The sequence below is a fragment of the Isoptericola sp. NPDC060185 genome, from assembly GCF_042728595.1.
Lineage (GTDB): Bacteria > Actinomycetota > Actinomycetes > Actinomycetales > Cellulomonadaceae > Isoptericola.
Genome location: NZ_JBHWYY010000027.1, coordinates 1 through 52,615, shown reverse-complemented (window position 1 = coordinate 52,615; position 52,615 = coordinate 1). Strand labels below are relative to the sequence as shown.

Sequence of the window (52,615 nt, the reverse complement as noted above, 5' to 3'; positions counted from 1 at the left end):
TAGATAGGCCGGATGTGGAAGACAGGACGAAAGACTGTCGGAGCTGACCGGTACTAATAAGCCAACAACTTCACACACACCCAAACACTGTTTGGCAATACTGCTTCGCGTCCACTATGCGGTTCCCGAGAAACGGGCACCACCCACACACCCCCTGGCGGGCGTGTGTGGGTGCACCCTGAAAACTCGATACTGTTACGGCGGTCATAGCGTTGGGGAAACGCCCGGTCCCATTCCGAACCCGGAAGCTTAGCCCTTCAGCGCCGATGGTACTGCCCTCGAGAGGGGGTGGGAGAGTAGGACGCCGCCGGACACCCATTCACGAAAGGCCCACCCCCGCACCGGGGTGGGCCTTTCGCATACCCCCACACCACCACCAACCCACCCCGCCCCCCGAGATCACCCAGGCCCCACCCGCCCACCACCGACCAGGCAGTGACGCACGGCCCGCGCGGCCATGACGTGCACAACGACCCGCTCGGTCGCCACGACCCGCACACCACCCTCCGGTACGCACGTGTTCGGAAGCGGCGCTCGAACGAACCAGGTGACGGCGCCGTGCTGTGAGCACGGGCGCCGGCGCTGGGACTGAGAGGTCCGCGGCACTCAGGACCACCACTGGGCTGCGGAATGTGCAGGGTCGCAGGCGCCACTGAAGGGCCGGCCCTGGCGTCGTCAGCGGCCTCCGGCCGTATCGGCCGAACTCGGGCCGTGGCGAGGCGGCGTGCAGGGGCCTGTCTGAGCCCGCCCGATGGTGGCGTTCGCGGCTCGTTCGCTACACCGTGACAGCGGCTCGTCTGAGTGCACGTGCGGGTCCTTGCCGCACGGGCGGTCGAGAAGGTGTTTGTCGGGAGGTGTGCGGCCGATCGGCCCGTGCCTGCAAGGGTGCGGTGGTGCCGCCTGTCACAGGTCGGCGGAAGCTCTTGGCCGCCCTCAAGGGAACGTGGCGTGGGAGAATACGGCTTGTGTCGGCGTCTGGAAGGAGTAGCGTGAACGATTCACCGCGGGACGAGAACAAGGGCGGTGCTGGCGGTCGCTCGTCGTCCCCCCGTGGTGCCAGCCCTCGCGGGGCTGGGCGTGACGGTGGCAGGAGTGCACGCTCGCCCGAGGGCGGCCGCGGTGGCGACCGGCCTCGGGGCCAGGGACGTCCCTCGTCCGAGCGCGGCGTGCGGAGCGGGAGTGAGGGGCGCGACCGTTGGTCCGGTTCCGGTAGTTCTGACGACCGCCGGCGCGGCGGCGAGCGCGCCGGATCGCGGAGCGGTGGATCGGGTCGGTCCGGGGACGCGAGCCGCAGCGACCGTCCGGCGCGCGGTGACGGACAGGCGGGGGACCGCAGGGATCGGCGCGAGCGGTTGTCGGGTGGTCGTCCGCAGGGTGGCTCTGGGGACCGTCGTGAGTCGTGGTCGCGCGACGACCGACGTGCTCGGCCCTCGTACGGGCGCCCGCAGGGTGGCTCTGGCGAGCGCCGCGACTCGTGGTCCCGGGACGACCGAGGTGAGGGACGTCCTGACGGTGGGCGTCCGGGACGCGGTCGTGAGGAGCGTGAGTACCGCGGGCGGGGCACGGGCCCCCAGAGCGGCGAGCGCCAGTCGCGCGACCGTGACGACCGCGAATACCGCGGGCAGGACAGGCGGGACGGGCGCTCGGGCGGACCTCGTCAGGGACGGGAGCAGTCCGGCGGCTACCGCGGCGGTTCGGACCAGCGTGACCGCGCCCGGGATCGCCGAGACGGCCATGACCCTCGTGACGGGACCCGCCAGGGGTACCGGGGCGACGGCTCGCGCGGACCTGCGGCCGGAGAGCGCCACGGCGGAGGGCAGGGACGGCGTCCCGCGGGGCCGGGTGGCTCGGGAGGGCCTCGGCAGGGCCACCGCCCGGCCGCGGCGGCGGAGCGCCGCCCCCGCGTCGTCGAGCCGGAGATCGCCGAGGACGCGACGATGGGCCAGCTCGGGAAGGACGTGCGCGGCCGGCTCCGAGGGCTGACCAAGGAGAACGCCGAACGGGTCGGGCTGCACCTGGTCATGGCCGGGCGCCTGCTCGACGTCGACCCCGAGCGGGCCTACGAGCACGCTCAGGCAGCCGTCCGCCGCGGCGGACGCGTGGACGTCGTGCGGGAGGCCGCCGGCATCGCCGCGTACCGCACGGGTCGCTTCGCCGAGGCGCTGCGCGAGCTGCGGACCGTGCGACGGCTGAACGGGTCCTCGGAGCACCTGCCGCTCATGGCGGACGCGGAGCGCGGGCTCGGGCGACCCGAGCGTGCCATCGCCCTCGCCACCAGCGAGGAGGCGCGCACGCTCGACGCCGAGGGGCGGACCGAGCTCGCGATCGTGGCGAGCGGTGCCCGGAGCGACCTGGGCGAGCACGACGCCTCGCTGGCCGTCCTCGACCGGATCCCCGCCGCCGAGCGGAAGGGCGACCTGGGCCTCCGGGTGCTGCAGGCCCGCGCGGCCGCGCTCGAGGCTGCTGGACGTGCGGACGAGGCCGCCACGCTGCTCGCCGGCGTCGACCCCGCGGCGTTGGAGCGCGTCTCCGGCGCGGTGGAGGAGATCGACGACGTCGTCGTCTACGACACGTACGACGAGGACGCGGACGACGACGAGGACTCGGACGACGAGGACTCGGACGACGAGGACGCGGACGACGAGGACGCGGACGACGAGGACGCGGACGACGAGGACGCGGACGACGAGGACGCGGACGCTGACAACGAGGGCACATCCTCCGAGCCCGACGCCGAGCCCGAGACGGAGGTCGCCCTCGAGGAGGGTGCCGACGGGCAGGACCATGAGGGCGTCGGGTCGGGGGCCGAGGCTCCCGACGACCGTACGGCGACCGTCGACGGCGGCGCGGACTCGGAGGAGGCAGCCGATGCGGCCGACGTGGCTGCGCTCGACGCCGCAGGTCGCGCCGCGGCCGAGCCGGTGACGGACGAGGACGACGAGGCGCCCGAGATCGTCGATGTCCTCGCCGAGGACCGGGCCGACGACGTGGCGGAGGACGCGGTCGAGGAGGTCGCCGACGGTACGGAGGCAGCGCCTCCCGTGCCGGCCGACGAGACGTCCGCGGAGAAGGGATGACGGCGACGCTCGCGAGCAGCGACGTCCCCTTGGCCTCGGCGCACGACCTGGCGCTCGTCGACCTCGACGGAGTGGCCTACCGGGGACACCTGCCCATCCCGCACGCGGCGGAGAGCTTGACCGCCGCGCGCGGCGAGGGCCTGCGGCTCGTGTTCGTGACGAACAACGCGTCACGGGAGCCCGAGGAGGTCGCCGGCCAGCTCACGGGGCTGGACATCCCCACGGCTGCGGACGAGGTCATGACCGCGGCGCAGGCGTGCGCGGCGCTGCTGCGCACGCGCCTCGCGCCGGGCGCCCGCGTGCTCGTCGTCGGCGGCGCGGGGCTGCGGACCGCCGTCGAGCGGTCGGGGCTGATCGTCGTCGACTCCGCCGACGACGTGCCCGACGCCGTCGCGCAGGGCTACGCGCCCGGGCTGGCCTGGGAAGACCTGGCCGAGGCGGCGTACGCGGTCGCGGGCGGTGCGTGGCACGTGGCCAGCAACCTCGACCTCTCGTTGCCGACCGCGCGGGGGTTCGCGCCGGGGAACGGCGCCCTCGTGGGCGCCGTCGTCGCGGCCACGGGCGTGCGGCCCGACAGCGCGGGGAAGCCCTCCCCGACGATGTACCGCCTCGCCGTCGAACGCGCGGGGGCCGAGCGGCCGCTGGTGATCGGCGACCGGCTCGACACCGACCTCGCGGGGGCGCGCTCCGGCGGATACCCGGGCCTGCACGTGCTGACCGGGGTGTCGACAGCGCGCGACGCGGTCCTGGCGGACGCGGGCCTGCGCCCGGACTTCCTGGGCGGCGACCTGCGCGCGCTGCTGGAGCCGCACCCGGCGCCGCAGCGTGCCGCGGAGGGCTGGTGGACGTGCGGCGACCGTGCCGCACGGGTCACCGACGGCCGGCTCGAGCTCGACGGCGAGGGGCCTCGCGGCATCGACGTGATCCGCGCCGCCTGCGTCGCCGCGTGGGAGGCCGTGGACCGCGGAGACGTCGTGGATCCCGCCACCGTGCCGGAGCTGCAGGCCTGACGCCAGGAGCTCGTCACCAGGAGCTCGTCACCACGAGCTCGTCACCACGAGCTCGTCACCACGAGCTCGTCACCACGAGCTCGTCACCACGAGCTTGTCACTGTTCAATGACGTCGGTCGCCGGTCTTCTGACGGCTTGCGCCTGATCTCGGTCGGCTGACACCGTGCGTCCTACTCTGTTCCCGTGCGGCGGGCGGGGTCCCGGCGACGGACCAGGTCGGGCCTGTGGGTCGTGGCACAGGGACGTGGGCGCCAGCGGGTAGCGTGGACCCGGACCTCGGCCTGCGGCGTCGTCCCCCACGATCAGCCGCTGACGGGCCGGTGGTCCGCGCACCCGGCCACGGTGCCGGCGACGAGACCACGACCCGCGAGCGGCAGGAGGGACGATGACGCAGGATCCGGTGACGCCTGGAGGCGTCGTCCCCGAACCGCCTCGCGACGCCGAGCAGCCGCCGACCGACGGAGCGCGCCCGGGCGACGTCCACGCGGTCGACGCTCGACCCGCCGACGTCCGCGCCGCTGACGCTCGACCTGCTGACGCTCGACCTGCTGACGCTCGACCTGCTGACGCTCGACCTGCTGACGCTCGACCTGCTGACGCCGAACCGATCGACCCCGCCCCGACGGCGGCGGGAGCCGCCGGCCCGTTGGCGGGCCTCGACGGTCTGGACGAGGTCCCGGTGAGCGAGCACGTGGAGCGGTTCGCGCAGGTGCACGACGTCCTGCGCGCGCGCCTGGACGGCGAGCCGGAGCCAGGGGAGCGGGACCGCGGCGCCCCTCGCCCGGGACCGGCGCGGTGATGCCCGAGCCCCGTGCGGACACGGAGCTCGTCCGGCGCGGCCTGGCACGCTCGCGCCGGCAGGCCGTCGAGCTGATCGGCGCGGGGCGTGTGCGGCTCGAGGGGCGCACGGTCGCCAAGGCCTCGACGCCCGTGCCCGCCGGCGCGCCCGTCACCGTGGACCCGGACCCGGCCGACCCGGGTTATGCCTCCCGCGCCGGCGGCAAGCTGGCGGGGGCCCTGGACGCGCTCGCCGCGGACCCTGCCGGACACGACCTGCTCGACGCCGTCGACGGCGGCTGGTGCCTCGACGTCGGGGCATCGACCGGAGGCTTCACCGACGTGCTCCTGCGCCGCGGCGCGCGGCACGTCGTCGCGCTCGACGTCGGGCACGACCAGCTCGTGCCCGCCCTGCGCGCGGACCCGCGGGTCACCGTGGTCGAGGGGTTCAACCTGCGGGACCTCACGCCGGACGACCTCGAGCGCTCGCCGGACGTGGTCGTCGGCGATCTCTCCTTCATCTCGCTCACGCTGGTGCTGGGCCCGCTCGCCGCGGTGCTCGACCCGACCTCGCAGGTGCTGCTGCTGGTCAAGCCGCAGTTCGAGGTCGGACGAGAGCGACTGGGCAGCGGGGGAGTCGTCCGCGACGGCCGCCTGCACGCCGAGGCGGTGGGCGCCGTCGTGCGGTCCGCGGCCGAGCACGGCCTGGAGGCGCGCGCCGTCGTGCCCAGCCCGCTGCCCGGCCCGAGCGGCAACCGCGAGTACTTCTGCTGGCTGCGGCCGAGCGCGGGGCCCGACCGTGCCGGTCCACGTCCCCACGGCGCTCGGTCCGGCGGCCCCGACCCCGCGGCGCTGGCCGCGGCCGTGGAGGCCGCCGTCGCCTGGCAGCCCGGCGCCCCCGACGCGCCGCCGTCCGTCCCACCCGTCCTGCCGATCGGAGGAGCACAGTGAGCCGCCGAGTCCTCATCGTCACCCACGGGGGCCGCCCCGAGGCCGTGGCGGCGCTCTCCGAGGCCGTGCGCGAGCTGACCCAGGCGGGTTTCGAGGTCGCGCTGCACGACGACGACCTCGCCGAGTCCTTCGGCGACCACATGGCCGCCGCCCGCGCGCGCGAGGGCGTCACCGACTCCGAGGCCGTGATGGTCCTGGGCGGCGACGGGACGATCCTGCGCGCCGCCGAGCTGACGCACGGCACGGGGGTCCCCCTGCTCGGGGTCAACCTGGGCCACGTGGGCTTCCTCGCCGAGAGCGAGCGCGACGACCTGCGGCACGCCGTCCGGCGCCTCGCCGCGCGCGACTACGAGGTCGAGGAACGCGCCGTGGTCGACGTCACCGTCCACCTGCCGGGCGAGGAGACGCCCCGCACGGGGTGGGCGCTCAACGAGGCCACCGTGGAGAAGGCGCGGCGCGAGCGCATGGTCGAGGTCGGCATCGCCGTCGACGGCCGGCCGCTGTCGTCGTTCGGGTGCGACGGCGTGGTCATGTCCACCGCGACCGGCTCGACGGCGCACGCGTTCTCGGCGGGCGGGCCCGTGATGTGGCCCGAGGTGGACGGCGTGCTGCTGGTGCCGCTGTCCGCGCACGCGCTGTTCGCGCGCCCGCTCGTCATCGGCCCGCGGTCCACGTACACGGTGAAGGTGCTCGAGCGCAGCCCGGTGCCCGCGGTGCTGACCTGCGACGGCCGGCGGCGCATCGACCTGCCGGTCGGGTCGTGGGTCGAGGTGCGCCGTGGGGCACTGCCCCTGCGGTTCGCGCGGCTGTCGCCGTCGCCGTTCACCGACCGGCTGGTGTCGAAGTTCTCCCTGCCGGTGGTCGGCTGGCGGGAGCTGGCCGCGAACCGACCGGACCACCGGGCGCCCGGCCGCCCGGAGCAGGACGCCCCGACCGAGGGCGGGGCCGAGCACGAGAAGGAGGCGTAGGTGCTCGAGGAGATCGCGATCGAGAACCTGGGCGTGATCCGCGCCGCCCGGGTGCCGCTGGCGGACGGGCTGACCGTCATCACGGGCGAGACCGGTGCCGGCAAGACCATGGTGCTCACGGGCCTCGGCCTGCTCATGGGAGGCAAGGCCGACGCGGCCGCGGTGCGTCCCGGCGCAGACGGTGCCGTCGTCGAGGGACGGCTGCGGGTCGCGACCCACCCCGCCGTGGCGGCGCGCGTCGACGAGGCGGGCGGGGAGGTCGACGACGACGGCACGGTCGTCGTGCTGCGGACCGTGGCGGCCGCGGGGCGCTCGCGGGCGCACCTGGGCGGCCGCGGCGTGCCGCAGGCGGTGCTCGCGGAGATCGCCGACGAGCTGGTCACCGTGCACGGGCAGGCCGACCAGCTGCGGCTGCGTACCGCGGTCAAGCAGCGGGAGGCGCTGGACTCGTTCGCCGGACCGGAGCACCAGGACCTGCTCGACGCGTACCGCGCGGCCTGGACCGAGCGCGCCGGGCTGCTGGCCGAGATCGCCGAGCTCACCGCGCGCGGCGCCGAGCGTGCCCGCGAGGCGGAGCTGCTGCGCCTGGGCCTCGCCGAGGTCGAGCGCGTGGACCCGCGGCCCGGGGAGGACGCCGAGCTGTCGGCGCTCGTGGGCCGTCTCGGCAACGCCGAGCAGCTGCGGGTCGCCGCGCAGGAGGCGCACGACGCCGTCGCGGGCGACGACGTCGAGACCGCGGGCAGCGCGGTGGCGGCGGTCGAGCGGGCGCGGCGCGCGCTCGATGCGGCCGCGGGCGACGACCCGGCGCTCGGCGCGCACGCGACCCGGCTTGCGGAGGCGGGCTACCTGCTCGCGGACGTCGCGACCGACCTCTCGGCGTACGTCGACGACCTGCAGGCCGACCCGGCGGGGCTCGAGACGGCGCACGCCCGCCTCGCGGAGCTGACCACCCTGACGCGCAGCTACGGCGAGACCGTCGACGACGTGCTGCGCTGGGCGAGCGACGCGGGCCTGCGCCTGCTCGACCTGGACGACGGCGGCGAGCGGCTGGCCGCCATGCGCGAGCGCACGGTGGAGCTGGACGCCGAGCTGGCGGCCGCGGCCGAGCGGCTGACCGCGGGGCGCCGGACCGCGGGGGAGGAGCTCGGCGCCGCCGTCACGGCGGAGCTGGCGGGGCTCGCGATGAAGGGGGCGCGGCTCGTGGTCGACGTCGCCGAGGCCGACGAGCCCGGGCCGTGGGGCGCCGACCAGGTGACGTTCCTGCTCGAACCGCACCCCGGGGCGCCCGCCCGCCCCCTGGGCAAGGGCGCGTCCGGGGGCGAGCTGTCCCGCGTGATGCTCGCCGTCGAGGTGGCGCTCGCCACGGCCCGGCTCGAGGCCACGACCGGCGCGCGGGCCGCGGCCCCGCTGCCGACGTTCGTCTTCGACGAGGTCGACGCGGGCGTGGGCGGCCGCGCCGCGGTCGAGGTGGGGCGCCGGCTGGCGACCCTCGCACGCAGCACGCAGGTGGTGGTCGTGACGCACCTGGCGCAGGTGGCGGCCTTCGCGGACTCCCACCTCGTGGTGACGAAGTCGAGCGCGGACGGCGGCTCCGACGCCGACGGGGGCACCGACGGGGATGCAGGCGGCGTCACCGTGACGGGCGTGCGCGAGGTCACCGAGGACGACCGCGTCCGCGAGCTCGCAAGGATGCTGTCGGGTCAGGAGGAGTCGGCGACCGCCCGTCAGCACGCGGTCGAGCTTCTCGAGTCGTCCACCGTGGGACGATAGGGGCGATGAGAATGATCCTGCGCAAGTCCGAGCGCGCCCCCGACGCCGGCGACGGCGGCCCCGACGTGACCGGACCCGCCCGGGTCGGCACGCGCACGAAGGACCTCACCAAGCGGCTGAAGCCCGGCGACGTGGCGGTCATCGACCACCTCGACATCGACCGCGTGGCCGCCGACGCCCTGGTGGCGGTCGGCCCGGCCGCGGTGCTGAACGCCGCGCGCTCGACGTCGGGCCGGTACCCGAACGCGGGCCCGGGGATCCTGATCGAGGCCGGCATCACGCTGGTCGACGACCTGGGCCCGGCCGTGATGGCGCTGCCCGAGGGCGCGTCCGTCGTCATCGACGGCGGCACCGTGCGCGTCGACGGCACGACGGTGGCGGACGGGGTCCGGCAGACGCCGGAGACCGTCGAGGCCGACATGGCCGCCGCGCGCGAGGGGCTCTCAGACGAGATCGAGCACTTCGCCGAGAACACCATGACCTACCTGCGGCGCGAGCGGGACCTGCTGCTCGACGGCGTCGGCGTGCCGGACGTGCGCACGCGGTTCGACGGCCGGCACGTGCTCATCGTCGTGCGCGGGTACCACTACCGCGAGGACCTGGCGATGCTGCGGTCCTACATCGCGGAGAACCGGCCCGTGCTGGTCGGGGTCGACGGCGGCGCCGACGCGATCATCGACGCCGGCTGGAAGCCGGACATGATCGTGGGGGACATGGACTCGGTGTCGGACCGGGCGCTGTCCTGCGGCGCGGAGATCGTGGTGCACGCCTACCGCGACGGCACCGCGCCGGGGCTCGACCGGGTCGAGTCGCTCGGCGTGGCGCCCGTGGTCTTCCCCGCGACCGGCACGAGCGAGGACATCGCCATGCTGCTCGCGGACGACAAGGGCGCCGAGCTCATCGTCGCCGTCGGCACGCACGCCACGCTGGTGGAGTTCCTCGACAAGGGCCGCGCGGGCATGGCCAGCACGTTCCTCACCCGCCTGCGGGTGGGCGGCAAGCTGGTGGACGCCAAGGGCGTGTCCCGGCTGTACCGCACCCGGATCTCGAACCTCCAGCTCACGCTGCTCTCCCTGGCCGGCGTCGCCGCCGTCGTCGCCGCCCTGTGGTCCACCTCCGCCGGCCAGACGTTCTTCGGCCTCGTCGGCGCCCGGATCGACGACCTCGTCTCGTGGGTGGGTAGCCTCTTCGGCGGGTGACGCCCTCCCCGCGCCCGCCGCTGCCCCGCCCGACCCGACCCCATCGAAGGAACCTCTGCCGACCGTGATCGACTTCAGGTACCACCTCGTCTCGCTGATCTCCGTCTTCCTGGCGCTCGCCGTGGGCATCATCCTCGGCGCCGGCCCGCTCCAGGGCCCGTTGGGCGACCAGCTCACCGAGCAGGTCGACGCCCTGCGCACCGAGCGCAACACGCTGCGTGACGAGCTGGGCGACGCACGGACGTCGGCGGAGGAGCAGCGCCGGTTCATCGACAGCGCGGGCGACCAGCTCGTCGCGGGCTCGCTCGAGGGCAAGAACGTGGCCATCGTCGAGGTGGACGAGGTGAGCGACTCCAGCCGCAAGGCCGTGCTCGACGAGCTCGAGGCCGCGGACGGCACCGTCGTCGCGCAGGAGCGGCTGTCGGCGTCGTGGACGTCCGCGGACGAGCTGACCATGCGGGAGACCGTCGCGGACGGGCTGCGCGCCAAGCTGCCGGCCGACGCCGTCGACGGCGCCATCGACGAGGACTCCGGCACCGCTGAGCTGCTGGCCGCCTCGCTGACGGTCGCGCTCACCGACGCGGGCCCCGAGGCCGGGACCTTCTCCGACGTGGCGCTGGAGCAGCAGCACCTGCTGCAGCAGGTGGGCCTCGTGGAGCAGGTCGCGGAGCCGAGCGCCCCCGCCGATGCGATCCTGCTGCTGTCGGGCGGCGGCAAGGCCACCGACGACTCGCAGACGACCGACGCCGACCCGAAGCAGACCGGGATGGGCGCGCTCGTGGCACTCGCGGGCACGTCGGCCCAGGTCGCCGGCACGTCGGTCGTGGCGGGTCCGACGACGCAGGACGGCGACCTCGTGGGCAGCGTCCGCTCGGACGACGAGCTCTCGGGCCTCGTGAGCACCGTGAGCGGGATCGAGGAGACGACCGGCCAGATCGTCGTGCCGCTGGCGATCGCGGCTCAGGAGGCCGGGACGGTCGACCAGTACGGGTTCGAGGACGGCGCGACCGTCCTCCCGCCGGCGGTCGTGAACGGCGCGACGCAGGCGGACGGCTGATGGCCGGGGGGCTCGGGGCGCTGCTGCGCGGGGCGGCGGTCGCGGCGGCCGGCACGGCGCTCGCCCGCCGCGCGCTCGAGACGGACCCGCCGGGCGGCTCCGCCCGCTGGACCCGCACCAACCACCGGGGCGAACCGGTCAGCATGCTCGAGGGCCCCGCGGTGGCCGCCGGGCTCGTGGCGGGCACGCTCGCCGCGGGTGGCGGGCGCGCGCGGGCCGGCACGGTCGTCGCGACTGCCGGCGCCGCCGCGTTCGGCCTCGTGGACGACCTCGCCGAGGACACCAGCACCCGGGTCAAGGGGCTGCGCGGGCACCTGGGCGCGCTCGCCGAGGGCAAGCTCACCACCGGCGGGCTCAAGGTGCTCGGCATCGGCGCCACGGCCCTGGTCGGGGCCGCGGTCGGTACCCGGCGGCGCGGCGGGGCGGTGGGCCACCTGGTCGACGTCGCCGTCAACGGCGCGCTGATCGCCGGCACGGCCAACCTCCTCAACCTGCTCGACCTGCGCCCCGGGCGCGCCCTCAAGGCCTCGGCCGCGCTGAGCCTGCCCGTCGCGGGCGGCGCCGGGGCGACCACGGGCGTGGTCCTCGGGGCCGCGGCCGTCGCCGCCCCCGGCGACCTCGCCGAGCGGGACATGCTCGGCGACGGCGGCGCCAACGCGCTGGGCGCGCTGGTCGGCGCGCAGTGGGCCTTCGGCGCCCCGCGTGCCGTGCGCCTCGCGGCCCTGACCTCCGTCGTCGGGCTGACGCTCGCGTCGGAGCGCGTGAGCTTCTCCGCCGTCATCGAGCGGACGCCGTGGCTGCGCGCCGCCGACCAGCTCGGCCGACGGCCGGCGCCGGCAGCCCAGGACCCCGCCGCGGGGGAGTGACCGCATGACGTCGCGCCCGGGCGGGCTGCGGGCGGCGACCCAGACGCTCGCGGGCGCCGCCGTGATGATCACCGTCGTGACGGTGGCGAGCCGGCTGGTCGGCTTCGCCCGGTCGCTGGTGCTGTCGTGGGCCGTGGGCACCGAGGGCGTCGGGCCCGCGTACAGCGCGGCCAACCTGCTGCCGAACGTGCTCTTCGAGGTCGCCGCCGGCGGCGCGCTCGCGGGCGCGGTGGTGCCGCTGCTCGCGGGCCCGATCGCCCGCCGGTCGGCGAAGGAGACGTCCGGCGTGGCCTCGGCGATGCTCGGGTGGACGCTGGCCGTCCTCGTGCCGCTCGGCGCCCTGCTCGCCCTGCTGGCCGGCCCGATCGCCGGGCTCCTCATGACCAAGCACCCGGAGCTCGTGGACGTCACGGCCACGTTCGTGCGGACGTTCGCGCTCCAGGTCCCGCTGTACGGGCTCGCGGTGGTGCTCGGCGGCATCCTGCAGGCGCACAAGCGGTTCTTCTGGCAGGCGTTCGCGCCGCTGCTGTCCAGCGTGGCCGTCATCGTCGTGTACCTCGTCTTCGTCGCCATGACGGGCGAGAACCGGGACGACGTCGGCGCGCTGTCCGCCGCCGCGATCGGCTGGCTGGGCTGGGGCACGACGGCGGGGGTCGCCGTGCTCGCGCTGCCCCTCGTGCTGCCGGTGCGGCGGACCGGGACGCGGCTGCGGCCCACGCTGCGCTTCCCCGGCGGCGAGGGTGTCCGCGCCCGCAACCTCGCGCTGGCGGGGGTCGGTGCCCTCGTGGCGCAGCAGCTGTCCGTGCTCGCCGTGATGGGCGCGGCGCTGCAGTTCGGGCCGTCGCAGACGTTCCCGACGTACACGTTCGCCCAGCAGGTCTACCTGCTGCCCTACGCCGTGCTGGCGTTCCCGCTCGCGACGAGCACGTTCCCGCGGCTCGCGGAGCACGTGGCGCACGGGCGCCGCGACCTGTTCCGGAGCCTGCTGGCCGCCACCACCCGGACGCTGCTCGTGGTCTCGGGGCTCGGCGTCGCCGCGCTCGTGGCGGCGTCGTCCGCCGTGGAGGCCGTGTTCGCCCGCATCGCCCACGGGTCGGTGGCGGGGCTCGGGGACGCGGTGGCGTGGATGGCGCCGGGGATCGTCGGCTTCGCGCTGATCCTGCACCTGTCGCGCGCCCTGTACGCGATCGACCACCAGCGCGTGGCGGTCGTGGTGACGGCGGCCGGCTGGCTCGTCGTCGCGGCGGCGGCCTTCGTGCTGCCCGCGGCGACGGGGGTCCGCGACCAGGTCGGCGTGCTCACCCAGCTCGGCCTGGCGACCGCGCTGGGCATGACGGTCGCGGGGGCGGGCCTGCTCGTCGCCGTGGGCCGGCTCGCCGGGCGCGAGGCGCTCCGGGGCATCCCGCGGACCCTGGTGGTGCTCGTCGTCGCGACCGCGCTCGGCGCCTGGGCGGGGGCGCTGGTGTCGGGCGTGCTGCTCCCGGCGCACGCCGCCATCCTCCCGGCGCTCGGCGTCGGGCTGCTCGCCGCGCTGGTCGGCGGAGGGGCCGTCGTGGGCGCCTTCCTGCTCACGGACCGGTCCGCGGTGACGGGCATCGCGCGCCGGGGGCGCGGCGCCGCACAGGAGTGACGCGGAGCGGCGCGGGGAGTGACGCGACGCACCGCACGGCCCGCGTGCCGCCTCCCCACCCGCTGTTAGGATGGAGTTCCGTGGCCGACACCGCGAACAGACTCCAGCCCCGCTCCTCCAGCCGTACGGGTGCGACGCACCAGACGCGGCACATCTTCGTGACGGGCGGTGTGGCCTCGTCTCTCGGCAAGGGACTCACCGCCTCCTCGCTCGGGCGCCTGCTGCGCTCGCGGGGCCTGCGCGTCACCATGCAGAAGCTCGACCCGTACCTCAACGTGGACCCGGGCACGATGAACCCGTTCCAGCACGGCGAGGTCTTCGTCACCGAGGACGGCGCCGAGACGGACCTCGACATCGGCCACTACGAGCGTTTTCTCGACGTCGAGCTGCCGGCCTCCTCGAACGTCACGACCGGCCAGGTCTACTCCCGCGTGATCGCCAAGGAGCGCCGCGGCGAGTACCTCGGGGACACCGTCCAGGTCATCCCGCACATCACCGACGAGATCAAGTCGCGCATGCGCGACCAGGCGGGTCCCGACGTCGACGTCATCATCACGGAGATCGGTGGCACCGTCGGCGACATCGAGTCGCAGCCCTTCCTCGAGGCCGCCCGCCAGGTGCGGCACGAGCTCGGCCGCGACGACTGCTTCTTCCTGCACGTCTCGCTGGTGCCGTACATCGGCCCGTCCGGCGAGCTCAAGACGAAGCCGACCCAGCACTCGGTGGCTGCGCTGCGCTCCATCGGCATCCAGCCCGACGCCATCGTGCTCCGCTCGGACCGCGTGGTGCCCGACGGCATCAAGCGCAAGATCGCCCTCATGTGCGACGTCGACAACGAGGCCGTCATCAACTGCGCCGACGCGCCGAGCATCTACGACATCCCGCGCGTCATCCACTCCGAGGGCCTCGACGCCTACGTCGTGCGCCGTCTCGACCTGCCGTTCCACGACGTCGACTGGGACGGCTGGACCCGCCTGCTGGAGCGCGTGCACGAGCCGGAGCACAACGTCGAGATCGCCCTCGTCGGCAAGTACATCGACCTGCCCGACGCGTACCTGTCGGTGACCGAGGCGCTGCGCGCCGGCGGCTTCGACAACGACACCAAGGTCGCCATCCGCTGGGTGGCCGCCGACGACTGCCGCACCCCCGAGGGTGCGCAGGACGCCCTGGAGGGCGTCGACGCCGTGCTCGTGCCGGGCGGCTTCGGCGTGCGCGGGATCGACGGCAAGGTCGGCGCGCTGCGCTGGGCGCGCGAGAACCTGGTGCCGACGCTCGGCATCTGCCTCGGCCTGCAGTCGATGGTCATCGAGTACGCGCGCAACGTGCTGGGGCTGCAGGACGCGTCGTCCACCGAGTTCGACCCGCAGAGCACGCACCCCGTCATCGCGACGATGGCGGAGCAGCTCGCGATCGTCGACGGCGGCGGCGACCTGGGCGGCACCATGCGCCTCGGCGCGTACGACGCGCACCTGGGCGCCGGCTCCGTCGTGGCGAAGGCCTACGGCAGCGAGCGGGTCTCGGAGCGTCACCGCCACCGCTACGAGGTGAACAACGCCTACCGGGCGCAGCTCGAGGAGGCCGGCCTGGTGTTCTCCGGCACGTCGCCCGACGCGAAGCTCGTCGAGTTCGTCGAGCTGCCCGCCGACGTGCACCCGTACTACGTGAGCACGCAGGCGCACCCCGAGTTCAAGTCGCGCCCGACCCGCTCGCACCCGCTGTTCAAGGGGCTCGTCGCGGCGGCCCTCGAGCGCCAGGGCAACCAGGCGTGAGCGACGCCCCGGGCGCGGGTGGCGGGGGCGCCGGCGCGCCGCTCGCCGACGAGATCACCCCGCGCCCCGTCCTGCGGCACGACGTGCTGCAGCGGGGCCGGATCATCGACCTCGTGCGCGACGAGGTCGACCTCGGGGACGCCGGGGTGGTGACGCGCGAGTACGTGGAGCACCCCGGCGCCGTCGCGATCGTGGCGCTCGACGAGCAGGAGCGGATCCTGCTGGAGCGTCAGTACCGCCACCCCGTGCGGTCGTTCATGTGGGAGGTGCCGGCCGGGCTGCTCGACGTCGACGGCGAGCCCGCCGTCGACGCGGCGGCGCGCGAGCTGGCCGAGGAGGCCGACGTCACCGCCGAACGGTGGGCGGTCCTCGCCGACTACGCGACGACTCCCGGCAGCAGCGACGAGGCGGTGCGGATCTTCCTCGCGCGCGGCATCGCGCCGGTGGCCGAGGCCGACCGGCACGTGCGCACCGGCGAGGAGGCCGGCATGGAGGTGCGCTGGGTGCCGCTCGACGAGGCGGTCGCCCGAGCGCTCGACGGCAGCCTGCACAACCCGTCGACCGTGGTGGGCATCCTCGCCGCCGCCGCGAGCCGTGCGGGCGGCTGGTCGTCCCTGCGGCCGACGGACGCGCCCTGGCCTGCCCGGCCCGGCGCCTGAGCTGCCGGTAGGCTCCACAGGCGTGCGTGACGCCTCCCTCCCCGAGCCCGGTACCGACGGTCCGCCGGCGCCGGCGGGCACGCCCGCGGTGCGGGTGCTCGGCCCGGTCCGAGTCTCCGGGGCGGGAGGCGAAGAGCGCGCGCCGCGGGGTGCGCGCGCGTCGGCGCTCGTCACCCTGCTCGCCCTCGCGGGCCCGCGCGGCGTCTCGTCGTCCGTCCTCGTCGACCGGCTGTGGCAGGAGTCCCTGCCCGCCGACCCGCGTGCTGCCCTGCAGAACCTCGTCTCGCGGCTGCGCGCCGTGGCAGGGCGCGGCGTGGTGCTGGCCACGGAGGCGGGGTACGCCCTGGGCGTGGCGACCGACCTCGACCTGGCCCGCGAGGGCCTGACGGCCGCGCGCCGTGAGCTCGTCTCCGGCGACCCGGGCGTCGCCGCCCGCACCGCCGAGGAGTCCCTGGCGCTGTGGAGCGGCACGCCGGGCGTCGACCTGGAGGGCGGCGAGTTCGCGGCCGTCGCCGCGGAGCTCGCGGCCGTCGCCCGGCGGCGGCGCGACGAGCTCCGCGCCGTGCGCCGCGACGCGGCCGAGGCGGCGGGGGAGCACGGCCTCGTCGCGGAGCTCGCCGGCGCCGACGTGGCGGCCGACCCGACGGACGAGGACGCGGCCCGCGCGCTCATGGCGGCGCTCGGCGGCCTCCGCCGACCGGGCGAGGCGCTGCGGGTGTTCACGCGGCTGCGGTCCGTGCTCGTGCGCGAGCTCGGCAGCGAGCCCGGCCCGGCGACCGTCGCCCTGTCCGAGCGGCTCGCCGCGCAGATCGGACCGTCGGGGGACGCGACGGACGCCCGGCCGGGAGTCGCGGAAGCGCCGTCGGTCCCACCGGTCCTGGCGGCCGCCCCCGGCTCGGGCGCCCCGGGCGCCGGGAGCGCGCCCGCCGGCGGCACGGCGCGGGGCCTGCGCACCTATCCGACGCCGCTGCTCGGCCGCGAGCCGGACGTCGCGGCCGTCCTCGACGCCCTGAGGGCCTCACGCCTCGTCACCGTCCTGGGCCCGGGCGGGCTCGGCAAGACCCGGCTCGCGCAGGAGGTCGCCCGTCGGTCGCTGGGCCGCGCCGCGGTCGTGGTCGTCGTCGAGCTCGTCGGCGTGCGGAGCGACGACGACGTGGTCCTGGCGCTCGCGGACGCCCTGGGCGTCGCGCCGGGGGTCGGCTCCGTGCGCCTGGCCGACCGGCTCCAGGCGGGCGACGTCGCCACCCAGGTGACAGCCCGCCTGCGCGACGCCGAGGCCCTGGTCGTGCTCGACAACTGCGAGCACGTCGTGGAGGGCGCCGCGCGGTGGGCCGGGACATTGCTGGCGGTCTCGCCGCGGCTGCGGGTGCTCGCCACGAGCCGCACCCCGCTGCTGCTGGAGCAGGAGGAGACGTACGTGCCCGCCCCGCTCGGCTCCGCTCCGGACGGCGACGACGACGGCCCCGCCGTCCGCCTGTTCGTCGAGCGGGCCCGCGCCGTGCGGCCCGACGCGCTGCTCGACCGCGCGGCCGTCGCACACCTGTGCGAGCGGCTGGACGGGCTGCCCCTGGCGATCGAGCTGGCGGCGGCGCGCGTGCGCACCCTGAGCGTCGCGGAGATCGACGCCCGGCTCGTCGAGCGGTTCGCCCTGCTGCGGGTGCGCGACCGGTCGGTCCCGGACCGGCACCGCACGCTGGAGGCGGTGCTGGACTGGAGCTGGAACCTGCTCACGCCCGGCCAGCAGGCGCTGTGGCGGCGTGCGGCCGTGCTCCCCGACGGGTTCTCCGCCGAGGCCGCGCGCTCCCTCCGTCCCGAGGCGCCCGGCTGGCAGGTGGACGACGACGTCGACGCTCTCGTGCTGCAGTCGCTGGTGCGGGTCGAGGAGGCGGACGGCGCGAGCCGGTACCGCATGGTCGAGACGGTGCGCGAGTTCGGGCTGCTGCGGCTCGCGGACGCCCACGAGGAGCCGGCCGCCGACGAGGCCGTCCTCGCGTGGGCGCTGACCGTGGCCCGCCGGTGCGCGTCCAGGATGCTGTCACCGCGCCAGCTCGAGGCGGTCGCGGAGCTCGGGCGCGAGCAGGAGAACCTCGTGTTCGCGGTCCGGCGCGGCATGGACCTGTCGCGACCGGAGGTGGTGGTGCACGGCTTCGTCGCGCTGCTGGGCAGCTGGGCGGTGCGCGGCGCGGAGGAGCGGGTGGTGGGCTTGGTGCCCGGGGTGCTGCACGCCCTGGAGGGGTGGCCGGTACCGGACGAGCACGCCGACGCCACCGCGATCGCGCTGGAGGCGATCGCCGCCGCGTCCGTCTTCGGGGTCCCGGGGTCTGCCGCGCGACCCCTCGCGCGGCTGCGCCGGCTGCTGCGCACGAGCCGGGGCGTGGGGGCGCGGACGCGCGAGCTCTCCCACCTCGTGCTGGCCCGGACGGCCGAGGAGTCGCTCGAGGTGCTCGCCCGGCTGCAGCGGTCCGACGACGGGTACACGGCGCTGCTCGGGCACATGTTCGAGGCCCAGCAGCGCGAGAACGACGGCGAGATCGCACGTGCTGTCGAGCTCGCGCGCGGCGCGCACGAGGTGGCCCGCGGGATCGACGACGCCGCGGCCTCGGCCATGACCGCGATGGTCCTCGCGTCGTTCCTCGCGGAGCAGGGCGAGGCGGCCGAGGCGGCCCGCTGGGTCGCGCGGGCGAAGGACGGCGTGCTCAGGATAGGCGCCGAGGAGATGCAGTGGCAGGTCCGGTGGATCGAGCTGGGCTCGGCCCTCACGCTCGGCGACCTGGCGACCGCCGAGTCCGTGGTCGTGTCGATGGTCCCCACCCCGGAGGCTGGCGACGACGGGCGCGAGCAGCAGGCGCGCGGCGTCGTGGAGCTGGGGCGCGGCGAGCTGGCGTGGGCCCGCGGCGACCGCCCGGGCGCTCTCGCGCACCTCGACCGGGCGATCGAGACGTTCGGTCCGGGCCAGCCGCGGGGGGACGCCGCGCCGTGGTTCCTGCTGCTCGCCTCGGCGACCCTCGTCCGGCGGGTGCAGGCAGGGGCGGACGGCGGCGTCCTCGTGCGGCGGATCGTCGACGTGGGGCGGCGGGTGCGGGGCCACGGGCGCGGCTTCGTCGACCGCCCGGTCCTCGCGACGTCGTCGGTCGGTGTCGCGTACTGGGCGTGCCTCGACCCCGGGGTGTCGTCCGAGCGGTGGCCCGACCGCGCGGCCGACGGCGCCGAGCTGCTCGCCCTCGCGGGCCTGATGGGCGCGCGCCAGGACCTCCCGGCCCTGCGGCTCGACCGCCTGCGGGCGGACCTGGCCGGGGTCGCCTCCCTGGCGGGCAGGTCCGGCGCCGAGCTGGTGCGCCAGGGCGAGGACCGGGCCGGTGTGCTGGCCCGCGACGCGCTGGTGCCGCGCGCGGAGGAGCTCCTGGTCCGCCTCGCGGGGGAGGCGGACCAGGAGCCCGGGGACGAGCGCGGTCAGGCCTTCTTCATGTAGCTCCGCACGGCCAGCGGGGCGAAGATCGCCACGACGACGGCGCAGCTGAGCAGTGCGATGCCGACCTGGCCCGTGACGCTGCCGGTGGAGGCGAGGTCGCGGACGGCCGTCACGAGGTGCGACACCGGGTTGACGTTGACGAAGCCCTGCAGCCAGCCGGGCATCGTGTCCACGGGGACGAACGCGTTGGACAGGAACGTCAGCGGGAAGAGCACCAGGAACGAGATGCCCTGCACGGACGACGCGGACCGGCCGATGACGCCGAAGAACGCGAAGATCCAGCTCAGCGACCAGGCGCAGACGATGACCAGCAGGCCGGCGAGCAGCACGCCGCCGACACCGCCGCCCGGGCGCCAGCCCATGACCAGGCCCATGCAGATCGTCAGGGTCGTGGCGATGAGGTAGCGGACCAGGTCCGCGATCAGGGCGCCGGCGAGGGGCGCGATGCGGGCGATGGGCAGCGACTTGAACCGGTCGAACACGCCCTTGTCCATGTCTTCGCGCAGCTGGGTGCCGGTGACGGCGGACGCCGTGATGACGGTCTGCACGAGGATGCCCGGGATGATGACGGGCAGGTAGGCCGCGATGCTGCCGGAGATCGCCCCGCCGAAGATGTACGTGAACATCAGCGTGAAGATGATCGGCTGCACCGTGACGTCGATGAGCTGTTCCGGCGTGCGGCGGATCTTGATGAGGCCGCGCCGGGCCATGGCAAGCGAGTCGGACACGGCCTGGCCGACGGTGACGCGGTTGCGCAGGGTGCGCTCGGCGCCGGGGACGATGCGCCCGCCCGACGCCGACGGCGCCGCGGGGGTTGCGGTGAGGGTGGTCATGCGGGGATCTCCTCGAGCTCGGGGGAGCCGGCGGCGTCGGACTCGGTCGCGCCGTGGCCGGTCAGGGTCAGGAACACCTCGTCGAGCGTGGGCTTGTCCATCGACAGGCCGTCGACGTCGACCCCCGCGCCGCGGAGGCGCACCAGCAGGTCGGTGACGCGGGCCGGGTCGGCGACGGGCACCGTGAGGCGGCGGGACTCCGGCGACGGCGTGGCGGGCACGCCGAGCACGTCCCGCACGGCCTCGAGGGCTACGGGGACGTCCTCGGCGCGCACGAGCGTGAGCTGCAGCGACTGCTCGCCCACGGAGGACTTGAGCTCGTCGCCGGTGCCCTCCGCGACGACCCGCCCGCGGTCGATGACCGCGATGCGGTCCGCGAGCTGGTCGGCCTCGTCGAGGTACTGCGTGGTGAGCAGCACGGTGGACCCCGTCGCGACGAGGCGGCGGATGGTCTCCCACATCTGCGCGCGGGTGCGCGGGTCGAGGCCGGTGGTGGGCTCGTCCAGGAAGAGCAGCGGCGGCTGCGCGATGAGGCTGGCCGCCAGGTCGAGCCGGCGGCGCATGCCGCCGGAGAAGTTCTTCAGGGGGCGCGCGGCGGCGTCGGTGAGGCTGAATTCCTCGAGCAGGTCACGGGTGCGGCGCGTCGCGGCGGCGCCCTTGAGCCCGTTGAGGCGGCAGAAGAGCAGCAGGTTCTCCGTCGCGCTGAGGGTCTCGTCGACCGAGGCGTACTGCCCCGTGACGCCGATGAGCTGTCGCACGATGAACGGCTCCCGGGCCACGTCGTGGCCGAACACGCTGGCCCGCCCGGCGTCCGGGCGCAGCAGCGTCGCCAGCATGCGGATCGTGGTGGTCTTGCCGGCCCCGTTCGGGCCGAGCACGCCGTAGACCGTGCCGGTGGCGACCTGCAGGTCGACCCCGTCCACGGCGCGGTTGTCGCCGAAGGTCTTGACGAGGCCCTCGGCCTCGATCGCGGTGGTGGTCATGGCACCACCGTGCGCGGCGGCGCTCGCAGCCTGCTGTCACGGCGCTGTCACGGCCTCGCGCGGCGCCGTCAGGGCATCCGGGGGTGGGGCCGGGGCCCCACGACATCACCTCAGACGGCGTCCCGGGGGAGGGCGGCCACCGCGGACCGGATCTCCGCGACGCGGGCGGCGGCGTCGGGCAGCGCGGCGGCGTCGACGGACGCGACGGCGACGATCCCGATCGAGTTGACGAGGAGGGCGCCCGCGAACCCGGCCAGGTCGGCCAGGTGCACCGGCCGCGACACGCAGGGCGCGACGGCTTCGACGAGCGCGAGGCCGGTGCCGCGCAGGTGCGGGGCGGTGGGCCAGACGACGTCGCCGCCCGGCTCGAGGAACCCGACGTTCGCGATCGTCGACTCGGCCACTGCGCCGTCGGGTCCGGTCAGGAGGGCGTCATCGTACCCCTCGCGCTCGACCTGCCGGGCCCACTGCGCCTGGGCGAAGCCGCCCAGGTGCTTGAGGTGGGCGAAGGGTCGCAGGTACGGCACGGCGCGCAGGCGCTGGGGCGCCGTCGGCGGGAGGCGGGGGTCGGTGACCTGGACGGCGACGTGCTCGGGGTCGCGCAGCACCACCCGCACGGACGCGTCGGCGCGGCCGTCGAGCGCGTGCCGCACGAGGGCGCGGACCCGGTCGCCGTCGAGCGGCACGCCGAAGATCTCGCGGTGGGCGGCGTCGAGCCGGAGCAGGTGGTGCTCCAGGCCCTGCACGCCGCCGTGGCGGACCTGCATGGCGGTGAAGTGACCGTCGGTGGACGCGACCTGCTCGGCCGTCGCGGGGCGGCCGTCGACCTCGATGCGCACCCGAGCACGGTAGCGCGGAGCCGGGCGGGGCTGCGCGCCGCCGGGCGTACCCGGCTAGGTGCGGGTGCGCAGGCGCAGGACAGCGTTCGCGGTGGCCCAGGTGAGACAGCCCGCGCCGACCAGGTGGAAGCCGACGAGCAGCTCGGGCAGGCCGGTGAAGTACTGCACGTACCCGATGAGGCCCTGGGCCAGCGTCACGACGACCAGCAGCCACGCGCCCTTCCGGGCGGCCAGGACGCCGGGCCCGGGCACCGTGCGGTACAGCAGCACCAGCAGTACGACGAGCGTGATCGTGAACAGCCAGACGGAGCCGGAGTGCGCCTTGGTGACCGTCAGGGGGTCGAGGGCGAGGCGGTAGCCCACGGAGTCGTCGCCGGAGTGCGGGCCGGAGCCGGTGACGAGGACGCCGAGGGTGACGATCGGGACGAGGAGGACGCCCTGGATCGTGCCGACCACCGACACGGCCCGTCCGCCGACCTGCGCGGGGGTGCCGTCGCCTTCGCCGTGGCGGTGCAGCAGGTAGGCGCTGAACCACACGAGCGCCGCCGAGACGCCGAAGTGCAGCGAGACCCAGCCGGGGTGCAGGTGCAGCAGCACGACGACGCCGCCGATGACCGCCTGCGCGACGACGCCGGCCAGCGGCACGACGCCGAGAGCGCGGTACGACGTGGGCCGGCGGCGGTCGGTGGCCACGAGCACGAGGACCATCAGCCCGACGATCGCCAGGAGGAACGCCAGCGCCCGGTTCCCGAACTCGATGTACGGGTGGATCGTCGAGGCCTGGTGGAAGACGGGGCTGAACTCGCCCGGCTCGCAGTTCGGCCAGCTCGAGCAGCCGAGCCCGGAGTCGGTGAGCCGCACGGCCCCGCCGGTGCCGATGATGAGGATCTGCCCGATGACGTTCGCGAGCAGCACGCCGCGGGTCCAGGGGCGGAACCGGGCGAGGCGGTCGGGCCGGTCGGTCAGCGGGCCAGGACCCGCCTCGGGGGCGGGCGCGGCGGGGCTCGGCGAGGTCACGGGTCCACGGTATCGCCGGAATCCGGGCGCCCGGGCCCCCGCGGGGGCCCGGCGGTGTGACCTTCGCCCGGCTCCCGGCGCGCGGTCACTGCCAGCGGAAGAAGCGGGCCGCGGCCCATGCGAGCAGCGCCGTCCACGCGGCGAGCACGACGACGGCCAGCGCCGGCACCCCGGTGCCGAGCAGGGCGCCGCGCATCGCCTCGCCGAGCGCGCCCGACGGCAGGAACGTCGCGAGGTGCTCGAGCGCGCCGGGCAGCTGCTCCGGCGGCACCAGCAGCCCGCCGCCCACGACGAGGAGCACGAGGACGAGGTTGGCGAGCGCCAGCACGCCCTCGGCGCGCAGCGTGCCCGCCAGGAGCATCGCGAGGGCGGTGAAGCATGCGGTGCCGAGCAGCCCGACGCCGACGGCGGCCAGGATCCCGCCGGCGGCCGGCTGCCAGCCGAGCGCCAGAGCCACGGCGCCGATCACGACGACCTGCACGACCTCGACCGCGAGCACGCCCAGCAGCTTGCCTGCGAGCAGCCCGCCGCGGCCCAGCGGGGTCGTGGCGAGGAGGCGGAGCACGCCGTTGCGCCGGTCGAAGGCGGTGGCGATGGCCTGAGAGGTGAACGCCGTGGACACGCAGGCGAGCGCGAGCACGCCCGGCGTGACGAAGTCGATGCGGGCGAGCCCGCCCGTGTCGATCTCGATCACGCTGGTGCGGGTGAGGCCGAGCAGCACCATGACCGGCAGCACGATCGTGACGAGCAGCTGCTCGCCGTTGCGCAGGACGGCGCGGGTTTCGAAGCCGGCCTGGGCCAGGACCCGGCGCCATGCGGGGGCGGCGAGCCCGGGGGGCTCGGCCGCCGGGGCGGGAGCCGGAGCGGGGGTGGTCGTGGTCATCGCAGGTGCCGTCCCGTCAGGTCGAGGAAGACGTCCTCCAGCGTGCGGCGGCCCACGGTGAGCCGGCTCGCGAGGACGTCCTGGTCGGCGAGCCAGCCGGTCAGCGCGGCCAGCGCGCGGGGGCCGGCGGGGCCCGTCACGACGTAGGAGCCGGGCTGCGGCTCGGCCACCGCCCAGGTGCCGGGGCCGCCGGACCGGCCGCGCTCGTCGCCCAGCCGGTCGTCCAGCTGGTCGCCCAGCGACGCGGCGAGGGCCGCGACGTCCAGGCCGGGGGCGGCGTCGAACCGCAGCGTCCGGTCGTCCTGCGCGTCGGGGGAGAGGAGCTCGGGGACGCTGCCGCTGGCGATGACGCGCCCGTGGTCGACGACGTGCACGCGGTCGGCCAGGTCCTCGGCCTCGTCCATGAGGTGCGTCGTGAGGACGACGGCGGCGCCCTCGTCGCGCAGCTCGCGCACGAGCTCCCACACGGCGTGCCGGCTCTGGGGGTCCATGCCCGCGCTGGGCTCGTCGAGGAAGACGACCTCGGGCCGTCCGACCACCGCCGCGGCGAGCGACAGCCGCTGCCGCTGTCCGCCCGACAGGCGGCGCACCGTGGTCCGCGCGAACGAGCCGATGCCCAGGCGCTCGCCGAGCTCCGTCACGTCGCGCGGGGCTGCGTACATGGCGGCGACGTGCCGCAGCACCTCGCCCGCGTGGGCGCCGGTCGGCAGTCCGCCGTCCTGGAGCATGACGCCCACGCGGGGGCGCAGGGCGCGCGCGTCGGCCACCGGGTCGAGCCCCAGCACCCGCACCGTGCCGCCGTCGGGGGAGCGCAGCCCCTCGCAGCACTCGATCGTGGTGGTCTTGCCGGCGCCGTTGGGGCCGAGCACGGCCGTCACCGCGCCGGCGTCGGCGACGAGGTCCAGGCCTGCGACCACGTCCCGGCCGCCGTAGCGTTTGACGAGGCCCCGCACGTGGACCGCGGCACCGGCGGAGGGCTCGACGGAGCCGGCACGGCGGTCCTCGGCAGGGCGGGCGGGCGGCGTGGCGCCGTCCGCGCCCGATGGCGCGATCGAGGTGGGCACCGGAAGATTCTACGGAGTCGCCCGGACGGGGCGGCGCCCCGTCACGCCCGACCGGAGGAGCAGCACGACCATGACCTTCTACACGTTCACCCCGCCGCAGGACGTCGCCGCCCTGGCCCGGCGCCTGTGGTACTGGCCGGTGATCCGCGGCGTGCTGGCGCTGCTGTTCGGTCTGCTGGCGATCTTCCTGCCGGACAAGACGCCGGGCCTGCTGGTCCAGGTCTTCGGGGTGTTCGTGCTGATCGACGGGCTCGTGAGCATCATCGACGGGATCCGGCGCCGGGGGACCTCGGCGGGATCCGTCAACACCGGCATCGGCATCGTCTCGTTGGTGGTCGGTGCGCTGATGCTGTTCATCCCGAACTTCTTCCTCGGGTTCGTGCTGGTGCTCATCGCGATCTGGGCGCTGCTGGTGGGGCTGCTGCAGCTCTTCGTGGTCCCGACGATGCGGCGCCGTGGCGGGGCGTCGTGGGTGTGGAACCTCATCGTGGGTCTGCTGCTGATCGCGCTCGCCGTGGTGTGCTTCGTCAACCCGAGCAGCGCCATCGTGGGCCTGTCCATCGTGATCGGCGTGTTCGCGGTGATCATCGGCATCGTGATGATCGCGCTGGGGGTCAAGCTGCACCAGCTCGGCACGCAGGGTCCGGGCGACGGCCCGGGCGAGGTCATCGAGGGGCGCATCGTCAGCGGGGAGTGACGTTCGCGACACCTGCCCTCCCAGCGGCCCGTGACGGGGGCCGGTGAGGCATGCCTTGCTTGACATCCTGGATTACGCAACAAGGATGTTCCCTATATCGACGTCGTCGCCGGTGGCCGTGTCCTGCAGTTGAGGCCTGCCCCCGGTCGGTCCACGAGCCGTAGGGGAGGAGCGCATGCCGACGAGCACGACCGACCGCAGCTCGGCGCGCGCCGTCCCGCGCGTCCTCGACGGCGCCCCCGAGGCCGACGGCACCACCCGCCGCCGCGTCCTGGAGCTCGTCGCCGGCGAGGGCCCCGTCAGCGCCGCCGAGCTGGCCGACCGCCTGGGACTCACCTCCGCGGCCGTGCGCCGCCACCTGGCCTGCCTCGAGGAGGACGGGACGATCGCCGTGCACGACGGCGGCCCGTCGTCCGGCCGCCGCGGGCGCCCTGCGCGCCGGTACGTGGTGAGCACGCGCGGACAGTCCGACCTCGCGGGCGGCTACTCCGAGCTCGCTGCCCAGGTGATGCGCCACCTGCGCGAGACCGGCGGCAGCGAGGCCGTCGCCCGGTTCGCGGCGGAGCGCTACGACGCCGTCGTCGCGCGGTACGCGCCGCGCCTCACCGCCGCCGACCCCGAGGGCCGCGCGGGTCAGCTCGCCGACCTGCTCTCGGCCGACGGCTACGCGGCGTCGGTCCGGCCCGTGTCCGGCCCGCTGCTCCCGACGGTCCAGCTGTGCCAGGGCCACTGCCCCGTGCAGCACGTCGCCGAGGAGTTCACCGAGCTGTGCGAGGCGGAGGCCCGCGCCTTCTCCGAGCTGCTGGGCACGCACGTCCAGCGCCTGGCCACCATCGCGGGCGGCGCGCACGCCTGCGTCACGAACGTCCCGACCGTCACCACGCAGGTCACACCCCAGAACCTCCCCACCCCGGCCCACCGCACCCGCGGCACGCAGGAAGGAACACGATGAGCGCTCCCACCCAGGACGCCGCCCAGGCGGCTTCGGCGCAGAGCACCGAGAAGCGGTCCGATGACGAGATCATCGACTCGATCGGTGCGTACGAGTACGGCTGGCGCGACAGCGACGCCGCGGGCGAGGCCGCACGCCGCGGCCTCAACGAGGACGTCGTCAAGAACATCTCGGAGCTGAAGGACGAGCCCGAGTGGATGCGCAAGGCGCGCCTCAAGGCGCTGCGCCTGTTCGACAAGAAGCCGATGCCGAACTGGGGCGCCGACCTCACCGGGATCGACTTCGACCGCATCAAGTACTTCGTGCGCTCCACGGAGAAGCAGGCCGCCAGCTGGGAGGACCTGCCCGAGGACATCCGCGCCACGTACGACCGGCTCGGCATCCCCGAGGCGGAGAAGCAGCGCCTCGTGGCCGGCGTCGCCGCGCAGTACGAGTCCGAGGTCGTGTACCACCAGATCCGCGAGGACCTCGAGGCCCAGGGCGTCATCTTCGTGGACACGGACACGGGCCTGCGCGACTACCCGGAGCTGTTCCAGGAGTACTTCGGCACCGTCATCCCCGCCGGTGACAACAAGTTCGCCGCGCTGAACTCGGCCGTGTGGTCGGGCGGCTCGTTCGTCTACGTGCCGCCGGGCGTGCACGTCGAGATCCCGCTGCAGGCCTACTTCCGCATCAACACGGAGAACATGGGCCAGTTCGAGCGGACGCTGATCATCGCGGACGAAGGCTCCTACGTGCACTACGTCGAGGGCTGCACCGCGCCGATCTACTCGAGCGACTCGCTGCACTCCGCGGTCGTCGAGATCGTCGTGAAGAAGAACGCCCGCGTGCGCTACACGACCATCCAGAACTGGTCGAACAACGTGTACAACCTGGTGACCAAGCGCGCCACGGCCGCCGAGGGCGCCACCATGGAGTGGGTCGACGGCAACATCGGCTCCAAGGTGACGATGAAGTACCCGGCGATCTACCTGCTGGGCGAGCACGCCCGCGGCGAGACGCTGTCCATCGCCTTCGCGGGCGAGGGCCAGCACCAGGACGCCGGCTGCAAGATGGTGCACGCCGCGCCGCGCACGTCGTCGTCGATCGTGAGCAAGTCCGTCGCCCGTGGCGGCGGCCGCACGTCGTACCGCGGCCTGGTGCAGGTGCTCGAGGGCGCCAAGCACTCCGCGTCGACCGTGCTGTGCGACGCGCTGCTCGTCGACCAGATCTCCCGGTCCGACACCTACCCGTACGTCGACGTCCGCGAGGACGACGTGTCCATGGGGCACGAGGCGACGGTCTCGCGGGTGAGCGAGGACCAGCTGTTCTACCTCATGTCCCGAGGCATGGAGGAGACCGAGGCGATGGCCATGATCGTGCGCGGGTTCGTCGAGCCCATCGCGCGCGAGCTGCCCATGGAGTACGCGCTCGAGCTCAACCGCCTCATCGAGCTGCAGATGGAAGGGTCCGTCGGCTGAAATGACTGCTACCACTGATCTGTCCACGGATCACTCCCGCGCCGTGGCCGACGGCGCGCACTCCCACGGCGTCGTCCCGGTCGGCTCGCGCGCCGAGCGCAAGACGTCGTTCGACCTCGCCGACATCCCCGTGCCCACCGGGCGCGAGGAGGAGTGGCGGTTCTCGCCCGTCGCGCGGCTCCAGCCGCTGTTCGGCGAGGACCTGGGCGCCGGCGGCGTCCTCACGACCGTCGTCGAGACGCCCGAGGCCAAGGTCGAGATCGTCGGCAAGGACGACCCGCGCCTGGGCACCACCGGCAAGCCGGGCGACCGTACCGCCGTGACCGCGTGGAACGCGGCCGCCGAGGCGACCGTCGTCACGCTCCCGGCCGAGGCCGTCGCCACCGAGGTCACCTCGGTGCGCGTCGAGGGCGCGACCAAGGACGCGACGGCGCAGCACCTGCTGGTGCACGCCGAGCACCACGCCGAGGGTGTCGTCGTCATCGACCACCGCGGCGACGCCGTCCTCAACCAGACGGTCGAGATCGTCGTGGACGAGGGCGCGCACCTGACGGTCGTGTCGGTGCAGGACTGGGCCGACGGCGCCGTGCACGCCTCCAGCCACCGCGCCCGCATCGGCCGCGACGCCAAGCTCAAGCACGTCGTGGTGACGTTCGGCGGCGACGTCGTGCGCATCACCCCGGACGCGACGTTCACGGGCGAGGGCGGCGAGGTCGAGATGGTCGGCCTGTACTTCGCCGACGCGGACCAGCACCAGGAGCACCGCCTCTTCGTGGACCACGCCGTGCCGCGCTGCAAGTCGCGCGTCACCTACAAGGGCGCGCTGCAGGGCGCCGGCGCGCACGTGGTGTGGGTCGGGGACGTGCTCATCCAGGCCGAGGCCGAGGGCACCGACACCTACGAGCTCAACCGCAACCTGGTCCTCACCGACGGCGCCCGCGCCGACTCGGTGCCGAACCTGGAGATCGAGACGGGCGAGATCGAGGGCGCGGGGCACGCGTCGGCGACCGGCCGCTTCGACGACGAGCAGCTCTTCTACCTCATGGCCCGCGGCATCCCCGAGGTCGACGCGCGTCGCCTCGTGGTGCGCGGCTTCTTCGCCGAGCTGATCGACCAGATCGGCGTCCCGTCGGTCGAGGAGCGCCTGCTCGCGTCGATCGAGGCCGAGCTCGAGAAGTCGATGAGCGTCATCACCGGCGTCGCGCCGGCCGCGGAGTGACGCGGCGATGACCTCTCAGCTGGCCTGCATGGCCGACGACCTCGCCCCCGAGGAGGCCATGCTCGTGGAGCTCGACGGCGCGGACGGGGCCCCGGTCCCGGTCGCCGTCGTGCGCGACGCCGACGGCGGCTGGCACGCCCTGTCCGACATCTGCTCGCACGGGCAGGTCTCCCTGTCCGACGGGGAGGTCGAGGGCTGCCTCGTCGAGTGCTGGCTGCACGGCTCGCAGTTCGACCTGCGCACCGGCAAGCCGGTCCAGCTCCCCGCGACGCAGCCCGTGCCGGTGTACCCGGTGACCGTGGACGGCGACCGCATCCTCGTGGACGTCGACGAGCGGCTCGCCGTCGCGTCCTGACCTGCCTCAGACTTTCGCAACACAGACCTGGAGACACGAAGCATGCCCACCCTGGAGATCCGCGACCTGCACGTCAGCGTCGAGACCAAGGAAGGCGCCAAGCCGATCCTGCGCGGCGTCGACCTGACCATCAACTCGGGCGAGACGCACGCCATCATGGGGCCGAACGGCTCCGGCAAGTCGACCCTCGCCTCGGCCCTCGCCGGCCACCCGAAGTACACGGTGACCTCGGGCACCGCGACGCTCGACGGCGAGGACCTCCTCGCGATGACCGTCGACGAGCGCGCCCGCGCCGGCCTTTTCCTCGCCATGCAGTACCCGGTCGAGGTGCCGGGCGTGTCGGTGGCGAACTTCCTGCGCACCGCCAAGACCGCCATCGACGGCGAGGCGCCCGCCCTGCGCACGTGGGGCAAGGAGGTCAAGGGTGCGATGGAGAACCTCCGCATCGACTCGACCTTCGCCGAGCGCTCCGTCAACGAGGGCTTCTCCGGCGGCGAGAAGAAGCGCCACGAGATCCTGCAGATGGAGCTCTTCAAGCCCCACTTCGCGATCCTCGACGAGACCGACTCCGGCCTGGACGTCGACGCCCTGCGCGTCGTGTCCGAGGGCGTGAACCGGGCCAAGGCGAACACCGACGTCGGCGTCCTTCTCATCACGCACTACACGCGCATCCTGCGCTACATCAAGCCCGACTTCGTGCACGTCTTCGTCGACGGCAAGATCGCCGAGGAGGGCGGCCCCGAGCTCGCGGAGCAGCTCGAGGAGAACGGCTACGACAAGTACGTCGGCACCGGCGCGACGATGGCCTGACCTCCTCTGTCGAGGAGCCGTCACCAGGAGGACAGCATGACCACCACCGACACCGTGCGCCCGTCGCTCACCGCGGCGGAGCTCGCCGCCGTGCGCGCGGACTTCCCGCTGCTCGGGCGCACGGTGCGGGGCGGCCGGCCGCTCGTCTACCTGGACTCGGCCGCGACCTCGCAGAAGCCGAACGTGGTGCTCGAGGCCGAGGTCGACTTCTACGAGCAGCGCAACGCCGCCGTGCACCGCGGCGCGCACCAGCTCGCGGAGGAGGCGACCGAGGCGTTCGAGGACGCGCGGTCCGCCGTGGCCGCGTTCGTCGGGGCCGACGTCGACGAGATCGTCTGGACGTCGGGCGCGACGGCGGCGCTCAACCTCGTGGCCTACGCGTTCTCCAACGCGACGGCCGGGCGCGGGGGAGCGGCCGCCGAGCGGTTCCGCCTGGCGCCGGGCGACGAGATCGTCGTCACCGAGGCGGAGCACCACGCGAACCTCGTGCCGTGGCAGGAGCTGTGCGCGCGCACGGGCGCCGTCCTGCGCTGGTTCGGCGTCGACGACGAGGGGCGCATCGACCTCTCCGACGTCGCGAGCGTGATCACCGACCGCACCCGCGTCGTCGCGTTCGGGCACGTGTCGAACGTGACCGGCGCGATCGCTCCGGTGGCCGAGCTGGTCGCGGCGGCGAAGCGGGTCGGGGCGCTGACCGTACTGGACGCGTGCCAGTCCGTGCCGCACCTGCCCGTCGACCTGCACGCCCTGGGCGTCGACCTCGCCGCCTTCAGCGCGCACAAGATGCTCGGCCCCACCGGCGTCGGCGCCCTGTACGGGCGGCGCGAGCTGCTCGAGGCCATGCCGCCCGTCACCACGGGCGGGTCGATGGTCGAGGTCGTGACCATGGCCGAGACCACGTACGCGCCGCCGCCGCAGCGGTTCGAGGCGGGCACGCAGATGGTGGCGCAGGCCGTCGGCATGGGTGTCGCGGCGCAGTGGCTGGACGAGCTGGGCATGGACCGCGTCGCGCGGCACGAGCAGGAGCTCGCGGCCGAGCTGGTGCGGATCGCCGAGATCCCGGGCGTGCGGATCGTCGGGCCGGCGGACGCGCGCGACCGGCTCGCGGTCGTGTCGTTCGTCGTCGACGGCGTGCACGCGCACGACGTCGGGCAGGTGCTCGACGACAAGGGCATCGCGGTGCGCGTGGGTCACCACTGCGCGCAGCCGCTGCACCGCCGGTTCGGCGTGGCGGCGACGGCCCGCGCGTCGGCGTCGGTGTACACCACCACCGAGGAGATCGCGGCGTTCCGGGAAGCATTGGCGGGCGTGCGCGCGTTCTTCGGTATGGACTGACGGCAGGCGGAGAGGACAGCAGTGAGCTCGCTCGAGCAGATGTACCAGCAGGTGATCCTGGACCACGCGAAGCGCCCGCACGGGCGGGGGCTCGTGGACGCGCCCGCCGACCACCGGTCGGGGGAGTCGCACCAGGTCAACCCGACCTGCGGCGACGAGATCACGCTGCGCGTGGACGTCGACGGCTCCACCGTCGCCGGGGTGTCGTGGGAGGGTCAGGGCTGCTCCATCTCGCAGGCCTCGGCCTCCGTGATGACCGAGCTGGTCACCGGGCACGACCTGGCCGACGTCGCCCGCATCGACGCCGTGTTCCACGACCTCATGGGCTCGCGGGGCAAGGGCCTGGACGACGAGGACGCGCTCGACGCGCTCGGGGACGCCAGCGCGTTCACCGGTGTCTCGCAGTACCCCGCCCGCATCAAGTGCGCGCTGCTCGGCTGGGCGGCGCTCAAGGACTCGCTGGCGCGCAGCGGCGCGCTGAGCTGAAGCCGACCCGAATCTGAGAGGACACGATGACCGAGAACACGACCGACGAGGTCGCCCCGCCGGCGGCGTCCCCGACGCCGACCACGGCCGCCGACGTCGAGGAGGCCATGCGCGACGTCATCGACCCCGAGCTGGGCATCAACGTCGTCGACCTGGGCCTCGTGTACGGCATCCAGGTGGACCAGAACAACATGTCCACGATCGACATGACGCTGACGTCCGCGGCCTGCCCGCTGACCGACGTCATCGAGGACCAGGCGGGCACCGCGCTCGAAGGCCTCGTCGACGGTTTCCGCATCAACTGGGTCTGGATGCCGCCGTGGGGCCCGGAGAAGATCACCGACGAGGGCCGCGAGCAGCTGCGGATGCTGGGCTTCAACGTCTGATCTCGCGACACAGCCCCTCTGTCCTGCATCACCGCTGGACAGAGGGGCTTCTTCGTTCTCAGGTGCACCTCGTGGCAGGTCGTGGGCCGTCGACCGGCGTGCCGTCCGCGGTGAGCCTGCGGGAGCTCCGCGGCGGCCGCGCCGAGCGGGCGAGGCTCAGTCGCGGCGGCGCGTGAACCAGCCGCGGAGGCCACCGGTGCTGGCGGGCAGGGTGGGGCTGGTGATCGTGCTGTCGGGGGCTGTCGAGGTGATCGACGGGGTGTCGGCCGGGCTCTGCTCGGGGCGGCTCGGAGCGGCGCCCGCCGAGCCGGTCGCCGTCGCGGCGGCGCGCGTCTTGACCTCGTCGAGGTAGTCGTCCACCTCGGTCATGTCGTAGCCCTCGCGGAACTTCGTGGACGCGAACCGGGCGCCGTCGACCAGGGCGGCGACGTCGGTGCCGTCCTTGACCGCCGCGACGAGCGTGTCGAGGAAGTCGTCCACCTCCGACATGTCGTACCCCTCGCGAAGCTTGGTGGTGGCGAAGCGCTTGCTGAGGATCTCTTCCGCGAGGCTCGTGCTCATGCGACGAGGACGTCATGCCGGTGCGCCCGGGCGCCTCCGGGTATCGCCCCGCCCTCTTGCTTGATTGCGCGCGTCGTTGAAGAATTCGAGCAACTTCGATCACTGCGTCCCCGAGGGAGTGGGCGCAGCGCGTCCGTCGGAGTGCCTGGATCACGGGAGAACGACATGTCGACGAAGACAGGTTCACGGATCGGCAGGATCAGCAGAGGGACAGCGACGGGGCGCCGACGACGGCGCGGCGCGGTGGCCGCGCTCGCGGCGCTGGTGCTCGTGCCCGGCCTGGCGCTCGCCGTCCCGGCGGCGTCGGCCGCGGGCGAGGATGCCGCGGCGGGGACCACGCTGGGCGACGTCACCGGGATGGAGCGGGACGGCGACACGTTCACGTTCGCCGCGGAGACGTCCGCGCAGGGCGAGGCGAAGCTCCGGGTGAGCTTCCTCGAGGCGGGGGCGCTGCGCGTCCGCCTCGCCCCTGACGGGACGTTCACCGACCCGGCGAACGACGCTCCGTCAGACCCGGACGCGCCCGCCGCGAAGATCGTCGTCGGCGAGCTCGACGGCGACGCCGGCGCCACCATGACGGAGACGTCCTCGGCGTACCGGATCGCGACGGCCGACGCGACGCTCACCGTCACCAAGGCGCCGCTGACCCTGGCGCTCGCGGACGGCTCGGGCGCGACGCTGTGGGCAGAGACGACGCCGCTGTCCTGGGACGCCTCCGGCACGACCCAGTCGCTCACGCGCGGCGCGACCGAGCAGTTCTTCGGCGGCGGCATGCAGAACGGGCGCTTCTCGCACCGCGACGAGACGATCCAGATCTCTCGCGACTACAACTGGGACGACGGCGGGAACCCGAACGCGTCGCCGTTCTACCTGTCCAGCAACGGGTACGGGGTGCTGCGCAACACGTTCGCCGCGGGGAGCTACGCCTTCGGCGACCCGGTCGCCACGCGGCACGCCGAGCAGCGGTTCGACGCCTACTACTTCGTCGGCGACACGCGCACCGTGCTCGACGACTACACCCGGCTGACCGGGCGGCCCGCGATGCTGCCCATGTACGCGATGGAGCTCGGCGACGCGGACTGCTACCTGCACAACGCCAACCGCGGGGAGCGCGAGACGCTGCGCGACTCGACCGCGATCGCGCAGGGGTACACCGACCACGACATGCCGCTGGGCTGGATGCTCGTCAACGACGGCTACGGCTGCGGCTACGAGGACCTGCCCGAGACGCACGACATGCTCACCCAGCACGGCTCCGAGCTCGGTCTGTGGACCCAGGCCGACCTCACCGAGCAGCCGGCCGAGGTGGCCGCCGGCGTCCGCGTCCGCAAGACGGACGTCGCGTGGGTCGGGCCCGGCTACCGCTTCGCGCTGTCCGCGTGCGAGAAGGCGAACGCGGGCATCGAGGACAACGCCGCCGACCGCGCCACCGTCCTCACGATCGAGGGCTGGGCGGGCACCCAGCGGTGCGGCGCGATGTGGAGCGGTGACCAGTCGGGCAGCTGGGACTACATCCGCTGGCAGATCCCGACGTACGCGGGCTCGACGATGTCGGGCCAGGCGGCGACGACGGGCGACGTCGACGGCATCTTCGGCGGCAGCGCCCAGACCTACACGCGCGACCTGCAGTGGAAGATGTTCCTGCCGATGACGTACGCCATGAGCGGGTGGGCGGCGAGCGACAAGCAGCCGTACCGGTACGGGGAGCCGTACACGTCGATCAACCGCTCGTACCTGCACCTGCACGAGCGGCTGCTGCCCTACCTGTACACGTACCAGGCGGACGCCCACGCGACGGGCCTCGGCTCCACGCGGCCGCTGTACGTGAACTACCCGGACGACCCGAAGACGTGGGGCGACGACGTGAAGTACGAGTTCCTCGCCGGCGACGACTTCCTGGTGGCGCCGGTCTACGAGGACACGACCGTGCGGGACGGCATCTACCTGCCGGAGGGCACCTGGACCGACTACTGGACCGGGCGCACGTACACGGGCCCGACGACGATCGACGGCTACTCCGCGCCCCTGGACCGGTTGCCGCTGTTCGTGAAGGGCGGCGCCATCGTGCCGATGTTCCCCGACGGGACCACCGACTGGGAGGCGGGCAAGAAGGCCGGCCGGCTCGACGTCGACGTGTACCCGCAGGGCTCCTCGGAGTTCACCCTGTACGAGGACGACGGCCGCACGCAGGAGTACGCCGACGGGGCACATGCCGCGCAGCGGATCGCCGTGACGGCGCCGCAGGCTGGCAAGGGCGAGATCTCGATGTCGGTGGGGAGGCTGACCGGGGACTACACCGGCAAGCCGTCCGCGCGCAGCTACCGGTTCACGCTGCACACGGACGCGGCTCCGTCGGTGGTCCGGGTCAGCGGCCAGAAGCTGGCGGCCGTCGGGGACGTCGAGGACCTCGACCGCGGCCCGGGGTACGTCTTCGACCCGGCGACCGGCGTCCTGACCGTGCAGACGGCGAAGGTCTCCACGGCATCGTCGTTCGACGTCACGGTCAGCGGGTCGGCCGCGGTCGGCGGGGAGCACCCCGCCGAGCGGGCCGTCGACGTCGCGGTCACCGCGCCGTCGCTGTCGCTGGCCGGAACGGCCGGGACAGCCACGCTGGCCCTGACGAACCACACGGGCAAGCCGATCGACGTCACGGGCGCCACCGTCACCGCGCCCGACGGGTGGTCCGTCGATGCGACGTCGTCCACGACGGCGAAGTCCCTGAAGGACGGCGCGACGTTCACCGCGACGTTCGGCGTCACCCCGCCGGACGACGCCGCCCCCGGCCAGGTGACGATCGGCGGCACCGCCGACTACCGGGCGCGCACGACACCCCGCCAGGTGTCGGCACGCGCGCAGACGACGGTCGCCTACGCGAGTCTCGCCGCGGCGTTCGACAACGTCGGCGTCACGACCCTGGCGGACCCGTCGAAGGGGAACATCGACGGCGGGGGCGGCAGCCTCATCGCCGAGCGGCTCGCCGCCAAGGGTGTCACCCCGGGCGCCACCGTGAGCGCGAACGGGTTCGACTTCACGTTCCCCGACGCGGCGCCGGGCACGCCCGGCAACGTCGGGAGCGCCGGCCAGACCGTGCCGGTCTCCGGGGACGGGAACGTCATCGGGGTGCTCGGCACGGGCACCAGCGGGTCGGCCACCGGAGGGGTCACCGTGCACTACGCGGACGGCAGCACCGACGCGAGCACGCTCGGCATGCCGAACTGGTGCTGCCTGGCGACGAACTCCTACGGGGCGAAGATCGCCGTCGTCACCCTCGGGAAGAACACCCCCACCGGGGCGGCCTACCCGACCACCGAGTACCGCCTTTACACCAACACGATCCCGATCGATCCCGACAAGAAGGTTGTGGCGGTGACCCTGCCGGCCAACGCCGCGGTGCACGTGTTCGCGCTGGACGTGGGCACCGAGACGGTGGTGCCGCCGCCCGTCGCCGACGGGCAGTACTCGCTGGCTCTGGCGAGCGGGCAGCGGCTGACGGCGCCGGGGAACGAGTCGACGCAGCTGACGGTGGCGGCGGAGTCGAGCTCGCCGACCCAGAAGTGGGTCCTCACCCGCCTCGGCGGGTCGGACTACACGATCCGGAACGCGGGCAGCGGCCAGTGCGCGGACGTCTTCTACAGCTCGAGGGACCAGGGCGCGCTCGTCGGGCAGTACGGCTGCGGGGGCACGGACAACCAGGTCTGGCAGGTCAGCGTCGAGGACGGACAGCTCCGGCTCGTGAACAAGAACTCAGGGCTCGCGCTCACGGCCGACCCGGACGGCAAGGTCGTGCAGCGCACCGACACCGGTGCGTCGAGCCAGCGGTGGGCCGCCGCGGCGGGCTGATCGGACCCTGCCCGAAGCGCCCGGGGTGGGGCCGGCGTCGCCGCCGGCCCCGCCCTCGTCGTGCGGGTTCCCCGTTGACCGGGCCGGTGCCACGCCGTAGCGTCGGGGCATGCGCAGCCTTCAGGTCACGACGACGCCGGACACCTCCGGCGCCGACTGACCGCTGCACGCACCACCGCACGCACCCAGGCCCCGGAGCTCGCTCCGGGGCCTTTCTCGTGCCCGGGCGGCTCCGCCACCTCGCCCGAAGGAGCACCGCCATGAACCACCGTGACCAGAGCCACGACCAGCCCGTCGTCGATCCCGACGCCGGACCCGACGTCCTCGACCACCGCGACCTCGCCCGCGCGATGGGGATCTTCACCACCAGCCCGCTGGTGGGTCCGGGGCTGCCCCTGTGGCAGCCGGCGGGCGCCGTCGTGCGCCGCGAGCTGGAGCGGCTCGCCGAGGACGTGGCGCTCGCGGGCGGCTGCGAGCCCGTCTGCACCCCCGTGCTGGGCAAGCGGTCGCTCTTCGAGCGCTCGGGTCACTGGGCGAAGTTCGCCGACGACATGTTCCCCGCTCTCGACGACGGCAGCGACGACCCGCTCGTGCTGCGGCCCGCCAACTGCCCGCACCACGCCCAGCTGTACGCGGCGGAGCCCCGCAGCCACCGCGACCTGCCGGTGCGGTACCACGAGCTCGGCGCGATGTTCCGCGCCGAGCGCTCGGGCGTGCTCAGCGGGCTCTCGCGCGTGCGGCAGATCAACCTCGACGACACCCACGTCTTCTGCCGCCCGGACCAGGTCCCGGGCGAGGTCCGCGCCGCGCTCGACGCCGTCCTCGGCGTGCTCGACGTGCTGGGCCTCGCGCTCGACCACGTGCGCCTCTCGCGCAGCGACGGCTCCGGCCGCTGGCTGGGCGGGCCCGAGCGGTGGGCGGAGGCGGAGGGCATGCTGCGCGCCGCGATCGAGCCCACCGGCCTCCCCTGGGAGGACGGCCCGGGGGAGGCGGCCTTCTACGGACCCAAGCTGGACGTGCAGGTGCGCGACGCCCGCGGCCACGAGGAGACCCTCGCCACCGTCCAGCTCGACCTCAACCAGCCCGAGCGGTTCGACCTGGGCTACACCGCGCCCGACGGTTCGCGCGAGCGGGTCGTGATGATCCACCGCGGCACCGTCGGCTCGATGGAGCGGATGGTCGCCTTCCTGCTCGAGCAGCACGCCGGCCGCCTCCCGGTCTGGCTGGCGCCCGTGCAGGTGTGCCTGCTGCCGGTCGGCGACCCGGCGCCCGCCGACGAGGCCGCCCGGGCGCTGCGCCGCCGCGGGGTGCGGGTGCGCCTCGAGGCGGACGGGTCGCTGGGGAACCGGGTGCGGCTCGCGCGCGGACGACGCGACGCGCTGCTCGCCGTCCTGGGCCCGCGGGAGGCCGCCGCCGGCGTGCTCGCCGTCACCGACCCGGCGACCGGCGCCCGCGGGAGCCTGTCGGCCCACGAGCTCGGCGTGCGCCTGGCCGCCGCGTCCGCCGAACGCGTGGCGCGGGTGCGGCTGGACGGCTGACCTGACCCCCGGCCCGTGCAGGCCGAGCCGTCCTCGCGCGCGGCGGACGACCCGCGCGTACGGTACGAACCAGACGGTGGACAGTGGAAGGAGAGCCTTGTCCGACGACCGATTCCGGGCGCTCGTCCTGGAGGACGACCCTGACGCGGCCGAGTTCCTCCGCATCGCGCTCGAACGCTACGGCGGCATGGACGTGGACGTCGCCGGCGAGGCGGACACGGCGCTGCGGCTGCTGCGCTCCGCGTCGTACGACGTCCTCGTGAGCGACATCCAGCTGCCGGGGCGCTCGGGGCTCGAGGTCATCCCGGAGGTGCGGCAGGCCGACCCGACCTTGCCGATCATGATCGTCACCGCGTTCCCGACGGTCACGAACGCCGTCACCGCGCTGCGGGAGGCCGCCGACGACTTCCTCGTCAAGCCCGTGCCGGCGTCGACGGTGGTGGAGCGCGCGACCGAGCTCGCGCAGCGCGCCCGTGAGGAGCGGCGCGCCAGCCGCCTGCGCGTGCTCGCCGTCGGCGCGCACCCGGACGACGTCGAGATCGGTGTCGGGGCCACCCTGGCCGCGCACGCGGCCGCCGGCGACGAGGTCGTGCTCCTGACGCTCTCGGGCGGCGCGGTGGGCGGCCCGGCGTCGGCGCGGCACGAGGAGGCGCTCGCCGCGGCGGCGGTGATCGGGGCTCGCCTCGTGCACCTCGACTTCCCCGACACCCTCCTCGACCCCGCCCAGGGGCCGATCTCGGCGATCGAGGAGGTCGTGGCGGACGTGTCCCCGCACCGCGTCTACACGCACAGCGTGCACGACCGGCACCAGGACCACCGGGCGGTGAACGAGGCGGTGCAGATCGCGGCGCGCCAGGTGCCGAGCCTGCTGTGCTTCCAGAGCCCGTCCGCGACGGTCGCCTTCGCCCCGAACCGGTTCGTGGACGTCGACGGCTTCCTCGAGACGAAGCTCCGGATGCTCGCCGCCTACGCGTCGCAGGCGCACCGGGAGTACATGCGCCCCGACATGGTGCGCGCGACCGCGCGGTACTGGGCGCGGTTCAGCCCGGCGGACGAGGTCGAGCCGCTGGAGACCGTCCGGGCGAGCGAGACGCTCGCGCGGACCTCGGCGGTCCGCGTCCTGCCCGCGGTGGACGACCAGGACGCGGACCACCCGACGGCTCCGGGGGAACCACGGCTCCCCGTGGGGGTCGAGCAGGTGGAGACCGCCTGATGCCGGGCGCCCTCGCCCACCGCCTCGGCGACCTGTACGTGCGGGTGGGGGACCGGTGGTTCGCCGACGACGCCGTCGGGCTGCGGCACCTGCCGCTCACCGTCTCGCTCGCCGTCGTGCTCGCCACCCTGTCGCTCAGCGACGTGCCGAGCAGCGTCCCGGCGCTCCTGGTCGCCTCCGGGGTGATCGGGGCCGTCGTCCAGCTCGTGGCGAGCCTCGGCCGCTGGGACCGCTGGCCGCGAGGGTGGCGGTACCTGCTGCCGCTCGCGCAGATGGTGGCCGTCGGGCTCCTCGAGCTCGGGTCCGGCCTGCCGCTGGCGGGCTTCGACGTCCTGCTCTTCCTGCCGGTCGTGAACCTTGCGCTGCAGCCCGGCATCCTGGGGCTGGTCCTCGCGCTGGGCGCGTCCACGGTGGTCGCGTTCGCCCCCGTCGCGGTGGGGTTCGTCGAGGTGGGCCGGGTCAACCCGTTGATGCACGCGCTCGTGGACCTGCTGGTCGCCGGCCTCGTCGCGGTCGGGGCGCACATGATCGTCGGTCTCGCCCGACGCCAGGCGACGCAGCTCGAGCACGCCCGGGACGAGACGGCCGTCACCGCTCAGCGGCTGCGGGACTCGCGTGACACGCTCCGCGGGATCCTGCAGGCCGCGACGGAGCAGGGCTTCGTGGCGACGGACTTCGCGGGCCGGATCGTCTCGGTCAACCCCGGGGCCGAGCGGATCTTCGGCCGGCCGGAGCGTGAGCTCGTGGGCACCGACGTCGCGGGCCTCGTCGCCGCCGAGGCGCTCGCCGAGCGGCTGGCGGCCGCCGGGCCGCAGCGGTGGGACCACGCGGCGAACCGCGCGGTGCTCGGCCGCGCCGTCGCGGGAGAGACCCAGGTGGACGACTGGGAGACCGTGCTCCCCGACGGCACCCGGCGGCGCGTGGAGCTGACGGTCACCGAGCGGCCGGCGCTCGGGGGCCGCGATCCGGAGCTGCCGGAGGGCTACCTCGTCGTCGTCACCGACGTCACGGCGCGGTACGAGGAGGAGCGCACCCAGGACGAGTTCATCGGCCTCGTGAGCCACGAGCTGCGTACGCCCCTCGCGTCGATCTTCGGGTACGTCGACCTGATGCGGCTCGAGGGCGACAGGCTCGACGAGGAGCAGCGGGGCTACCTGGAGGTCGTCGACCGCAACGCCCGTCGGTTGCGGTCCCTCGTCGACGACCTGCTCACGAGCGCTCAGATGGTGTCGGGCAGGTACACGCTCGCGGCGGACGAGATCGACGTCGCCCAGGTGGTGCGCGAGGCCGTGGCGAACGAGCGCCCGTCGGCGGACGCCGCGGGGGTCGCCGTGGAGGTCGACGGGGACGCGAGGGTGCCGCTGCGCTCGGACTCCGGCCGCGTGGGGCAGGTCGTGGACAACCTGCTGAGCAACGCCGTCAAGTACAGCGAGCGCGGGGGCCGCGTGCGCGTCACGGTGACGGCGGGCACCGGCCCCCAGGGGGGCAGGCTCGCGCGGCTGCAGGTCGCGGACGAGGGGTCGGGCATCCCCGCCGACGAGCTGGAGCACATCACCGAGCGGTTCTACCGCTCGCGCGACACCCGCCGCCGCCGCGTGCGCGGGGTGGGCCTCGGCCTGTCCCTCGTCGACCAGATCGTGCACGACCACGGCGGCACGATGACGTTCCGCAGCGAGCTCGGGCACGGCACGGAGGTCGACGTGACGCTGCCCGACGTCACCCCGGCGGCGAGGGGCTGACGGACCCCGGCCGGGCGGCCGGTCCCCACACCGCGCCGAGCGCCGCCCAGTGGGCCGGGGACAGGTGCGACAGGGGCGTGACGTTGACGTCCGTGATCCCGTGCGTGGACGCGGCCGCGAGCGTCGCCGTCATGACCGCGGGGGAGATGGCCTGCGGGGGGTCGGCGTCCGCCGCCCCCGCCCACAGCCCGACCGACATCGTGAACCGGGACATGTCGTAGCCCGCGTCCTCGAGCGCGCCGGTGAGCTCCTCGACCTGGGCGGGCGTGCGGTCCCCTGGCCCCACGTACGCCCACACCACGAGCCGGTCGGCGGCGCCGAGGAGGATCCGGTAGTCGTGGCCGCTGGACGTCGCCCCCGCTGCCGGGTCGTCCCAGTCGACGCGGACGTCCATCGCGAGCGCGATGTCGCGGCCGTCGCCGTCGCGCGTCTCGTCGAGGGCGGCGCGCATCCGGCCGAGGAGCCCGGCGATCACCTCCGACCGCCACGTGCCGAGCGCGGGGGAACCCTCGTCGATCTCGCCGTCCGCGGTGCGCGGCCAGTCGTCCGCGCCGGTCATCTCCCGGTACAGGGCGAGGTCGTCGTCGCCGAAGGAGTACCGGTTGAGGAAGAGCTCGGTGATCGCGATCTGGCTGGGGGCGTAGCGCTCGCCCAGCGCGGCCACGTACTCCACGAGCCGGTCGCCGACGTCGCCCGTGGCCAGCTCGCTGGCGGACACCTGGTATCGCGAGCGGCGGCCGTCGGCGGACACCCCGGCCACCGACGGGTCGGCCTTGATCCATTCCGGGACGTACGCGTCGACCACGAGGCCGACGAGCCGGTTCGTGTCGTCGGCGTCCTCGTGCAGCGCCCGGGCCGCGCGCGCGAGGTGGTCGGTGCCCGGCTCGGCGGCCGCCTCGGGGTGGGCCGCCCAGTCGAAGGCGGTGAACTCGACCCGGCCCGCGCTGAGGTCGACGCCGTTGGCCCCGACGTCGTCGAGGTGCCGGTCGACCGCGGCCCAGTCCGTGCCCGGGTCGGTGACGATGCCGAAGTCGACGCTCACCGACCGCACCTCGTCCGGGGTCACCTCAGGCCGCATCGTCGGCGGAGCGTCCTCCCAGGGGCGCGCGACGAGGACGGCGGCCGCGAGCGCCGCCGCCAGCGCGACCACGACGGTCAGGACCCAGGGCCATCGTCGTCGACGAGCCCGCGCACCGAGACCGTCCCGGTCCGGTCGAGCTTGTTCCATCGGTTCTCCGCGTTCCCGAGCTCGAGCCGGGCGGCGTCGAGCACGACCAAGGTCATCATCGTGGAGTAGACGGGCCACAGGGGGACGGTCCACAGTTGGCGCAGGTCGCCCAGCGCGCGGTCGAGGGCGACCGCGAGCAGGAGCAGCACGAGGGACAGGGGCAGGCCGAGGAGCAGGATCCAGGCCCACCACGACGACGGGACCCAGCCCGGACCGTCGACGACCACGAGGACCACGAGCACGACGAGCGCCAGGACCTGGACGAACGGGGCCACGATCTGGGCGGCCGTGTTGTACAGGAGGTAGATCCCGAACGGCCCGTACCGGGGGTTGCCGACCATCGACCGGTGCATGCCGGTCACCTGGAGCAGGCCGCGCGCCCAGCGGACGCGCTGGCGCCACAGGGCCGGCACCGTCGACGGGGACTCGGCGTACACGAGGGCGTCGGGCGCGAACGTGACCCGGTAGCCCTCCCGGTAGACCCGCCAGGTGAGCTCGAGGTCCTCGCCGAGCGTGTCGGTGCGCAGCGGGCCGGTGGCGTCGAGCACGTCGCGCCGGAAGGCCCCGATGTTCCCCGAGACGACGGGCAGGCAGCCGAGCACGTCCAGCGCCCGGCGCATCAGACCGGTCCCCACGTGGCTGATCAGCGACAGCAGCCGGGTCTGGACGCGGTCGAGGTTGACCGGCCGGTCGTTGCCGCAGACGGCTCCGGTCCGCGGGTCGCGGAACCCCCGCAGCAGGCGGGTGACGGTGTCGGGGCGGAACAGCCCGTCGGCGTCGACGAGGACGAGGACGTCGCCCCGCGCGGCGGCGATGCCGGTGTTGAGCGCGGCGCCCTTGCCGGCGTTCTCCTGGCGCAGTGCCCGCACCTGCGGGTGCTCGGCGGCCAGCCGCTGCATGCGCTCGAAGGTGTCGTCGGACGACCCGTCGTCCACGCAGACCACCTCGAACGCGGGGTGCTCGCTGCGCAGCACCGAGCGCACGCAGTTCTCGATGACGACGGCCTCGTTGTACGCGGGGACGACGATGCTCACGAACGGGGCCTCGGGGAACATCGGGCCGCACCCGGCCGGGCCCGGGTCGTCGCGCCGGCGCCGCGCCTCGAAGACGAGCGCGGCGGGCACGAAGGCGAGCCGCACCACGCCCACGACCAGGAGCGAGATCCCGAGGACCGCGACGAGGGCGACGAGGACGGACGTCACGACCGGCCCGGCCAGTCGTCGAGGACTGCGTCGAGCAGCTCGGGCGCCCCCGCGGAGACGGCGCCGAACCGGGCGTTGACCTCGAGGACCACCGGGGTGCCGTCGGCGAGGCGGCGCACGTCCATGTCGAGGGGGCCCACGAGGTCGAGCGCCGCGGCGGTGCGCGCGGCGAGGTCCGCGACGTCGGGAGCGGCGCCGTCGGGCAGCCGCTCGACGGTGGTCGCGTTGCCGACGCGACCCTCCTTGCGCCCCGTCTTCTCCAGCACGACGACGACGCAGCGCCCGTCGGCGGGGGAGCGGTAGACCTGCGGGCTGTACTCCGTGCCGGGGGCGTAGGCCTGGACCACCCACGAGGCGTCCAGCCCGGCCCACACCGGGTCGCCGGGGTCCTCGACCACGTGCACGCCGCGACCGCCCCGCGCGACCCGCGGCTTGACCACGACGGGGGCGTCGTCCCAGGCGAGGGCCTCGGCGGCGGAGGCCAGCTCGTCGGCGGGGGCGTGCCGGGGCACGGCGACGCCGCTGCGGTGAAGCGCCCACATGGTGAGGAGCTTGTCTCCCGCGACCGCGGTCGGGCCGGGCGCGGACAGCACGACGGCGTCGCCGAGCCCGGCGGCCCGGGCCAGCACCGCGAGCCGCGGCAGCTCGTCGGAGACCGTCGGGACGAGCAGGCGCGGCCGGTGCTTGGCCAGCAGCTCGAGGGTGGCAGCGTCGTAGGCGGGGTCGGCCGCCGCCGGGACGGCCTCGACCACGTCGTAGCCGGGGACGTCGCCGGGGGAGAGGTCGACGCCGACGACGCGACGCCGGCCGGCGTCGGGCCGGGCCGCGAGCTGCGTGCCGAGCGTGCGCCCGGCGGGCCCCGCCGCCCCGGTCACGAGGATCGTGTGCTGGTCCGCGGCTTCACCCATGGTCGGATCGTAGGGTCCGACCTGCGGCGCTGCAGCCGGGGCGCGCTCAGAGGGTGCGCGCCGACAGTGCGCCGCAGTCCTGCAGGGTGCCGCCCTCGTACCCGACGGTGAACCAGCGCACCCGCTGCTCGGAGGTGCCGTGGGTGAAGCCCTCGGGGTCGACCTGTCCCGTCGCCTGCTGCTGGATGTGGTCGTCGCCGACGGCGGCGGCCGCGTCGAGGGCCTGACGCAGCTGGTCCTGCGAGATCGGGTCGAGGAACGTGACGCCGGTGTCGGGGTCGACCTCGGTGGCCGCGGACCCGGCCCACATGCCGGCCAGGCAGTCGGCCATGAGCTCGATGCGCACGGAGTCGGACTCGGGGCCGCTGCCACCGCGGGCGGCGGCGTCCATCGCCCCGGTGAGCTGCTCGACGTGGTGGCCCACCTCGTGGGCCACCACGTACTCCTCCGCGAGCGGCCCGCCCTCGGCACCGAACTGGGAGCTGAGCTGGTCGAAGAAGGACACGTCGACGTAGACGGTCCGGTCGGGCGGGCAGTAGAACGGTCCGGTCGCGCTGGACGCGGCGCCGCAGCCCGTCGTCGTCGACCCGGAGAAGGCCTCGACCGGCGGCATCGCGTAGGCCACGCCCGCCTGCTCGGGGAGCACCCGGCCCCAGTACGCGTCCAGCGACTGCACCGTGGCGGACAGGCGGCACTCGCGGTCGGAGTTGGCCTCCTGCGCGGTGCACGCCTCGACGTACTGCTGCTGGCCGTCGCCGGCGGGGGCGCCCGCGTCCTGGACGGCGCCGCCGAGCGCTCCCGTGAGCTGCCCCAGGTCGCCGCCGCCGAGGAAGATCGCGAGCAGCGCGACGACGATCGCCCCGACGCCCCCGCCGACGACCGCGCCCCGGCGCCCGCCCGAGCCCTTGCGGACGCGCCCGCCCTCGAACTGGCCGCCCTCGTTGAAGGTCACGAGCACACGGTAGGTCGCCCCAGGTCCGGTCGCGCGGCGCGTGCCGGCGCGACAACCGCAGGAAAGGACGGGCGGCCCGAGCAGGAGCCGTCCTAGGGTGCCGCCATGATCGGAACGGTGCTCGCTCTCGGCGGTGGTGGCTTCTCGATGTCGGACGACGGCTCCTCGGCCATCGACGACCACCTGCTCGACCTCACCGGCAAGGACGTGCCGCGGGTGTGCTTCGTGCCGACCGCGAGCGGCGACGACAACGGGTACTCCCACCGGTTCGAGGAGGCCTTCGCGGGGCGGGCGACCACGTCGGTGCTGTCCCTCTTCTGCCACGAGCCGTGGGGGTACACCGACCCGCAGGTGCTGCTGGAGCAGGACGTCGTGTACGTCGGCGGGGGCTCGACCGCGAACCTGCTCGCCGTCTGGCGGCGCCACGGCCTGCCCGACCTGCTCGCCCGCGCGGCCGCGCAGGGCACGGTCCTGGCGGGGATCAGCGCCGGCATGAACTGCTGGTTCGAGGCGTCCTCGACGGACTCGTTCGGCCCGCTCGCGCCGCTCGACGACGGCCTCGGCCTGCTGCCCGGCAGCGCCTGCCCGCACTACCTCGGCGAGGCCGACCGGCGCGAGGCGTACCTGGGCTGGGTGGCGTCAGGCGCCCTCCCGGGCGGGTACGCGGTGGACGAGTACGCCGCGGTGCGCTTCGTGGACGGCGTGGCCGTGGAGGCGGTCGCGGAGCGTCCCGGGCGGCCCGCGTTCCGCGTGGAGCGGGACGGCGCCGGCGCCACGGAGACGCCGCTGGACGTGCGGCGGCTGCGCGGGGCGTGACCGCCCGGGGTCTCGTCAGCCGTCGTAGTCGACCGGCGTCTTCACCGACTGCCAGTGCCACGGCTCGGGCAGCCGGCCGTCCGGCTCCGCCCAGTCGGGGTGGGTCCACCCGTGCTCGGCGGCGTGCTCCTTGAGCCAGGCGTAGCGGGCGCCGTCGAACCCCTCGGGCCCCATGGCGACGTCGACCGCGGTGCCGAGGCCGTGGTTGGAGCAGCCGGGCGGCGCGGCCAGCGGGTTCGGGTGCGCCGGGTCGTACACGGCGACCTGCTGGTCGTAGGTCCGGTAGGCGGAGTTCACGGTGAGGTGCTGCCCGAACTCGGCGCGGTAGGCGGCGTCGAGGGACACGAGCCCGTCGAGGACGTCGGCGCGGACCGAGTACTGCGGCGCCCACGGGAGAGGTGCGAGGCTCTTCGCGTCGAGCCGGCCGGCCTGCGGGAACCACAGCTGGTCCGGCTCGGGGCACACGACGGCGTCCTGCGCCGTCATGAGGTCGGTCGTCGCGCGGTCGAGGTCGTCGCGGCTCGCGCCCAGCGCCTGCGCGGCGGCCTCGACGGCGGGCAGGTCGTCCGCGTCGAGGGCGTCGTCGGCCGACGACGCCAGCGCGTCCCGCGCGGCCGCGAGCGCGTCGCCCGCGGCCGACCTGGCCTTCTTGTCCGCACCGCGCCCGTCGTCGGCGAGCTCGTCGACGGCGGCGACCACCTCCTTCGCGCGGCGGGTCACCGGGGCGAGGGCATCGCGCCCCTCGGCGACCTGCGCCCGCGCATGCTCCAGACGCGACCGGTCCACGGCCGCGACGTCCCGGGCCAGCGCGCGGCCGGCCTCGGGGGCGTCTCCGGGGCGGCGCTCGAGCAGCGGCGTCGCGGCGAGCAGGGCCTCGGCGCGGTCGATCGACGCCGCCAGGGCGGGGCGGACGGCGTCGTCGGCGACGCGGTCCGCGGAGGCGTCCAGGCTCGCCTGCGCGGCAGTGACCTGGGCGGTGAGGGTGCCCGCCTCGTCGTGCAGGGTCCACGCGAGCCACCCGCCGGCGGCGCCGAGCAGCAGCACGATCACGACGGGCACGACGACCGTCGCGCGACGCCGGCGGCGCGGCCCGGCCGGCGCGGTCACGTGCCGCAGCCCGCGGTCGACCCGGGCGGCGCGCGGCGCGACGAGGGCCAGCAGCGCGCCTCCCGCCGCGGCGCCGGCGGCGTACCAGGCCAGGTCCGAGGCCACGAAGGTGGTGCCGAGCACGAACCGCGCCTCCGGCACCCGCGCCACGATCTGGGCGGGCACGTCGGTGAGCTGCGCCAGCTCCACGGCGGCGCTCACCGCGAGACCGACGGCCGCGGCGACCACGGGCGCCGTGCGAGGGCGCAGGAGTGCCACGAGCAGCACGACGAGGGTCGCGTAGAGCGCGTCGCCGAGCGGCCCGCCGACGGCGTCCGGCAGCAGGAGGCGCGCGCCCAGCCCCAGGAGCACCACGAGGAGGGCGAGCAGGGACGACGTCGCGCGGGGGACCGCCGTGGTCGGCCGGCTCACGGGACCCGGCGGCGGCGAGCGGAGGCGCGCGCGAGTTCCGGCGGCACGGCGGGGAGGATCACGCGCACACCCTAGCGCCGGGCGGTGGGAGCGACGGCCACGAGCGGGCCCCCACGACGGTCCGTTTTGCTCCGATGACAGCGGTGACATAGCCTCGCAGGCCGCGGCGACAACAGGGTCGCCGCCTGTGTTGACGGGAGCGCATCGATGCGTGTGTCACGTTGGCCGAGGACGGTGGTCTCCCTCGTCGTGGTGGGTGGCCTGTGTCTCGGCAGTCAGATCTCCGCGGCCGCCGGGACCGGCGCCGTGGTGCCGCACCACCGCGACCAGCTCGCGCTCACGCAGTTCGTGGACCCGCGGATCGGCACCGCCGTGAACTCCGCGAGCGGGTACGCGGGCAACGTCAACGCCGGCGCGCAGGTGCCGTTCGGCGCCGTGACGTTCGGCCCGGACATGCCGCGCAAGGACTTCAACGGCTCGGGCGGCTACCTCATCGGCGCGAACGCCACCTCGGGGAACATCAACTTCTTCAGCATGACGCACCTCAGCGGCGTCGGCTGCCCCGGCCAGGGCGCGGTGGCGATGATGCCGCGCACCGCGGCCACGCCGCTGGTGAACGGCAGCAACAAGGTGAGCCCCGTCGGCTTCAAGACGGCCACGGAGACCGCGAAGCCCGGCTACTACGAGGTGGGCCTGGACACCGGCGTGAACGCCGAGTTCACCGCCACCCAGCGCACCGGCATGGCGCGCTTCACCTTCCCGGACGCCGACCAGGGCTTCCTGGCCCTCGACCTGCGCGCCAACGCGCGGACCAACCAGGGGGGCTCCGTCTCGGTGAAGCCGGAGAACGTCTCGCTCCAGGTCTCGGACGACGGCCGCACGATCTCCGGCAAGACCGTCGCGCCCGCGTTCTGCACGCCCTACGGCACCAAGTGGAACGCGCCCGTCTACTTCTACGGCGAGCTCGACAAGCCGCTGCGCGCCCAGGCCGACGGGTCCTCCGTCAACACGGTCACGAACGGTGGGGGCGTCTTCCAGTACGACCTCACCGACACCGACCGCACGCTGACCATGCGCACGGGCATCTCCTCGGTGAGCGTCGCGAACGCGCGCCTCAACCTCGACGCCGAGAACCCGGACGGCGCCTTCGACGCCGTGGCCGCCGACGCCGACCAGGACTGGAACGAGCGGCTCAACACGGTGCAGGTCGACCGCGCGGCAGACCCGGCCGCCCTGTCGGCCGCGCAGCGCGACGACCTCGTGCAGCTCTACTCGGCGCTCTACCGCGTGTTCGGCTCGCCCACCGTCTACTCCGACGTGAACGGCGACTTCCGCAGCATGGAGGCCCAGAAGCCGTACCCGTCCGGCGTCGACGCCACGGGCGGGGTCGAGGACCGGCCGGTCGCCAACGTCGCGGACTACGACTACACGCGACCCGACGGCAGCACGGGCAGCTACTCCACGCAGTACACCAGCTTCTCGATGTGGGACACCTACCGCTCCCAGGCGCAGCTCCTCGCGCTGCTCGCGCCGAAGGAGTCGGCCGAGATGATGCAGTCCCTCGTGGTCGACGCGCAGCAGTGCGGCGCGTTCCCGCACTGGGTGGACGGCAGCGACGACTCTACGCCGATGGCCGGCGACAACGCCCTGCCCGTGATCGCGGGCGCGAAGGCGTTCGGCGTCGACGACTTCGACCTCGTCACCGCCGGGGCGCTCGTCAAGCAGTCGGTCTTCGACCCGACGAGCACGTGCAACGACCACGCGAGCATGTCCGGCGCCGAGCAGTACCTGCGCGACGGCTACTACCCGGACGCGTCGTCGGCCAACATCGAGCGCTACAACAGCGACCGGGCCGCGGCGGCGTTCCTCGCCGACCTGCCCCAGGACGTCAAGGCGGACCCGCGGGTGACCCTGACCGACGCCGACCTCGACGCCCTGACCGACCGGGCCGGCTGGTGGCGGACCATCTTCGACACCTCGACGGGCACGATCAAGGCGCGCAAGGCGCCCACGACGCCGGGGGAGCCCGGCGCGTGGACGACCGGCTCGTTCCACGAGTCGACGGAGCCGAACTACTTCTGGTCGTTCGGGTACGCCTGGTCGGACCTCGTCGCGGCGTCGGGCGGCAAGGACGTCGCCGTCGAGCGGCTCAACCGCCTCTTCAGCGTCGACGACGCGCTCACCGCGAAGCCGACCCTGCGCCAGCTCAACGGGGGCCAGGAGTCGCAGGGCCTCTACATCGGCAACGAGCCGGCGCACGCCGCGCCCTGGGCGTACAACTGGGCGGGCAAGCCGGCCGCCACCCAGTACGTCGTGCAGCAGATCATGGACACGGCGTTCACCACGCGCCGTGACGGCCTGCCGGGCAACGACGACATGGGCGCCACGTCCAGCTGGTACGTCTTCGCCGCGCTGGGCATGTTCCCGACGGTCGGGACCGCGGGCGGGGTCGCGCTGTCGACGCCGCAGTTCCCGGCGACCACGATGTGGCTCGGCAACAAGCCGCTGCGCATCACGACGTCCGACGACGCGCACGCCGCGCCGTTCGTCCAGTCCCTGCGGATGGACGACCGCGACTACGCGGGCTCGTGGCTGCCGATCTCGAAGGTGCGCCGCGGCGTCACGCTGGACTTCACCGTCGGGGCCACCGCCTCGCAGTGGGCCGCGGCGGACGCGCTCGCCCCGCCGTCGGGGCCGGATGCGAACTACGAGAAGATGACGGCCCGCGGCAAGTAGGCCGCTCGGCGGAGCGAGGTCGACCACGGTCGGCGGTCCTCCGCGTCATCGACCGCCACGTGGCGGGCGTCCCGAGCACGGGGCGCCCGCCACGTGGCGTCTGTGATCAAAGTCCTCGTGGGCGCGGTGCCCGGCCCCGTAGACTGGACCGACCTCCCCCGCACTGACTGAAGGACACCCCTGCCTTGATCACCGCCCACGGCGTCGAGCTGCGCTTCGGCGCCCGGACCCTGCTGCACGAGGCGACGTTCCGCATCGCCCCGGGCGACCGCATCGGCCTCGTGGGCCGCAACGGCGCGGGCAAGACGACGCTCACCAAGACGCTCGCGGGCGAGAGCCTGCCCGCGGCCGGGCAGATCACGCGAGGCACCGACATCGGCTACCTGCCGCAGGACCCGCGCACCGGCGACCTCGACGTGGTGGCGATGGACCGGGTGCTCAGCGCGCGGGGGCTGGACCACATCGTGACGCAGATGCGGGAGACCGAGGGGCTCATGGCCTCGGCGGACGCGGACACGCAGGAGGCCGCGCTCGAGCGCTACCCGAAGCTCGAGGCGCGCTTCGTCGCCGCGGGCGGCTACGCCGCGGAGTCCGAGGCGCACCGCATCACCAGCAACCTCGGCCTCGACGACCGCGTCCTCGCGCAGCCGCTGCACACCCTCTCCGGCGGCCAGCGCCGCCGGATCGAGCTCGCCCGGATCCTGTTCTCCGGCGTCGACACGCTGCTGCTCGACGAGCCGACGAACCACCTCGACGCCGACTCGATCGTCTGGCTGCGCGACTACCTCAAGACGTACAGCGGCGGCTTCGTCGTGATCAGCCACGACGTCGACCTGCTGCGCGCCACCGTGAACAAGGTGTTCCACCTGGACGCCAACCGGGGCGAGCTGGACCAGTACAACCTCGGCTGGGACGCCTACCTCGAGCAGCGCGAGCAGGACGAGCGCCGCCGCCGCCGCGAGCGCGCCAACGCGGAGAAGAAGGCCGGCGTGCTCCTGGCCCAGGCGGACAAGATGCGCGCCAAGGCCACCAAGGCCACGGCCGCCCAGAACATGATGAAGCGCGCGGAGCGCATGCTGTCCGGCCTGGAGGGGGAACGCCGCGCGGACAAGGTGGCGCACCTGCGCTTCCCGAAGCCGGCCCCGTGCGGGCGCACGCCCCTCACGGCCGAGGAGCTGTCCAAGAGCTACGGCTCGCAGGAGGTCTTCGCGGGCGTCGACCTCGCGATCGACCGCGGGTCCCGCGTGGTCATCCTGGGGCTCAACGGCGCGGGGAAGACGACGCTGCTGCGCATCCTCGGCGGCGTGGAGCAGCCGGACACCGGCCGCGTCGTGCCGGGCCACGGCCTGAAGATCGGCTACTACGCCCAGGAGCACGACACCCTGGACATGGACGCGACGGTGGTCGAGAACCTGCGGCACTCCGCCCCCGACCTCACGGATACGCAGGTGCGCTCGGTGCTCGGCTCGTTCCTGTTCAGCGGGGACGACGCGGAGAAGCCGGCGAACGTGCTGTCCGGCGGCGAGAAGACGCGCCTCGCGCTCGCCACGCTCGTCGTCTCCAGCGCGAACGTGCTGCTCCTCGACGAGCCCACCAACAACCTGGACCCCGCGTCGCGCGCGGAGATCCTCGGCGCCCTCGACACCTACGAGGGCGCGGTCGTCATGGTCACCCACGACGACGGCGCGGTCGAGGCGCTCAACCCCGAGCGCGTCCTGCTCCTGCCCGACGGTGACGAGGACCTCTGGTCCGCGGACTACGCCGAGCTGGTCTCCCTGGCCTGAGGCCGAGCCCCGGCGCCGAGCCTGACACGGCGTGACGGAAGCCCGGCGAGCGCTGACG

Annotated in this window: 40 protein-coding genes and 1 rRNA gene; 29 read left to right on the top strand and 12 right to left on the bottom strand. The window is 74.5% G+C overall.

Annotation, left to right across the window (positions count from 1 at the left end):
* The first annotated feature begins 196 nt into the window (after positions 1 to 196).
* The 13 genes from rrf (at position 197) to ACFWDO_RS11125 (ending at position 19,203) form a co-directional block, all read left to right on the top strand.
* Positions 197 to 313, top strand: a 5S ribosomal RNA gene (rrf, locus tag ACFWDO_RS11185).
* A 1,624-nt stretch (positions 314 to 1,937) separates the two neighbouring features.
* Positions 1,938 to 3,077 (top strand): hypothetical protein, encoded by a 1,140-nt coding sequence (locus ACFWDO_RS11180; RefSeq protein ID WP_380316125.1) that lies wholly within the window; start codon positions 1,938 to 1,940, stop codon positions 3,075 to 3,077.
* Positions 3,074 to 4,087 carry an HAD-IIA family hydrolase gene (locus ACFWDO_RS11175; RefSeq protein ID WP_380316122.1) on the top strand — a complete coding sequence of 338 codons (1,014 nt, stop codon included), beginning with the start codon at positions 3,074 to 3,076 and terminating at the stop codon, positions 4,085 to 4,087. Before ACFWDO_RS11180 ends, ACFWDO_RS11175 begins: the two co-directional genes overlap by 4 nt.
* A gap of 799 nt (positions 4,088 to 4,886) precedes the next feature.
* Complete coding sequence (locus ACFWDO_RS11170) at positions 4,887 to 5,816, top strand: TlyA family RNA methyltransferase (protein ID WP_380316119.1); 930 nt, start codon at positions 4,887 to 4,889, stop codon at positions 5,814 to 5,816.
* The gene (locus tag ACFWDO_RS11165) at positions 5,813 to 6,784 is read left to right on the top strand and encodes an NAD kinase (protein ID WP_380316116.1); all 972 of its coding nucleotides are present in this window, start codon (positions 5,813 to 5,815) and stop codon (positions 6,782 to 6,784) included. Before ACFWDO_RS11170 ends, ACFWDO_RS11165 begins: the two co-directional genes overlap by 4 nt.
* Positions 6,785 to 8,554, top strand: coding sequence for a DNA repair protein RecN (gene recN, locus ACFWDO_RS11160; RefSeq protein WP_380316113.1), 1,770 nt, complete (start codon positions 6,785 to 6,787; stop codon positions 8,552 to 8,554).
* 5 nt (positions 8,555 to 8,559) lie between these two features.
* Entirely contained in the window at positions 8,560 to 9,753 is a 1,194-nt protein-coding gene (gene steA, locus ACFWDO_RS11155) for a putative cytokinetic ring protein SteA (protein ID WP_380316110.1), read from the top strand.
* Positions 9,754 to 9,817: 64 nt separating this feature from the next.
* The gene (locus ACFWDO_RS11150; RefSeq protein WP_380316107.1) at positions 9,818 to 10,810 is read left to right on the top strand and encodes a copper transporter; all 993 of its coding nucleotides are present in this window, start codon (positions 9,818 to 9,820) and stop codon (positions 10,808 to 10,810) included.
* Positions 10,810 to 11,676 (top strand): hypothetical protein, encoded by an 867-nt coding sequence (locus tag ACFWDO_RS11145; RefSeq protein WP_380316104.1) that lies wholly within the window; start codon positions 10,810 to 10,812, stop codon positions 11,674 to 11,676. The genes ACFWDO_RS11150 and ACFWDO_RS11145 overlap by 1 nt, the downstream gene beginning before the upstream one ends.
* A 4-nt stretch (positions 11,677 to 11,680) precedes the next feature.
* Positions 11,681 to 13,306, top strand: coding sequence for a murein biosynthesis integral membrane protein MurJ (murJ, locus tag ACFWDO_RS11140; protein ID WP_380316101.1), 1,626 nt, complete (start codon positions 11,681 to 11,683; stop codon positions 13,304 to 13,306).
* An 80-nt stretch (positions 13,307 to 13,386) separates the two neighbouring features.
* The gene (locus ACFWDO_RS11135) at positions 13,387 to 15,075 is read left to right on the top strand and encodes a CTP synthase (RefSeq protein ID WP_380316098.1); all 1,689 of its coding nucleotides are present in this window, start codon (positions 13,387 to 13,389) and stop codon (positions 15,073 to 15,075) included.
* Positions 15,072 to 15,734 (top strand): NUDIX domain-containing protein, encoded by a 663-nt coding sequence (locus ACFWDO_RS11130; protein WP_380316095.1) that lies wholly within the window; start codon positions 15,072 to 15,074, stop codon positions 15,732 to 15,734. The genes ACFWDO_RS11135 and ACFWDO_RS11130 overlap by 4 nt, the downstream gene beginning before the upstream one ends.
* 22 nt (positions 15,735 to 15,756) lie before the next feature.
* Positions 15,757 to 19,203: a BTAD domain-containing putative transcriptional regulator gene (locus ACFWDO_RS11125; RefSeq protein WP_380316092.1), complete on the top strand. Its 3,447-nt coding sequence runs from the start codon at positions 15,757 to 15,759 to the stop codon at positions 19,201 to 19,203.
* On the opposite strand, the gene ACFWDO_RS11120 is transcribed toward ACFWDO_RS11125, so the two are convergent.
* The 6 genes from ACFWDO_RS11120 to ACFWDO_RS11095 all read right to left on the bottom strand — a co-directional run bounded on the left by ACFWDO_RS11120 (position 19,185) and on the right by ACFWDO_RS11095 (position 24,711).
* Positions 19,185 to 20,036 (bottom strand): ABC transporter permease, encoded by an 852-nt coding sequence (locus ACFWDO_RS11120; protein ID WP_380316089.1) that lies wholly within the window; start codon positions 20,034 to 20,036, stop codon positions 19,185 to 19,187. The two genes, ACFWDO_RS11125 and ACFWDO_RS11120, sit on opposite strands and share 19 nt — an antisense overlap.
* Positions 20,033 to 21,019 carry an ATP-binding cassette domain-containing protein gene (locus ACFWDO_RS11115; RefSeq protein WP_380316086.1) on the bottom strand — a complete coding sequence of 329 codons (987 nt, stop codon included), beginning with the start codon at positions 21,017 to 21,019 and terminating at the stop codon, positions 20,033 to 20,035. The genes ACFWDO_RS11120 and ACFWDO_RS11115 overlap by 4 nt, the downstream gene beginning before the upstream one ends.
* A gap of 110 nt (positions 21,020 to 21,129) precedes the next feature.
* Positions 21,130 to 21,858, bottom strand: a complete 729-nt coding sequence (locus ACFWDO_RS11110) for an aminotransferase class IV (protein WP_380316083.1) — start codon at positions 21,856 to 21,858, stop codon at positions 21,130 to 21,132.
* A 54-nt stretch (positions 21,859 to 21,912) separates the two neighbouring features.
* Positions 21,913 to 22,875, bottom strand: coding sequence for a heme A synthase (locus ACFWDO_RS11105; protein ID WP_380316080.1), 963 nt, complete (start codon positions 22,873 to 22,875; stop codon positions 21,913 to 21,915).
* Between the two features lie 85 nt (positions 22,876 to 22,960).
* A complete protein-coding gene (locus tag ACFWDO_RS11100) occupies positions 22,961 to 23,758 on the bottom strand; it encodes an ABC transporter permease (protein WP_380316077.1) in 798 nt (265 codons plus the stop codon).
* Positions 23,755 to 24,711 carry an ABC transporter ATP-binding protein gene (locus tag ACFWDO_RS11095; RefSeq protein WP_380316128.1) on the bottom strand — a complete coding sequence of 319 codons (957 nt, stop codon included), beginning with the start codon at positions 24,709 to 24,711 and terminating at the stop codon, positions 23,755 to 23,757. Before ACFWDO_RS11095 ends, ACFWDO_RS11100 begins: the two co-directional genes overlap by 4 nt.
* Positions 24,712 to 24,892: 181 nt before the next feature.
* Between ACFWDO_RS11095 and ACFWDO_RS11090 the strand changes: the two genes are divergently transcribed.
* From ACFWDO_RS11090 to ACFWDO_RS11050, 9 genes are all read left to right on the top strand, one after another.
* The gene (locus tag ACFWDO_RS11090; RefSeq protein ID WP_380316074.1) at positions 24,893 to 25,519 is read left to right on the top strand and encodes an HdeD family acid-resistance protein; all 627 of its coding nucleotides are present in this window, start codon (positions 24,893 to 24,895) and stop codon (positions 25,517 to 25,519) included.
* Between the two features lie 175 nt (positions 25,520 to 25,694).
* Positions 25,695 to 26,471 carry a helix-turn-helix transcriptional regulator gene (locus tag ACFWDO_RS11085; RefSeq protein ID WP_380316071.1) on the top strand — a complete coding sequence of 259 codons (777 nt, stop codon included), beginning with the start codon at positions 25,695 to 25,697 and terminating at the stop codon, positions 26,469 to 26,471.
* Positions 26,468 to 27,931, top strand: a complete 1,464-nt coding sequence (sufB, locus tag ACFWDO_RS11080) for a Fe-S cluster assembly protein SufB (protein WP_380316068.1) — start codon at positions 26,468 to 26,470, stop codon at positions 27,929 to 27,931. The genes ACFWDO_RS11085 and sufB overlap by 4 nt, the downstream gene beginning before the upstream one ends.
* A 1-nt stretch (position 27,932) precedes the next feature.
* Positions 27,933 to 29,150 (top strand): Fe-S cluster assembly protein SufD, encoded by a 1,218-nt coding sequence (gene sufD, locus ACFWDO_RS11075; protein ID WP_380316065.1) that lies wholly within the window; start codon positions 27,933 to 27,935, stop codon positions 29,148 to 29,150.
* Positions 29,151 to 29,157: 7 nt separating this feature from the next.
* A complete protein-coding gene (locus ACFWDO_RS11070) occupies positions 29,158 to 29,505 on the top strand; it encodes a non-heme iron oxygenase ferredoxin subunit (protein ID WP_380316062.1) in 348 nt (115 codons plus the stop codon).
* Positions 29,506 to 29,547: 42 nt separating this feature from the next.
* The gene (sufC, locus tag ACFWDO_RS11065; protein WP_380316058.1) at positions 29,548 to 30,315 is read left to right on the top strand and encodes a Fe-S cluster assembly ATPase SufC; all 768 of its coding nucleotides are present in this window, start codon (positions 29,548 to 29,550) and stop codon (positions 30,313 to 30,315) included.
* Positions 30,316 to 30,351: 36 nt separating this feature from the next.
* On the top strand, positions 30,352 to 31,650 hold the full coding sequence (locus ACFWDO_RS11060) for a cysteine desulfurase (protein ID WP_380316055.1): 1,299 nt from the start codon (positions 30,352 to 30,354) through the stop codon (positions 31,648 to 31,650).
* Between the two features lie 21 nt (positions 31,651 to 31,671).
* Positions 31,672 to 32,136: a Fe-S cluster assembly sulfur transfer protein SufU gene (gene sufU, locus ACFWDO_RS11055; protein ID WP_380316052.1), complete on the top strand. Its 465-nt coding sequence runs from the start codon at positions 31,672 to 31,674 to the stop codon at positions 32,134 to 32,136.
* 26 nt (positions 32,137 to 32,162) lie between these two features.
* Complete coding sequence (locus tag ACFWDO_RS11050; RefSeq protein WP_380316049.1) at positions 32,163 to 32,522, top strand: metal-sulfur cluster assembly factor; 360 nt, start codon at positions 32,163 to 32,165, stop codon at positions 32,520 to 32,522.
* Positions 32,523 to 32,678: 156 nt separating this feature from the next.
* On the opposite strand, the gene ACFWDO_RS11045 is transcribed toward ACFWDO_RS11050, so the two are convergent.
* Positions 32,679 to 33,083 (bottom strand): DivIVA domain-containing protein, encoded by a 405-nt coding sequence (locus ACFWDO_RS11045; RefSeq protein WP_380316046.1) that lies wholly within the window; start codon positions 33,081 to 33,083, stop codon positions 32,679 to 32,681.
* Between the two features lie 243 nt (positions 33,084 to 33,326).
* On the opposite strand from ACFWDO_RS11045, the gene ACFWDO_RS11040 reads away from it, so the two are divergent.
* The 4 genes from ACFWDO_RS11040 to ACFWDO_RS11025 all read left to right on the top strand — a co-directional run bounded on the left by ACFWDO_RS11040 (position 33,327) and on the right by ACFWDO_RS11025 (position 41,413).
* Positions 33,327 to 36,923, top strand: a complete 3,597-nt coding sequence (locus ACFWDO_RS11040; RefSeq protein WP_380316043.1) for a TIM-barrel domain-containing protein — start codon at positions 33,327 to 33,329, stop codon at positions 36,921 to 36,923.
* 260 nt (positions 36,924 to 37,183) lie between these two features.
* Positions 37,184 to 38,461 (top strand): aminoacyl--tRNA ligase-related protein, encoded by a 1,278-nt coding sequence (locus tag ACFWDO_RS11035; RefSeq protein ID WP_380316040.1) that lies wholly within the window; start codon positions 37,184 to 37,186, stop codon positions 38,459 to 38,461.
* A gap of 97 nt (positions 38,462 to 38,558) precedes the next feature.
* Complete coding sequence (locus tag ACFWDO_RS11030) at positions 38,559 to 39,674, top strand: PIG-L family deacetylase (protein ID WP_380316037.1); 1,116 nt, start codon at positions 38,559 to 38,561, stop codon at positions 39,672 to 39,674.
* Positions 39,674 to 41,413, top strand: coding sequence for an ATP-binding protein (locus ACFWDO_RS11025; protein ID WP_380316034.1), 1,740 nt, complete (start codon positions 39,674 to 39,676; stop codon positions 41,411 to 41,413). The genes ACFWDO_RS11030 and ACFWDO_RS11025 overlap by 1 nt, the downstream gene beginning before the upstream one ends.
* Here ACFWDO_RS11025 and ACFWDO_RS11020 read toward each other — a convergent pair.
* Genes ACFWDO_RS11020 through ACFWDO_RS11005 form a run of 4 tightly spaced genes read right to left on the bottom strand, consistent with a single transcriptional unit; the run spans position 41,391 to position 45,703 of the window.
* On the bottom strand, positions 41,391 to 42,563 hold the full coding sequence (locus tag ACFWDO_RS11020; protein ID WP_380316031.1) for a hypothetical protein: 1,173 nt from the start codon (positions 42,561 to 42,563) through the stop codon (positions 41,391 to 41,393). The genes ACFWDO_RS11025 and ACFWDO_RS11020 overlap by 23 nt on opposite strands.
* A 5-nt stretch (positions 42,564 to 42,568) precedes the next feature.
* The gene (locus ACFWDO_RS11015) at positions 42,569 to 43,843 is read right to left on the bottom strand and encodes a glycosyltransferase (RefSeq protein WP_380316028.1); all 1,275 of its coding nucleotides are present in this window, start codon (positions 43,841 to 43,843) and stop codon (positions 42,569 to 42,571) included.
* Positions 43,840 to 44,751: an ATP-grasp domain-containing protein gene (locus tag ACFWDO_RS11010; RefSeq protein ID WP_380316025.1), complete on the bottom strand. Its 912-nt coding sequence runs from the start codon at positions 44,749 to 44,751 to the stop codon at positions 43,840 to 43,842. The genes ACFWDO_RS11015 and ACFWDO_RS11010 overlap by 4 nt, the downstream gene beginning before the upstream one ends.
* Positions 44,752 to 44,797: 46 nt before the next feature.
* Positions 44,798 to 45,703: a neutral zinc metallopeptidase gene (locus tag ACFWDO_RS11005; RefSeq protein WP_380316022.1), complete on the bottom strand. Its 906-nt coding sequence runs from the start codon at positions 45,701 to 45,703 to the stop codon at positions 44,798 to 44,800.
* A gap of 105 nt (positions 45,704 to 45,808) precedes the next feature.
* Here ACFWDO_RS11005 and ACFWDO_RS11000 point away from each other — a divergent pair, with 105 nt between their 5' ends.
* Positions 45,809 to 46,519, top strand: coding sequence for a Type 1 glutamine amidotransferase-like domain-containing protein (locus tag ACFWDO_RS11000; protein WP_380316019.1), 711 nt, complete (start codon positions 45,809 to 45,811; stop codon positions 46,517 to 46,519).
* A gap of 15 nt (positions 46,520 to 46,534) precedes the next feature.
* On the opposite strand, the gene ACFWDO_RS10995 is transcribed toward ACFWDO_RS11000, so the two are convergent.
* Complete coding sequence (locus ACFWDO_RS10995; RefSeq protein WP_380316016.1) at positions 46,535 to 48,037, bottom strand: DUF2809 domain-containing protein; 1,503 nt, start codon at positions 48,035 to 48,037, stop codon at positions 46,535 to 46,537.
* 207 nt (positions 48,038 to 48,244) lie between these two features.
* Between ACFWDO_RS10995 and ACFWDO_RS10990 the strand changes: the two genes are divergently transcribed.
* Complete coding sequence (locus ACFWDO_RS10990; protein ID WP_380316013.1) at positions 48,245 to 50,773, top strand: glycoside hydrolase domain-containing protein; 2,529 nt, start codon at positions 48,245 to 48,247, stop codon at positions 50,771 to 50,773.
* 185 nt (positions 50,774 to 50,958) lie between these two features.
* Positions 50,959 to 52,557, top strand: coding sequence for an ABC-F family ATP-binding cassette domain-containing protein (locus ACFWDO_RS10985; RefSeq protein ID WP_380327153.1), 1,599 nt, complete (start codon positions 50,959 to 50,961; stop codon positions 52,555 to 52,557).
* Positions 52,558 to 52,615 lie beyond the last annotated feature (58 nt).

Bases quoted from the DNA above. Each gene is read 5' to 3' on its own strand.
- ACFWDO_RS11045 (WP_380316046.1), bottom strand. From the start codon at position 33,083: ATGAGCACGAGCCTCGCGGAAGAGATCCTCAGCAAGCGCTTCGCCACC.
- ACFWDO_RS10990 (WP_380316013.1), top strand. From the start codon at position 48,245: ATGCGTGTGTCACGTTGGCCGAGGACGGTGGTCTCCCTCGTCGTGGTG.
- ACFWDO_RS11000 (WP_380316019.1), top strand. From the start codon at position 45,809: ATGATCGGAACGGTGCTCGCTCTCGGCGGTGGTGGCTTCTCGATGTCG.
- ACFWDO_RS11170 (WP_380316119.1), top strand. From the start codon at position 4,887: ATGCCCGAGCCCCGTGCGGACACGGAGCTCGTCCGGCGCGGCCTGGCA.
- ACFWDO_RS11180 (WP_380316125.1), top strand. From the start codon at position 1,938: ATGGGCCAGCTCGGGAAGGACGTGCGCGGCCGGCTCCGAGGGCTGACC.
- sufD (WP_380316065.1), top strand. From the start codon at position 27,933: ATGACTGCTACCACTGATCTGTCCACGGATCACTCCCGCGCCGTGGCC.
- ACFWDO_RS11085 (WP_380316071.1), top strand. From the start codon at position 25,695: ATGCCGACGAGCACGACCGACCGCAGCTCGGCGCGCGCCGTCCCGCGC.
- ACFWDO_RS11035 (WP_380316040.1), top strand. From the start codon at position 37,184: ATGAACCACCGTGACCAGAGCCACGACCAGCCCGTCGTCGATCCCGAC.
- ACFWDO_RS11145 (WP_380316104.1), top strand. From the start codon at position 10,810: ATGGCCGGGGGGCTCGGGGCGCTGCTGCGCGGGGCGGCGGTCGCGGCG.
- ACFWDO_RS11010 (WP_380316025.1), bottom strand. From the start codon at position 44,751: ATGGGTGAAGCCGCGGACCAGCACACGATCCTCGTGACCGGGGCGGCG.
- ACFWDO_RS11115 (WP_380316086.1), bottom strand. From the start codon at position 21,019: ATGACCACCACCGCGATCGAGGCCGAGGGCCTCGTCAAGACCTTCGGC.
- ACFWDO_RS11070 (WP_380316062.1), top strand. From the start codon at position 29,158: ATGACCTCTCAGCTGGCCTGCATGGCCGACGACCTCGCCCCCGAGGAG.
- sufB (WP_380316068.1), top strand. From the start codon at position 26,468: ATGAGCGCTCCCACCCAGGACGCCGCCCAGGCGGCTTCGGCGCAGAGC.
- sufC (WP_380316058.1), top strand. From the start codon at position 29,548: ATGCCCACCCTGGAGATCCGCGACCTGCACGTCAGCGTCGAGACCAAG.
- ACFWDO_RS11120 (WP_380316089.1), bottom strand. From the start codon at position 20,036: ATGACCACCCTCACCGCAACCCCCGCGGCGCCGTCGGCGTCGGGCGGG.
- steA (WP_380316110.1), top strand. From the start codon at position 8,560: ATGAGAATGATCCTGCGCAAGTCCGAGCGCGCCCCCGACGCCGGCGAC.
- ACFWDO_RS11060 (WP_380316055.1), top strand. From the start codon at position 30,352: ATGACCACCACCGACACCGTGCGCCCGTCGCTCACCGCGGCGGAGCTC.
- murJ (WP_380316101.1), top strand. From the start codon at position 11,681: ATGACGTCGCGCCCGGGCGGGCTGCGGGCGGCGACCCAGACGCTCGCG.
- ACFWDO_RS11100 (WP_380316077.1), bottom strand. From the start codon at position 23,758: ATGACCACGACCACCCCCGCTCCGGCTCCCGCCCCGGCGGCCGAGCCC.
- ACFWDO_RS11090 (WP_380316074.1), top strand. From the start codon at position 24,893: ATGACCTTCTACACGTTCACCCCGCCGCAGGACGTCGCCGCCCTGGCC.
- ACFWDO_RS11025 (WP_380316034.1), top strand. From the start codon at position 39,674: ATGCCGGGCGCCCTCGCCCACCGCCTCGGCGACCTGTACGTGCGGGTG.
- ACFWDO_RS11175 (WP_380316122.1), top strand. From the start codon at position 3,074: ATGACGGCGACGCTCGCGAGCAGCGACGTCCCCTTGGCCTCGGCGCAC.
- ACFWDO_RS11050 (WP_380316049.1), top strand. From the start codon at position 32,163: ATGACCGAGAACACGACCGACGAGGTCGCCCCGCCGGCGGCGTCCCCG.